The following is a 55,070-nucleotide window of genomic DNA, read 5'->3' on the forward strand; positions in this document are numbered from 1 at the left end:
ACGCTGGGGTCAGTCTCGAGGTGGGTCACACCACCAGCCGTCGACCCGACCCCACACGATCCCGGGGCCGATGCCAAGACTCACAGTCTCGAGGCTCGTCGCCCAGGGGCTCCTCGCACCTCGACCACCCAGGACACTCGCTGGTCGAGGTGCGACGAGCGCCAGCGAGGAGCCGCGAGACCCCCGCACCCGACCGCCCACCTCTCACGACCGCCGCTCACATGTCGTCGTACACCTGTTCGAATGCGTCAGCGCCGTCGTAGGATGGGGCATGGCCCGCACCACCGACGACACCCCCACCACGCTGGGGTCCGTCGACCCGTCTGACGTGCCGCGTCACCCTGTCGCTGACTTCACCCGCCGCCTACGGCACCGCCTCGACCAGCTCGCCGCACCGTCCGCCCGACCGGTGTGGGCGATGCGGGCCGAGGAGCTGCGCGAGACCCTGCTCGACCTCGCCACCGCGCAGGCGCAGCTCGACGCCCTGCGTCTGACGGTGATGGCCGAGGCCGAGCGCAACGGTTCGATCCTCGACCCCGGCGACAAGACGACCGCCGACTGGTACGCCCGCCACACCCGCACCCGCCGCAACCTCGCCCGCGCCGACCTCCGCCTCGCCCAGGCGACAGATGATGCGATGCCTCACCTCGCCACCGGCATGGCCTCCGGACGGGTGTCGCTCGACCAGGCCCGCACGATCAAGCGGTCGCTGGACCTGCTGCCGGTCTCCGGTGAGTTCGCGGTCGACGGCGACCAGCGCGAGGCCGCGGAGGCCCACCTCGTCGACCTCGCACGGCACCACGACGCCGCCGACCTCGACCACCTCGGCCGACGCCTCTACACCGTCGTGTGTCCTGAGGCCGCGGATGCCTACGAAGGCCGGCTCCTCGAGGCCGAGGAAGCCAGAGCGGCGCGCAAGACCACCCTCGAGACCTGGACCGACCACCAAGGCCTCACCCACGGCCGCTTCCGCATCCCGAAGCTCCACGGCGCCATGCTGACGAAGGCCCTCGGCGCCATCATGTCCCCGCTTCGAGACACTGCGCTCTCGCCGGTCGAGCCTGTCGGGACCACCGCGACCGACACCGACCCGCACGACACCGACCCGCGCGACACCCGGCCCGTCACCGTCCGTCGTGGCGAGGCGTTCTGCGAGCTCCTCGAACGCCTCTCCGCCCGCGACCTGCCCGCCACCGCCGGAGGCGACGCCACCATCGTCGTCACCATCCGCCACGACGACCTCACGGCAGCGCTCGACGCCGCCGGCGTCGCGACCCTCGACACCGGCCACCGCATCTCCGCAGCCCAGGCCCGACGCCTCGCCTGCCACCACAAGCTCCTGCCCGCCGTCCTCGACGGTGGCTCCCACGTCCTCGACCTCGGCCGCAGCCGACGCCTCCACACCAAGGCCCAACGACTCGCTATGAGCATCACCCAGGGCGGCTGCACCGCCGAGCACTGCGACGTCCCCGCCGCGAAGTGCCACGCCCACCACGACACCCCCTGGTCACAAGGCGGCACCACCGACACCGAGACCGGCCGACTGCTCTGCGGCCCCCACCACCGCCGCGTCCACGACCCGGCGTTCCACCACACCCGGCTCCCCGACGGCACCCTCCGCTTCCACCGACGGCCCTAGGACGACGACCGCCCTCAGCCCATGCTGCGGCGTCCGTCGATGGTCTCGCGGATGATGTCGGCGTGCCCGGCGTGCTGGGCGATCTCCCCCACCAGCCCGAGGAAGACCCGGCGGGCGCTACGGGTCGCTCCTGGTTCGAACCACGGCGCGGTCGGGAGCGGCCAGGCGCGGTCGAGGTCGACGCTGCCCACGAGCGCGTCGGTGCGGGCTCCGGCCTCCCGCGCCGCCGCGACCACCTCGTCGAGGGTGAGGTCTTCGCCCATGGTGAAGCTGTCGGCCTGGGCCCTCACGCCGGGCGGTGGGTCCGACCAGTCGACCGTCTCCCAGTCGACGTCGTCGTCGGGCCCGGGGCCCTGCTCCACGAAGTCGCACCACTTCTGCTCGGTGAACGCGACGTGGCGCAGGACGCCGCCCAGGCACAACGAGCTCGCCGTGGGACGGGCCCGTGCCTGGTCGTCGGCGAGACCGTCGACGGTCCCGATCAGCAGGTCACGCTGGAAGCGCAGCGACTCCAGCAGGTCGGCGCGCTCGGTCTCGCTCATGCGCCCTGCCTACCCCGCCCGCGAGGGGGCGTCTACCCCTCGCTGCGCCCGCGTCGCGAGGCGAGGCGGAACGCCGGACCGACGAGCCGGTCCCACACCAGCGGAGCGGCGCGGAAGGCGGCGAGCAGCGCGTAGTTGCTGTACGCCGTCTGCGCCTCCGCGCGGCCGTGGTCGGCGCGCTCGACGACCACCTGGGCCGCCCGTTCGGGGCTGATCGTCGGGGGCGGCGGCGAGTTGACGGTGCCGGCGTCGTCGAGGGCCTTGCCGTAGATCTCGGTGTCGACGCTGCCGGGCGCGACGTGGGCGACCCGGATCCGCGGGACGTCGAGGTTCTCGATGCGCAGCTGCCGGGCCAGGGCCCGCACGCCCCACTTGCTGACGACGTACGGCGTCATGTCGGGCACCGCGATCTGGCCGAGCAGCGAGCCCACCAGCACGAGCGAGCCCTCCTGCTGGCGCCGCATCACCGGCACGACGTGCCGCGCGACGTTGGCGGCGCCCAGCAGGTTGGTGCGGACGACGGAGTCGAAGTCCTCCGCCGAGACCTCCTCGGTGCGGCCGTAGGTCACGACGCCCGCGCAGTGCAGCACCGCGTCGAGCCGACCGAAGTGCTCCACGACGGCGGTGACGGCCTCGCTGACCTGCTCGTCGTCGCCGACGTCGGCGGGTGCGACGAGGACCTCCACGGCACCGACCTCCAGGCACTCGTCGGCGACCTCGTCGAGCACCTCCTCGCGCCGTGCGAGCAAGGCGACCTTGTCGCCCCGCTGGGCCACGAGGAGGGCCGCCGCCTTGCCGATGCCGCTCGACGCTCCCGTTACCAGGACGACCTCGCTCATCGCCGACCTCCCCGGGGAGTCGTGACGGCGTCGGGGCCGTCCGTAGTGTGGCGGGGGTGACGTCTCCGCAACGACCGCCCCGCACCGTCGTCGTCATCGGCGGCACCTCGGGAATCGGCCTGGCCACCGCCCGACTGGCCAGCGAGCGCGGCGACCGCGTCGTCGTGGTCTCGCGCAGCGAGACCCGCGTGCGCGAGGTCGCCGCCGGTCTGCCCGGCGAGGCGATCGGTGTCGCGGCCGACGTGCTCGACGAGCCCAGCGTGGCGGCGGCCCTCGAGGCCGCGCGAGCGGCGTACGGCCGCGTCGACGCCGTGGTCACGAGCGCCCAGGTGATGACCTACGGCACCCTCGAGGAGGTGCCCGTGGAGGTCCTCGACCGCGTGGTCGACACCGCGGTGCTGGGCCTGGCCCACGTCGCCCGCGCCACGCTGCCGGTCTTCCGCGCCCAGGGCGGCGGGACCCTCGTGGTCGTCAGCTCGCTGCTGGCGCAGTCGGCCGTGCCCCGCATGGGCTCCTACTCGGCCGCCAAGTGGGGCCAGCTCGCGCTCGTGCGCTCGATGCAGACCGAGCTGCGCGCCGACCGCACGCTGCACGTCTGCGCCGTGCTCCCCGGCGCCATCGACACCCCGATCTACGAGCAGGCCGCGTCGTACGCCGGTCGCGCCGGACACGCGCCGCCACCGGTGATCGCCCCCGAGCGCGTCGCCGAGGCGTGCCTGCGCATGCTCGACCGACCGCGTCGGATGGTGCACGCCGGGCCGGCCAACCGGCTGACCGTGATGGGCTTCCGGCACCTGCCGTGGCTCTACGACCGGCTGGCGCCGTACCTCGTCACGAAGGTCGCGCTGCGCGGGGCGGCGCACGAGCCCGGCGAGGGCAACGTCTTCGCCCCGGTGCCGGAGCTCGAGGCCGAGCGGGGCGGTTGGACGCCGTGGGGCACCCGGAGGCACCGGAGCCGGCGCGACCGTCGTCGCTACGCCCGTCGGCACGAGGGGCCAGGAGGACCGGGCCGCCAGGCCGACGGGACCTAGCAGCTGGGACAGGGGCAGGGGTCGCACAGCGCGCCTCTCGCTCGGAGACGGCGGCGGAGCGTCGATCGGGTGCTCCGCCGCGTCTGGGGCCACGGGTGGGAGCGGGGCAGTGCCCACGCTAGACCGGTGGTGGTGGGAGACCGCTCAGTCGAGGCGGACCGTGGCGTTCTCGGACGGGAACTTGTCGGGGTCGCCGCTGACGGCGGCGCGCAGGCCGCCGACGACCTTCTTGACCCGCGAGGTCGACGCGTCCCAGTACTCAGCGGTGTCGACCTGCACGCGCAGCAGGGCCACCCCCGGGGTGTCGAGGCCGTCGGGGAACCACACCTCGAGCGGCTTCGACCACAGCTCCTCGATGCGCTCGCGGTCGTGGACGAGCTCGGCGCGGCCGGCCAGCGAGGTCCACGAGCTGTGGTCGTCGTCGGAGAACGCGACGTTGACCTCGGGGTGCTGACGCACCTGCGCGACCTTGTCCGAGCCGTCGTCGACGAAGAACCACAGGTCGCCGTCGAACTCCACGTCCTGCAGCGCCATCGGCCGGCTGACGTGCCGCCCGTCGGCCGTCATCGTCGTGAGCATCCCGATCCGCGCGCGGTCGACCAGTCGGGCGACGGTCGCGACCGCCTCGTCGTTGCTCGGCCGATCGGTGCGCTCGTCAGCGGTCTGCTGGTCGGTGTGCTGCTGGTCGGTCATGCGGTCCTCCGAGCGGGTCGCGGCAGGTACGTCGAGCGGGTCACTCCCGGTCGGTACCCGGGCCGCGTCGGCGCACCCCCGGCTGGGTACGACGGTGCCCATGGGGACCAAGAAGCAGCGCAAGAAGCTCGAACGGCTCGTCCAGGCCGCGCAGGACGCCGTGGACCAGGCCGAGAAGGCCGCGAAGAAGGCCCGTGACCAGCGCAAGCGCGCCGAGAAGGCCGCGATCGACGCGGCGCGCCAGGCCGCGGCCGACGTGGCGAGCACCGTCGCCCGCACGGTCACGCGCGGCGACAAGCGCACGCAGCCGTCCTCGACGGTCGGCCGGGTCGCCGACGGCGTCGTCGACACCGTGACCACCACGGTCGCCGACACCGCCCAGGAGGTCGCTGCGGTCGTCGGCCCCGAGGCGTCCCGCGGCACGAGTGCCCCGAGACCCGCCGGGAAGACCGGGAAGACGGGGAAGACCGGGAAGACCGGGAAGACGAAGGCCAGCGCCGCGAAGGCGTCCGGGAAGACGTCGCAGAAGGCCACCTCGAAGCCAGCGAAGACTCCCGCGAAGCGGACCTCCGCCACGCAGGCGTCGGCCACGAAGACGCCCGCCACGAAGTCGAGCGCGAGCCCGGCGAAGGCGACGCCCGCCCCGGCCTCCACCGGTGGGGCGGCCACCCGTGGCGCCGACCTGTCCGCCACCGACCTGCGGTCGTCGACCAAGGCCCAGCTGCTCGACCTGGCGCGCTCGGCCGGCGTGCAGGGGCGCAGCTCGATGACCAAGGACCAGCTGGTCGCCGCCCTCTCCCGCTGACACCCGACGTGCCGCTGCCCCCGGGACGCACGTCCCGGGGGCAGCGCGGCGTCGTCAGTCGGTACGCCGCTCGCACAGGTAGGCGAGCCGGCGCAGCGTCTCGGTGTTGCGCCACGCCAGCACGGGGGTGCGCACCGGCTTCGGCACCAGCCGTCCGGGGCCGGCGGAGGCGTCCTCGACCAGGGTGACCTCGGTGCTGGTGCCCGAGGGCGTGGGGGCGAGACGCAGCTCGACGACGGCCTCGCCGAGCGGCCAGCCGCGGGCCCGGAGCCGGATCGAGCGACCCGGCTCGACGGCCAGCACCTCGGTGCGGTCGTCGAGCAGCATCGGCCAGCCGCCGACCGAGTGGTGCAGGGTGGCGCCGACCTCGGGCCAGCGGCCCTCGGCGCGTCGGGCGCGGGAGGCCCCGACGACCCACGTCGGGTAGAGCCAGGGGTCGGCCAGGACGTCCCACACGGTGTCCGGCGGGCTGGCGACGACCCGGGTGTTGGTGCTCACGGCTCGAAGACCACCTTGACCATGCCGTCGGCCTTCTGCTGGAAGTCGGCGTAGGCCTGCGGGGCCTGGTCGAGGCGCATCCGGTGGGTGGTGAGCTCCTCGGTGCCGAGCGGGTCGGCGTCGTCGAGCACGAGCGGCATGATGTCGGAGGACCACCGCCTGACGTTGGCCTGGCCCATCCGTACCTGCACCTGCTTGTCGAACAGCGTCAGCATCGGAACAGGGTCGCTCTGGCCGCCGTAGACCCCGGAGATCGAGATGGTGCCGCCACGGCGCACGGCGTCGATCGCGGTGCGCAGCGCGCTCATCCGGTCGAGCCCGACGACCTGCATCATCGACGCGGCGGCCTTCTTGGGCAGCAGGTTGACCAGGCGGTGGCCGGCCCGCCCGACGGGCGAGCCGTGGGCCTCCATCCCGACGGCGTCGACGACCGCGTCGGCACCGCGCCCGGCGGTGCGGGCGCGCACCTCCTCGCCGACGTCGTCGACCTGGGCGAGGTCGATGACCTCGGCGCCGGAGGCGGTGCCGGAGGAGAGCCGCGAAGCGACCCGGTCGACAGCGATGACCCGCACGCCGCGGTGCGCGGCGATGCGGGTCGCCATCTGGCCGATCGGGCCGAGGCCGAGCACGAGCAGCGTGCCGCCGTCGGGGACGTCGGCGTACTCCACCGCCTGCCACGCCGTGGGCAGCACGTCGGAGAGGAACAGGAACCGGTCGTCGGGCGGGCCCTCGGGCACCTTCATCGCCATGTAGGAGGCGTGGGGGACGCGGAGGTACTCCGCCTGGGCGCCGGGGACGGCGCCGTACAGGCTGGAGTAGCCGAACAGCGCCGCGCCCATCCCCTGGGAACGCACCTGGGTGGTCTCGCACTGCGTCTGCAGTCCGCGCTCGCACATCCAGCAGCCGCCGCAGCAGATCTGGAACGGCAGCACCACCCGGTCGCCGGGCGTCAGGCCGGAGACGCCCGGCCCGACCTCCTCGACCACGCCCATGGGCTCGTGACCGAGCACGTCCCCCGGCGTCATGAACGGCCCCAGCACGCCGTAGAGGTGCAGGTCGGAGCCGCACAGGCCGGTGCTGGTGATCCGGACGACGGCGTCGCCCGGCTCCTGCACCACAGGGTCGGGCACCTCCTCGACCGCCACCCGTCCGATGCCCTGCCACGTGACCGCTCGCATGCTGCTCCTCGTCGTCGAGATGGCCCCCCGGTCAGGGCCGGCTGCCGCGATACCCGGCCGCGCGGCGCCGCAATCCCGGACGCGCGCGACCGAGAGTGGTGTCAGGAGCGCCCTGCGGGGTAGACATGAGGTACGTGGCCTCTCGTGCCACCTTGCGAGCGGTCCAGGGCAGGGCCGCGGTCGCGCGCTTGAGCAGCAGGCGCATCCAACGGGCGCCTCCAACCCACGGGCGCCCACTCATCTTGCTCCGTCGACCCGATCCGGGCGCGACGTGGCTTCGGCTTTCTCGTGGTGATCCGATTGCCCAGCCAGACCACTGTCCCCTCCCCTACCCACTCCTCCCCTACCCACCTCCGGCAGCGCGACCCGTCGTTGCCGCGCCCCCGTGGGCCCGTGCCCGACAGCTCCCTCGAGGACATGTTGAGCGGACCCACCTCACCCGCCATCCGTGACGAGCAGTCGGCGCGCCTCGTGGAGCGGCTCGCCGCTGCGCAGGAACCCGACGAGGACCGTCGTCTGCGCGACCTCCTCGTCGTCGTCAACATGCCGGTGGCCGCCGCGCTGGCGACCCGTTACCGGCGACGTGGCGAACCGCTCGAGGACCTCGAGCAGGTCGCCTATCTCGCGCTCGTCCGAGCCGCCCGGCGCTTCAAGCCGGAGGTCGGGGCCACCTTCGTCGGCTTCTGCGTGCCGACCATCCTCGGCGAGGTCAAGCGGCACTTCCGCGACCGCGGCTGGATGGTGCGGCCGCCGCGCCGCGTCCAAGAGCTGCAGCTGCGCGTCTTCCGTGCCCGCAACGAGCTCTCCGCCGAGCTCGGCCGCTCCCCCAGCGTGGAGGAGCTCGCCGAGCGCACCGAGGTGGGCACCGGCGACGTCGCCGAGGTGCTGGCCGTCGGCAGCTGCTACTCGCCGACCCCGCTCGACCGCCCGGTCGGCGACGACAGCGACTCCCTGCCGCTCGCCGAGCTGCTGCCGCACGAGGACGAGGACCGTGGTGCCGCGGAGGCACGGGTCATGCTCGCTCCCCTGGTACGCCGCCTCGCCGAGCGAGACCGACGGGTGCTCCGGCTGCGCTTCTTCGACGGGCTCACGCAGAGCGAGATCGCCCGCGACATCGGCGTGACGCAGATGCAGGTGTCGCGCGTGCTCTCGCGGATCTTCGCGGAGCTCCGCGACGGCATCGGCCAGACCGCCTGACGACCCGTCCCGGCCCGACGTACGGCGCCTCCCCACGGTCGTGGGGAGGCGCCGTGCGTCGTCCACGGGTCAGAGCACCGGCTTGCCGCCGGTGACGGCGACGCGGGCACCGCTGACGTAGCTGCCCTCGTCGCTGGCGAGCAGCACGTAGACCGGTGCCAGCTCGGCGGGCTCGCCCGCCCGCCCCAGCGGCGTGTTCTGCCCGAACGACTCCACCGCGTCCTCCGGCAGCGTCGCCGGGATCAACGGCGTCCACACCGGTCCGGGGGCGACGCTGTTGACCCGGATGCCGCGTGGTCCCAGCAGCTGGGCGAGCGACGCGCACAGGTTGGCGATCGCGGCCTTGGTCGCGGCGTACGGCGCCAGCGTCGGGTTGGGCATGTCGGAGTTGACCGACGAGCTCCCGATGATCGAGCCACCCTCCCCCATGTGGGGCAGCGCGTCCTTGACGAGGAAGAACAGCGACGAGACGTTGGTGCGCCAGGTGAAGTCCCACTCCTCGTCGGGGATCTCCTCGAACGTCTCGTGGCTCATCTGGAACGCGGCGTTGACCACCAGCACGTCGAGCCGCCCGAGCTGGTCGATCGTCGTCGCCACGAGCTCGCGGCAGTGCTCGCGCTCAGAGAGGTCGCCGCTGACGAGCACGGCCGTGCGGCCCGCTTCACGCACCAGCCGCGCGGTGTCCTCGGCGTCCTCGTGCTCGGAGAGGTAGCTGATGACGACGTCGGCGCCCTCCCGGGCGTAGGCGATCGCGACCGCGCGGCCGATGCCGCTGTCGGCGCCGGTGACCAGGGCGGTGCGACCCTCCAGCCGGCCGTGGCCGACGTAGCTGTCCTCGCCGCAGTCCGGGCGCGGGGTCATGCGGTGCTGGTCGCCGGGTGGCTGCATCTGGTCGGCCATGGCGGGGCTCCTCGGGGTTCGGGGTCGGGAGGCCTCCTTACCCGCTGTCGCAGGCGACACGCGGGGCATGGTCGGGCCCGCGCCGGGCGAGCCGGTCCCCCCGGGCGCACGCGGTCCCGTGCCGTCCGGTCTCGGCCGTCCGGTCTCGGCCCGCCCGCGCTAGGACGTGCCCGGGGAGTCGGCCCGCTCACGGTTGGCGTGCTCGACCATCTCGGTGGCGATGTCGCGGAGCTTGCGGTTGGTGTGCGAGGACGCCCGGGTGAGGAAGGCGAACGCGGCGTCCTCGTCGACGCGGTAGCGGGCCATGACCAGGCCGATGGCGACCCCGATGACGCGCCGCGACTCCAGCGCGTGGTTCAGGTCGGCGACGGCACGTGCACCACCGAGCGCCAGGGCGGCGTGCGTCGCGAAGAGCTCGGCCATGGCGACCTGGGAGTCGTCGACGTCGTCGGTGATGGTGGAGTAGAAGTTCAGGCTGCCGACCGTGCCGACCTCGTCGAGGTGCAGGCGCACGGCGAGCTGGGAGCGCAGGCCGGTGCGGCGGACGGCCAGCGGCACGTAGCGCGGCCACCGCTGGTCGTGACGGATGCGCGGCGCCGACACGAGGGGCACGTCGCGGGTGCAGTCGAAGCACGGGCCCTCGGCGAGCTCGTGCTGCAGGGCGTCGAGCTCGCGCACGAGCTCGCTGGTCGCCGCCACGGTGCGGACCTCGCCGCGGCGTGCGAGCAGCCAGATGCCGACGTGGTCGAAGCTCGGCAGGGTCGTGCGGGCCGCCCCGACGACGGCATCCAGGGTGTGCTGGAGGTCGCGGCGCCCAGCCATGGAGCGGGCCAGCTCAGCCAGGACGGCGGCGGGCTCGGCGCTCGCCTCGGGCGGGTGGTGTTGCGACATGGCGTTGCGGCTCCGATCGGCGGCTGCCGTCGAACCCCGGGCGCACACCCCGAGGGCACCTGTCGTCAGGTGCGGCCGTGATCTCGACCGAGGCCCATCGTGACACGTTCGGCTCGTCGTGCCCGACGACGGGCCTCGTGCCCGGGCCCGTCGAGGCCGCCCCCGAGGGCTAGGGGCGGATCCGCCCGACCAGCTCCTGGGCGTCGGCGGGGCGCTCGGAGCCGACGAGCGCGGTGGCCTCGTCGACGCCGCCGTCGCAGTCCCAGAGCAGCACGCCGCGCACCGTGTCGTCGTCGAGGTAGTAGACGACGAGCGACCCGTCACCGACGTGGTCCCCGACCGTCTCGAGCCGCGCGTCCAGGTCGCCGACCGCCTCGTACCAGTGATCGAAGAGGTCGGAGTAGAACATCGGCGTGTGGTCGTAGGCCTCGTCGGAGCCGGCCATGACCCGCCCGGCCACCGCGCCCGACGACTCGGCGTGGTCGACGTGCTCGACACGGCGACGGCCCAGCCGCTGGTCGGGGTAGGTCGCCACGTCCCCGGCCGCGAGCACGTGCGGCACCGACGTGCGCAGGTGGTCGTCGACGACGACGCTGCCGTCCTCGGCCCGCTCCACCGCGTCGGGCAGGAAGTCGGTCGCCGGCTCGATGCCGAGCCCGAGCACCACCACGTCGGCCTCGAGGGTGCTGCCGTCGTCGAGCACGACCTCGACGACGCCGCCGTCCGGCCCCTCCTCGACGCGCTCCACCTCGCGGCCACCACGCACCGTGACACCGGCGTCGGTGAACAGGCCCTCGACGGTGGCGGCGTGGTCGGCCGGGAACATGTGCCCGCCGAGGACGTCGCCCGGGTGCACCAGCGTGACCTCGCACTCCTGGCCGACCAGGGCGACGGCGAGCTCCGTGCCGATGTAGCCGCCTCCCACGACGACGGCCCGCACGCCGGGCCGCACCTGGGCGCGCAGGCGCTCGTAGTCGGCAGCGGTGCGGTAGTAGACCACCCGGTCGGACGGACGGGCGCCGTCGAGCTGGCGGGCGTGCCCACCGGTGGCCACGAGCAGCTCGTCGTACGACACCTCGGAGCCGTCGTCGCAGGTCACGGTCCGTGCGTCGGTGTCGACCGCCGTGACGCGGCGGCCGAGCAGCAGCGTGGCGCCCGTCGATCCCGCGGTGTCGAGGTCCTGACCCTCCAGCGTGGCCTCGTCGTCCTTCCACAGGTCCTTCGACAGCGGCGGCCGCGCCACGGGAGCCGTCGGCTCCTCGCTCACGATGCCGATGCTGCCCTCGCCGTCGCGCTCCCGGATGGCGGTCGCGGCTGCGTGGGCGGTCATGCCGCCGCCGACGACGAGGTAGGTGAAGTGCTGGGTCACGGGGGTGCCTCCTGCTGGACGGGGTGCTGCCGGGGTGCTGGACGGGGTGGTGGTGGGGGGTGCGGGCGTGGGTCAGAGCCGCTCGAGGCGCTCCTGCAGCGAGGCCGCGACCTTGTCGCCCAGGACCTTCAGCGCGGGCGGGAGCAGCGGCGCGGTGAGCGCGGCCGCGCCGTGGGGCTCGAACTCGGCGTGGTAGGTCACGGCCGTGCCGCCCTCGGGCGTCTCGGCGAAGGTGATGGTGTCGCGCAGCTGCACCGACCCGGCGTCGCCGGTCAGCACGAAGCGACGGTGCGGCTCGTGCTCGACGACCTCGTAGTCGACCTCGGTCTCGTGGCCGAGGAAGGCCGAGGTGTTGTGGTAGGTCGTGCCGACGCCACCGTCGCCCGAGGTGCGCTCGGTGCGCACGGTGGGCGGGTCCCACTCCTCGGTGCTGCGGAAGTCGCTCAGATAGTCCCACACCCGCTCGACGGGCTTCTGGACGGTGACGGTGCGCTCGACGCTGGCCATGGCGGGCCTCCCGGGGGTACGGCGTTCAGGCCCTCGCCGAGCGCGCTTCTCGGCCCGCGAGGTGGTCGTCCGCTGGGTACCCCCGCCCCTCGGGCGCGAACGGGTCCGGAGGCGCCTCAGGCCGTGGCGCCCGGTGGCACCCGGGCGCCGGGACCCACCTCGCCGTCGACCCGGGCGTCGCGTCCCACCAGGGCCACGGCGTCGGGGTCGGAGACGTCGGTGCCCGGCCCGCCGACCCGGCCGGTGGGCCCGACCTCGGCCCCGGCGTCGACGACCGCGCGCACCACCCGGGCACCACCTCGCAGGACCACCCCCTCCGACAGCACGCTCTCGACGACCTCGGCGCCCGCCCCGACCACCGCGTCCGGACCGACCACGCTGCGCACCACCCGGCCGGCCACCTGCGAGCCCGGGCTCAGCAGGCTCTGCGCCACCTCCGCGCCGGGGCCGACGTACGCCGGCAGCCGCTCGGGCTGCTGCGTGCGGATGGGCCACGTGGGGTCGAACAGGCCGGGCTCCTCGGTGAGCAGCTCGAGGTGGGCGTTGAGGTAGTGGTGCGGCTGGCCGAGGTCGCGCCAGTAGCCGTCGAGACGGTGCACGTGGGTGTGGCCGCGCTCCACCAGGCGCGGCACCAGCAGGTCGCCGAAGTCGCCGAGGCCCGAGTCGCCCGCCTCGCGATCCGCGTCGGCCCCGGACACCTCGCGGTGCAGCGTCTCGAGCACCTCGACCAGGACCTCGGCGCGGTAGGCGAAGACCTCGGTGGCCACGACGGTGCCGGTCGGCTCCTCCGGCTTGTAGGACACGGCGTGGACCCTCCCGTCGGCGTCGTGCTCGACGACGGCGTGGTCGGAGGGGTCCTCGCCCGTGATCCCGGCGAGGTCGGTCACCACCATCGTCAGCTCGGCGCCGCTCGCCTCGTGGGTCGCGAGCAGGTCGCGGTGGTCGAGCCGGTAGACGTGGTCGGCGCTGGTGACGATCACGGTGGTGGCCCCGCTGCGCCGCAGGTCGTCGCGCAGCCGGAAGAGCTCGTCGGCGTTGCCGTGGGCGAAGCCGTCCTCGTCGAGCGAGCCGCTGCCCTGGCGCGGCACCAGCAGGCGCAGCCCGCCGCGGGTGCGGTCGAGGTCCCAGGGCCGGCCGTTGCGCACCTGCTCCTCGAGCGACTCGGCCTGGTACTGCACCGAGAGCCAGACGTCGTCGACCCCGGAGTTGACCAGGTTGGACAGCGCGAAGTCGAGCAGCTGGTAGGAACCCGCGAACGGCAGCGCCGGCTTGGCACGCTCCGCGGTCAGCACGTCCATGCGCCCGCCCGCACCCCCCGCCTGGACGATCGCGACCACCTTGTCGTGGTGGTGCGGGCGCTCGGACGGGGTGCGCTCGTGGGCTGCCATGACGCCACTGTGGCACGCCCGCTGACCCGTGTCGGGGGGTGCGCATGCGGCCGGTCGGACGGGGAATCGGCCGGTACATGGACAGCCCTGTCGACTCCCCCCTCCGCCGCCCGCGAGGCGCCGCCTGATGCGCCTGCCCGAGGCCCGCGGCGCCCTGACGTCGCGGCTGCGCGAGGTGCTGCGCACCGACCCGGACGCCACCGCTCCCCCGCCGCACGAGGGAGCCCACGAGGCTCCCGACGCCGACCTGGCCCTGTGGGTGCTGCACGAGCTGCACTACCGCGGCTTCGACGACGTCGACGACGCCTGGGAGTGGCACCCGGCGCTCGCGCCGCTGCGACACCGGCTCGAGTCGGGCCTGGAGGCCCGGCTCCGAGCGCGCTGGCCCGGGCCGGCGGCGTACGAGCACCTGGGCGTCGCCGATGCGCTCCAGGCGATGATCGACGACCACGACGGCCCCTCGATGGCCCGGCACGTGCAGCGGCACGCGAGCCGCGCGCAGGTGGAGTCGCTGCTGCGGCAGCGCTCGCTCTACCACCTCAAGGAGGCCGACCCGACGAGCTGGGCCGTCGCCCGCCTGGAGGCGGGCCCCAAGGCCGCGCTGCTGCAGGTGCAGTACGACGAGTACGGCGCCGGCGACCCCGAGCGGCTGCACCACGCCATGTTCGCGCGCGGTCTCGCCGACTCCGGGATCGACGCGACGTACGGCGCCCACGTCGACGAGGCCCGCCCCGAGGTGCTGGAGCAGAACGACGCCCTCAGCCTGTTCGGGCTGCGCCGGTCGCTGCGAGGCGCGGCGCTGGGCCACCTCGCCGTCTTCGAGGCGACCAGCTCGCTGCCGTCGCGCCAGATGGCGCAGGGACTGCGGCGGCTGGGGTTCGCGGAGTCGATGGCCGCCTACTACGACGAGCACGTGGAGGCCGACGCGGTGCACGAGCAGCTGGTGCTGCACGACGTCTGCGAGCGTCTGGTCGCCGAGGAGCCCGCCCTGCGCGACGACGTGCTGCTCGGGGGGTGGAGCTGCCTCGACCTCGAGACCCGGACCGCGGGCGCCCTGCTCGCCGACTGGTCGGACCTCGAGCCCGACGAGGCGGTGGCGTCGTGAGCGAGCGGCCCACCGTCGTCCGCGTCTGCCCCGACGGGCCGGTCCTGGTGGCCGGCGACGCGGTGGTCGAGGACGCCGACGGCACCCGGCACCGCACCACCCGCCCGGTCTCCGCCGTCTGCCGCTGCGGCGCCAGCGCCCGGGCCCCCTGGTGCGACGGCACCCACAAGCTGCTGAAGCGCCGCGAGGGCCCCCGCCCACCTGACGGGCCCGAGGGCCCGGCTAGGGGTGGAGCAGGCGGGTGACGACGCCACCCTCGCCGTCGCGGACGGCGGCGAGGGTCCAGCCGAGGTCCTCGGCCCAGTCGCCGACGAGGCCGGCCTGCTCGCGCGAGCCGAGCTGGAGCAGCAGGCTCCCACCCGCGGCGAGGTGGCCGTGGGCGGTGGCGACGCAGTCGCGGGCCAGCCCGAGGCCGTCGTCGCCGCCGTCGATGGCGAGCACGGGGTCCTCGGGGAAGGTCCCGACCTCGGCCCGGGTCACCCAGGGCGGGTCGGCGATCACCAGGGCGAAGACGTCGTCGTCCCCCAGCGCGTCCTGCAGGCGACGGTGCCGCACCTCGACGCGGTCCGCGAGGCCGTTGGCGCGCGCGTTCTGCGTCGTGCGTCGCACCGCCTCGTCGTCGACGTCGACGCACACCAGGTCACGACCACTGAGCGCCGCCGCCGCGAGACCGATGTGCCCGGCGCCGGAGCACAGCTCGAGCACGGGTCCCCCCGGCGCTCCGTCGAGGAGCTCGGCCGCCCAGCGCGACTGCAGCTCGGTCCAGGGGCGGGGACGGAGCACCCGGGGATCCCACGCGATGCTGAGCCCGGCGAACTCGATCACCTGCTCGTCGACACCCCCGGCGACCCGGTCCGTCGTCACGCGTCGCTGCCCGTCCGGTCGTGGGTGCCCTCGGGGCCGGTCTGACCGGTGTCCATGCCGGCCTCCTTCGCGTCAGGTGGACCGCCGCGGTACCCGCGGCCCGTGGCGGCATGCCCGTCGGGGCCTGCGACGTCGCGGTCGGTGCGGCCCCGCTAGCGCACGGAGCGCAGGGCGGGCGGCGGCGGCGTACGACGCCCGAGCCCCCTCACGGCGAGGGTGACCAAGCCCAGTGCGGCGGCGTCCTCGGCCAGCGCCGAGGTGGTCGACGACCACGGGCTGCGCTCGCGCCACAGCGAGCCGAGCACGGCGCCGAGCGCAGAGCCGGCGCCAGCGGCGAGCACAGGCAGGTCGGCGTGGGCCACGGCGCGGCGCGCCAGCGCCAGGCCACCCGCGGTCGCGGTGACGCCACGCGGCACCGAGCCCTGGGGCTCGAGCCGGCTGGGCGCCTGGGGCAGCTTGTCTGCGGCGAGCTCGGCGGCGACCAGTCCGCCCGCGACGGTGCGGCCGAGGCTGCCCGAGGTCACCCAGGCCGCCCCGGCCAGGCCGAGCGTGCTGCGCGAGCCGGCGGCGAGACCCAGGGCGAAGCTCCGGGCCACCAGGCCCACGCCTGCCGACGTGGCCCGCCCCTGCGCCGGCTCGAGACGGCACACGACCTCGTGGACCGTGACGCCGAAGACGAGGTGCGGCACGACGTCGGAGGCCCAGTCGGTGGTGCTCCAGGTGCGCGGGTCGGTCACGCCGGCCAGGGCGGCGCCGCCGTCGCTGACGGCCATCGCCGCGGCGCCGGTGACGACGGCACCACCGATCGACGAGAGCCGCACGCCGGCCGACCGCACGACGGCGGTGGCGACACCGACGCCGACACCGGTCGCGATGCCGGCCAGGGCGCCGGCGGCCTCGGCCTGGTCGTCCGAGCCCGAGACGCGGGCGCGGTCGAGCCCGACCTCGAGCGTGCGGGCCGGGACGTCGCTCGCGGGCCGCGCCCGCACCGCCATGTCGAGGTAGGTCACGGCGTCGAGCACCAGGTTTGCGGCCGCGCCGGCCAGCAGGCCCCGGCCCCAGGTCGAGATGGTGCTCATGGTGCGCTCCTCGTGGTGTGCGGTGCAGGCGGGGTCCCGCGGGCAGTACCCCGCGTGGCGCGGTCGCAGCGGCCCGTTCCGGGTGTCGCCCGTGCCGACCCGGGTAAGGCCTGCGCTCACCCACCCGACGAAGTGCAGGAGACCCCATGTCCGAGACCAACACGCTCGCCCGCAGCCTCCACGACGTCGGCCTCGCTGCGTGGTTCGGCGGCTCCCTCATGGGCGCTGTCGGCCTCAACGGCGCGACCGCTGCGGCCGACGACCCGACCGAGCGCACTCGGCTCTCGACCCTCGGCTGGGCGCGGTGGTCACCCGTGAACGCGGTCGCCATCGGCGCCCACCTGCTCGGCGGCGCCCGACTCACCCAGGTCAACAAGGGCCGTGTCGCGACCCAGCCCGGAGCGGGCGCCAACACCGCCACCAAGCTCGCGCTGACGGCCGCGGCGGCCGCGCTCACGGCGTACGCCGGAGCCCAGGGCAAGAAGGTCGGCGAGCACGCCCACGAGGGCGCCGAGGGCGCCACCGAGCCGGCAGCCTCCAGCAGCCGCGAGCTGGAGCAGGCGCAGCAGCGGCTTCGGGCCGCGCAGTGGGCGATCCCCGCGCTGACGGGCGCGCTGCTGGTCCTGGCGGCCGAGCAGGGCGAGCAGCAGCGGCCCCAGGCCCTGGTGGGGCGCCAGCTGGACCGGCTCCCCTGGCGCTGACCGCCCGGGGCGCAGCCGACCACCCCACGCCCCCGGCGGGTCCGCGACCTGCCGGGGGTGTCGCGCGTCGGCGGTCAGCGCACCGTGACGCGGCTCGTGGGGTCGGGCACCAGCCGGCCGACCACGGGGTGTCCGGGGACCTCGCCGACCACGAGCAGCCCGCCGGACGTCTCCGCGTCGCACAGCAGCAGGAGGTCGAGGTCGTCCACGACCGTGGTGACGTGGGGCCGCACCGACGCCAGGTTGCGCTGCGTGGCGGCCGGCACGTGGCCCGCCCGCACGGCCGCGCGGGCCCCCGCGAGCACCGGGACCGCGGCCGACTCGACCACCGCCCCGCAGCGACTGGCCCGGCACAGGCTGCGGAGGTGCCCGAGCAGCCCGTAGCCGGAGACGTCGGTGGCGCACCGCGCTCCGGCTGAGACGGCCAGGGCCGACGCCTCGCGGTTGAACGCGGTCATCGAGGCGACCGCCTCGTCGATGGGCAGACCGTCGACCCGGTGACGCTCCACCAGCACGCCGGTGCCGATCGGCTTCGTGAGCGTCAGCGGCAGGCCGGGCACGCCGGCGTCCCCGCGCAGCACCCGGTCGGGCCTGACGGTGCCGGTCACCGCGAGCCCGTAGCGGGCAGCGGCGTCCTCGGCGCTGTGGCCGCCGGCGAGCAGGCAGCCCGCCTCGGCACAGGCCGACGCACCCCCGCGCAGGACCTCTGCGGCGACCTCGAGCGGCACGCGGTCCCGCGGCCACAGCAGCAGGCTGAGCGCCACGACCGGTCGGCCACCCATCGCCCACACGTCGGACAGCGCGTGGGCCGCCGCGATCCGGCCCCAGGTGTGGGCGTCGTCGACGACCGGGCCGCACAACCCGGCGGTGGCGACCACGGCCCGGGCGCCGTCGAGGAAGACCACCGCGGCGTCGTCGCCGTCGTCGGCCCCCGCCAGCAGCGCTCCGCCGGACGCCGGCAGACCGGCCTGGGCCAGGACCTGCGCGAGCGCGTCGGGGGGAAGCTTCCCCGCGTCGGCACCGCCGAGCCGCGTCAGCCGCGCCCGTGGCTCCTGGTCGACCGTGCTCACCGCCCACCGCCTCCCGCCGCACCCGTCCGGACCGGTGCGATACCCGCTTCGGACCCGACGAAGCGGGTATCGGCCCCCGGCCGTCGGCGGTGTGCGCCGGGGCGCGTGAGGGAGGTGGGCCGGGTGCCGGGACGTCTGGACGACCGCGTGCGCGAGCGGGTGGCGCCGTACCTCCCGCTGCTGCTGCGCGCCCTCGACGCCGCGGTCGCCGCGGCAGTGGCCTGGGCCCTGGTGCAACCGGTGGGCGGGCTCGCCGATCGCTATCCCTACTACGCGCCGCTCGGGGCCGTCGTCGCCGTGTCCACCACGATCCTCGGTTCGGCCCGGGGTGCCGTCGCGACGGTGCGCAACCTCGCGCTGGGCGCCGCGCTCGGCACCGCAGCCCAGCTGCTCGGCCTGCCCGAGCTCCTCGCGCTCGCCCTGGTCGTGGGGCTCGGCACGGTGCTGAGCGGCTCACGACTGCTCGCCTCGGGATCGAGCTGGATCGTCTACAGCGCCGTCTTCGTGCTGATCCTGGGCGGCGAGGCGCCCTGGGAGTACGGGCTCGCCTACGCCGGCCTCACCTGCTTCGGCGCCCTCGTCGGCATCGTCGTCGTGGCCGCCCTGCCGCCCCTGCTGATCACGCCGGGCGCCCAGGCGGTCGCGGAGGCGGGTGCCACCCTGGCCGACCAGCTCGAGGACCTCGCCGACGCGCTCGCCGACGAGTCCGGGCCGCCGTCGGAGCGACAGTGGTCGAGACGCCAACGCGACCTGCGCCCGACCATGCAGCGGCTCGACGACACCGTGCACGCCGTGCTGGAGGCACGCCGGGGCAACTGGCGCGCCCGGTGGTGGCGTGCCAGCACCTCGGCGCAGCAGGAGCGCGCCGCCCTGGTCCGGCGCAGCCATCCCCTCGTCGAGCAGCTGGTGCTGCTGCTGGTGCGCGAGGAGCGCGCCGACCTGCCCCGCGTCGCCCTCGGCCCGTCGCTGCGTCCGTCGGCGGCTGCTGCGCTCCGCGGCTGGGGCCGGCTGCTGCGCAGTGCGAGCCAGGACCTCGCGGTCGAGGCACCGGCCGACGAGCTGCGCGAGGCGGTGGCCGACCTGCAGGACGCCGTACGACGCTCCGCCGGCGGCGCAGCGGGACCCGGGACGAGCCACCTCGAGGCCAGCACGGTGGTCACCACGGTGCGCCTGGGGTTGGACCTCGTCGAGGAGTCGCTCTCGGCGACGCGTGGGTGCCATCCCGTACCGTCCTGACTGACGGGTCCGGGTGCCGCGGGGTACCCGTGCCCGTGTGTCGCAGCCGAGCAGGACGAGGAGACGCGTGACCACCACCCCGACGATCGACGAGGTCGTGCTGCTCGACGAGCACGACCGTCCCTGCGGCACGGCACCGCGCGTCGGCGTCCACGACACCGACACGCCGCTGCACCTCGCCTTCTCGCTGCACCTGCTCGACGCTGACGGCCGCACGCTGCTCACCCGGCGGGCGCTCGACAAGGTCACCTGGCCCGGCGTCTGGACCAACTCCTGCTGCGGCCACCCGAAGGTCGACGAGCCGCCCGCCGACGCCGCGGCCCGCCGCGTCGGCGAGGAGCTCGGCGTCCGGGTCGGCGACGGTCTCGCCGCGCCCCGCCTGGTGCTCCCCCACTTCCGCTACCGAGCCGTCGACGCCTCGGGCGTCGTCGAGAACGAGGTCTGCCCCGTGCACGTGTCCCTCGTCGAACGCGACCTCCCGCTCGACCCCGATCCCCGTGAGGTCTCCGAGACCGCGTGGGTCGAGTGGGCCGACCTGCACGAGGCGGTGCGCCGCACCCCGGTCGTCTTCAGCCCCTGGATGGTGATGCAGGTCGGCGAGCTCGGCCCCGACGTGGCCCCGCTGCTCGCGGCGGCCCGGGCGGAGGTGCCGGCATGAGCCGCGTCGTCGTCATCGGCGCCGGCCTCGCCGGCCTGGCCACCGCGTGCCACCTCGCCGGCGACGGCCACGAGGTCGTCGTGGTCGAGCGCGAGTCGATCCCGGGAGGTCGTGCCGGACACGTCGAGCGCGACGGGTTCGCCTTCGACACCGGCCCGACCGTCATGACGATGCCCAACCTGCTGGCCGACGCCACGGAGGCGGCGGGCAGCCGGCTCGACGAGGTCGTCACGATGCAGCGCCTCGACCCGGCGTACCGCGCGAAGTTCCACGACGGCAGCGAGATCCACGTCCGCCACGGCCACGAGGCGATGCGCGACGAGATCGCCCGCACCTGCGGCAGCCACGACGCCGACGCGTTCGACGACTTCGTGCGCTGGCTGCGCGAGCTCTACGACGTCGAGATGCCCAACTTCATCGACCGCAACTTCGACTCGCCCTTCGACCTGGTCTCCCAGCCGGGCCTCGCGGCACGACTGGTGCGCCTGGGCGGCTTCGGCCGGCTCGGGCCTGCCGTGCGCCGCCGCTTCCGCGACGAGCGGCTGCACCGGCTCTTCACCTTCCAGGCGATGTACGCCGGCCTCCCGCCGAGCTCGGCGCTGAGCCTCTACGCCGTCATCACCTACATGGACTGCATCGAGGGCGTCTACTTCCCCGAGGGCGGCATGGGCGAGGTGCCCCGCGCCCTCGAGCGGGCGCTGCAGCGTGCCGGCGTCGAGATCCAGTACGGCGCCACGGTCACCCGGGTGCTGCGCCGCGGCGACGGCGCCGTGGCCGGCGTCGAGGTCGAGGGCGGCGAGCAGGTGCGCGCCGACGCGGTCGTGTGCACCCTCGACCTGCCGGTCGCCTACGACCGGTTGCTGCCCGACCTGCCGAAGCCCCGGGTGCTCCGCTCGGGGAAGTACTCCCCCTCCGCCGTCGTCTGGCACGTCGGTGCCCGTGGCCCGGCGCCGGCCGAGGCGTCGCACCACAACATCCACTTCGCCGAGGCGTGGGACTCCTCCTTCGACGCGCTCATCAAGCGCCGCGAGATGATGCCCGACCCGTCGCGGCTGGTGACGATCCCGACCTTCACCGACCCGTCGCTCGCGCCCGAGGGCGACACCACGATGTACGTCCTGGAGCCCGTGCCCAACCTCGCCGGCAGCGTCGACTGGTCCGTCGAGCGGCCCCGGGTGCGCGAGGGCCTGCTGCGCTTCCTCGAGCGCGAGGGCTACCCCACCGACGTCGTCGCCGAGGAGCTCGTCGACCCGACCGACTGGCAGGCCATGGGCATGGAGCAGGGCACGCCCTTCGCGCTCGCCCACACCTTCCTGCAGACCGGACCCTTCCGCCCGTCCAACGTCGAGAAGCGGGTGCCCGGGCTCTTCTTCGCCGGCTCCGGCACCACCCCGGGCGTCGGCGTCCCGATGGTGCTCGTCTCCGGCAAGCTCGCCGCGCAGCGCTGCGGGGCCTACCTGCCGTCGACCCGACACCGAGAGGAACCCGTCGCATGAGCGTGCTCGACCCCGCGCTCGAGCAGGGCTACCGCCAGGCGGCCGAGCTGACCCGCAAGCACGGCACGACGTACTTCTGGGGCGCCGCGCTGCTGCCCCGCGAGCGCCGCCGCCACGTGCACGCCGTCTACGCGCTGTGCCGCGTGGCCGACGACATCGTCGACCACGCCGCGGCCCGCGGGGCCGGCGTCGACCAGGTCCGCAGCGAGCTGGCGACCTTCCGGGCGGACTTCGAGTCCGCGGTGGCGACCGGCAGCAGCCCCGACCCGGTGCTCGCCGCGGTGGCGCGCACCGTCGAGGAGTGCGCGATCGACCCCGAGTGCTTCACCCGCTTCTTCGGCGCCATGGCGCAGGACCTCGACACCAGCACCTACGCCTCGTGGGACGACCTGCTCGGCTACATGGACGGCTCCGCCGCCGTCATCGGCGAGATGATGCTGCCGGTGCTCCAGCCCAGCAGCACCAAGGCGTTCGCGCCCGCTCGCGCCCTCGGCCTCGCCTTCCAGCTGACCAACTTCCTGCGCGACGTCGACGAGGACCTCGACCGCGGTCGGGTCTACCTCCCCCAGGAGGACCTCGCCCGGTTCGGCACCGACCCCGCCGAGCGGGTCGTCTCCGACGACTGGCGCGAGCTGATGCGCTTCGAGATCGAGCGCAACCGCGAGCTCTACCGCGAGGCCGACTCCGGGCTCGCCCACCTCGGCGGCGCCGCCGAGCGCTGCGTGCGCACGGCCCGGGTGCTCTACTCCGCCATCCTCGACAAGATCGAGGAGGCCGACTACGACGTCTTCACCCGGCGCGCGAGCGTGCCGACGTGGCGCAAGGCCGGCACCGCCGCCCGCACCGTCGTACGCCGCGGCGCGCCGCCCGCCACCACTCCCTCCGTCACGACCGGTCCGCCCGCCGCGAAGGTGACCCCGCCCGCCGAGCGCCCGCGCATCCCGATCGAGCTGCGCCGGATGCCGCCGCGCGACCGGCTCGCCCCCAGCTGGCGCGACGCCAAGCCCGCCCGCATCCGCCGCGCCCTCGACGTCGCTCTCGCCGAGGACCCGGGCGGCTGGTACGTCGTCGGCGACAGCCGCGACCTCGGTGAGCGCTCCGTCGTGCGCCACGTCGGCGGCGCCGAGGTGACGCTGTGGCGCACCTCCGACGGTGCCGTCCACGCCGGCCCCGGCTCGTGCCCCCACCTCGGGGCGCTGCTCACCGACTGCGAGGTCATCCACGACAGCCTCTACTGCAGGTGGCACGGCCTGGCCCTGCCGCCCGAGGGTGCGCCCGGCTGGACGCCGTACGCCGCCCACGACGACGGCGTGCTGCTGTGGGTCAACATCCCCACCCAGGGCGAGCAGCCGCTGGCGCTGCCGAAGATCACCCCGCGCCCGGCGCCGGCGTCCTCGGTGGCCGCCGTGATCGAGGTGCCCGGCACCTGCGAGCCGCGCGACATCATCGCCAACCGGCTCGACCCGTGGCACGGGTCGTGGTTCCACCCCTACTCCTTCAGCCACCTCAGCGTGGTCGAGGAGCTCAGCGACGACCGCGTGCTCACCGTCGACGTCACCTTCCGGCTCAGCCGCACCTGGGGCGTGCCGGTGCGCGCGGAGTTCGCCTGTCCTGACGCCCGCACCATCGTCATGACGATCACCGAGGGCGAGGGTGCCGGCAGCGTGGTCGAGACGCACGCGACCCCGCTCGGCCCCGGCCCCGACGGCCGGCCCCGCACGATGATGACCGAGGCGACCATCGCGACCTCGGAGCGCAAGGGCTTCGAGCACGCCTCCGTCATGGCACCCCTGCTCCGCCCCGCCATGCGCAAGGTCGCCCGCCGCCTCTGGGTCGACGACCTCACCTACGCCGAGCGCTCCTACACCCTCCGCGCCCGCGGCGAGCACTACGGCGTCTGAGCGCGCCTGGTCACCCTTCCGCCAGCGGCTGCTCACCCACGATGTCAGGCGCTCCCCCGTCTCCGCAGACACGGGGAAGCACCCGAGTCACGGGTGGACCAGTGACTCCGACGCGCACCCGCGAAGACACCAGCCGCCGTCCTCCTGCGGGATGACCCACCCGCGCGGGCAGCCGACCAGCCCCTAGCGCGGCAGCTTCTCGGCGACCCGGGCGACGTACGGCACCCAGCGCTGGCGGGGGCGGACGGGGGCGCTCCAGACGCCGTGGCCGGCGAGGCCCCAGCCGGCGAGCAGCGTGTCGGCGGCCTGCCAGCCGGTGGTGCAGGCGCGCTCCATGAGGGCGACGGGGAGCGCGCACCGGACGCCGTCGCCGGCGAGGACGACGCGCGGGTCGGGGGTGACGACGCCGGGGCGCGCGGCCCACGGGTCGGTGCCGACGAGCGGGCAGTCGTCGCGCCACAGCCACTCCTCGTGGCGCACACCCGCACCCTCCAGCTCGGGGTGCAGCACGAGCAGCTCGCGCCACAGCACCTCGCGCAGGGCCTGCTGGTCGCTGTCGGCGTCCTGGGCGTAGGCGTGCAGCTCGACGACGGAGCCGCCGTGCTCGGCCGACCACCGGGCCGCGCCCGCCTCGAGCAGCTCGAGGAACGAGACGTTGTCGAGCGGGCCGAAGCCGCTGGTCGCCCGGAAGCCGACGGCCCCGGGGGCGACGCGGCGGTCGAGCCACAGCCGCCACACGGCGAACGGGGGCGCCACCTCGAGCGCGGCCAGGCGCTCGCGCCAGTCGGCGTCGCCGAGGTCGGAGCCGGAGACGAGCCGCTGCAGCGGGGCCCGGTCGGTGGCGAGCACGACGGCGTCGGCCTCCACGTCACCGGTGGTCGAGCCGACGACGACACCGTCGTCGGACGTCGAGACGCCCGAGACCGAGGCACCGGTGCGCAGGTCGACCCCGAGACCGCGCAGGTGGTCGGCGAGCGGGCCCCACAGCGTCGTCTCGAAGTCGTCCACGGGGACGTCGAAGAGCAGACCTTCGCTCGATCCGACGAAGTAGGTGTGGAACATCGCGACCAGCTCGCCGGCCGAGAACTCGCGCGAGTCGGCGAAGAAACTGCGGGCGAAGACCTCGAGCGCGAGGTGGCGCGCCTGCTCGGGGAAGCGCAGCCGGTCGAGGAAGTCGGCGGCGCTGACGCCGTCGTACCGCTCGAAGGTCGCCGGGAAGTCGACGTCCATCAGCTCCATCGCGGCCGCGACGTCGACCGCGGCCAGGTCGCGCAGCGAGAAGGTCGGCGAGCGCAGGATGAAGTGCCCGATGTTGAGCGGGAGCGTGCGAGCCAGGCCGCAGAACGAGTCGGTCGGCCCGTCCTTGAGCGTCAGCGGGTAGTCGGCGACGGGGGCGAGGCGCTCGAGCGCCGGGTCGGTACGACGCAGCAACGCCCTCAGGTTGTAGTACTGCCGGAAGAACGCGTGGAACCCCCGGCTCATGGTGTGGCCGTCGGGCCCCTGCCACGCCGCGACCCGGCCGCCGAGCTGCTCCGAGCGCTCCAGCAGGGTCACCCGGACACCGCGCTCGGCGAGCGCGGTCGCCGCCGTGAGGCCCGCGATGCCGCCGCCGACCACGGCCACGTGGTGACGCCCGCCGTCGTCGGCCGCGCCCGCCACCGGGGCGTGCCAGACCGCGTGCTTGTCGCGCCCGGGCCGCCAGCCCGTCCCCGGCCTCACGCGGAGGGCCGGCGTGCGACGAAGGTGTGCAGCACGCCACGCTGCCAGCCGCCGAAGCTGCGGCTGCGCACCTCGTCGAACCCGACGGCGACGAGGCGGCCGCGGAGCCGCTCAGCGCCGTCGAAGTCGACGACGCTGCGCCACAGGTAGCGGTAGATCGGGCTGCGGGGGGCGGTGAGCAGGCCGAGCGGCACGACGACGCCCCAGCTGACGGCGTCCCAGACGGCGCGGGCGCGGCGGCTGTCGGCGACGCTGTACTCGTGGAGCACCGCCACGCCCCCCGGCACCAGCAGCCGACGGATGCCGGAGAGCAGCTGGTCGCGGGCCGCCACGTTGCGCACGAGGTACGCCGCGAACACGCCGTCGACCACCTCCTCGCCGTCGAGGTGCGCCCGGCCCCACGAGCCGGGGTCGAGGTGCTCGGCGTCGTCCTGCACGAAGTGCACCGGGGTGCGCCAGCGCTTGCGGCGAGCCTGGGCGAGCATGCCGGCCGAGCCGTCGACGCCGACGAGCTCGTACGTCACCCCGGCCTCCTCGAGCGCCTTCTCGAGCGCGCGGGTGGAGGCGCCGGAGCCGCAGCCGAGGTCGACCACCCGCACCGGCCGGTCGGCGGGTCGCGGCAGTTGCTCGACGAGCACGCGGGCGGAGCCGAGCAGCTGCGCGTGGTAGCCGGGGTTGAGCGCCACCATCAGGTCGTAGGTGGTGGCGACCTCGTCGAAGCGCTCCGGCACGGCCTCGGTGTGGGGGGCCGGCCGCGACCCGGTCGGGTGGCTGGTGGGGGCACTCATCGGACGGGTTCCTCCCGGGTCTCGGTGACGGCCGCGCGATCCTCGTCGCGACCCAGGTGCACCCACACGAGCAGCGCGAGGGTGACCATGCTGAAGCCGAAGGCGAAGTCCTCCACGGGGATGTCCCACGGCGCTCGCACCCCGAGGGTCTGCGCGTCGTCGTAGAGCACGATGGGGTCGGAGAGCTTGGTCAGCCACCCGTCGACCGGCACCTGGAAGCCCAGCACGATCGCCATCGCCAGCCAGTACTGCAACCGGCGGAAGATGCCGGTGCGCAGCCAGAGCACCTCGAGGGCGACCACGGCGGGCACCGACAGCGCGGCGAGCAGGGTGTACTCGGGCATCAGGCGACCTCCTCCGGGGCGGGCCGCCGCGACCGCATCCAGGCCAGCGAGCGGCCGACGGCCTCCCAGGTCAGGAGCCCGCAGATCGGCACCACGACGAAGAAGACCAGCTCCTCGATCGGCATCGCGAACGGCGGGATCATGATGCCCGTCGTGTAGCGCTCGCTGTAGTCCCAGTGGCCGCGGATGATCCCGACGACGTCCCAGACGCCGAAGACCACCACGACCGGGAGCAGCGTCAGCAGCAACCGCTTGGGGCGCCGCCAGACCCGGGCTCCGAGCACCAGCTCGAGCGGCAGGGTGAGCAGCAGGCAGGCTGCCATCAGCAGCAGGTACTGGTACTGGTCCATCGGGGTCGAGCGTAGAGGCAGGACCCCGACGAGCCGCTCAGTCCCCCGAGTCGGGGTCGTCGGCCCAGACGCGGAACTCGCCCCGGTCGCGGTGCATCTCCCACAGCCGCTCCGCGATGACCTGCGGGTCCTTGCGCGGGTGACCGTCCTCGATGGCGCCGGGGATGACCATCTGGGCGACGTGGATGCCGTCGTCGGCGAGCGCCTCGTGCAGCATCTGGGCCAGCGCGGTCTCGCCCGCGAAGGCGACCGAGGTGCCGGCCACGTGGGCGCCCGGCTTCACCGCGCTGCCGCCGTTGACCAGCAGCACGGTGCCACCGCCCAGCACGCGCATGTGCTGCAGCACCTGGTGGACCGCGGTGAGCAGGCCGTAGACCGAGAACTCGATGGCCGGTTGCAGGTCCTCGACGGTGGTCTCCAGCACGGGCCGCAGGAACTCCTTCGCCGGCAGCGGGCTGTACTGCAGTACCTCCACCGGGCCGAGGTCGGCGCTGGCGTGCTCGAGCGCCGAGCGCAACGACGCCGCGTCACGCACGTCGGCGGCGTACCCGCGGGCCTCGATGCCCTCGGCGGACAGCTGAGCGGCGAGGTCGTCGAGGCGTCCCTGGCTGCGGGAGACGAGGGCGACGGAGAATCCCTCCCGGGCGAACCGGCGGGCGACCTGGGCGCCGAGCCCGGGACCGGCGCCGATGATGGCGAGTGTCGGCATGCGCGGTGCGTTCCCGGACCGTGCCGGGGGAAACCGGCCGCGGCCGGGGTGTGTCGGCCCTCACGCGTGGGGCACCCCCGGAAAGGGCAAGACTGCTCCTGTGCACGCGTGTGCACCGCGGTCGGCTCGGTGACGGCACGCGTCCGCCCGTCACGCAGGCCTTGGGGGAGGCACCATGGACACGACCGACCCGGGTTGGTACCGCGACCCGTCCGACGCCCGTCGTCACCGCTTCTGGGACGGCGAGCAGTGGCTCAGCGAGTGCCAGCAGCTCCGTTTGCAAGGCCACGAGGGCCGCTGCCCCGACGACGACGCCTAGGGCCTCAGGCGCAGCGCAGCAACTGCTTGTCGCGCACCAGGGCGGCGTCCAGCGTGCGGTAGCCGACGTCGTCGAACAGGACCACGACCTCGCGGCCGCTGCGCTCGGTCACCACGCCGGCGCCGAACTCGTCGTGGCTGACGCGCGCGTCGACGGCGTACGGCGCCTCCTCGCCCCCGGCGCCCTCGTCCATCTCCAGCGCCGTTCCCGAGCGGCACGTGTCGCAGCGCCCGCACTGCTCGGCCTGCTCGCCGAAGTAGCCCAGCAGCGACACGGTGCGGCAGCGCGGTGTCTCGGCGTAGTGCCGCACCATCTCGACGCGGCTCCGGTCGAGCTCGCGGCGGGCGTCGGCGACGGCGACGGCCGCCTCGACGGGCGCCACGGGCCGGGCCTCGTCGGCTCCCGCGTGCACCTGGCCGAGGGCCAGCAGGTTGAGCAGCCGAGCGGTCTTGCGGCGGCCGAACGGCAGCTCCTCGGCGAGGGCGGCCGGGTCGGCGTCCTCCGGTCGCTCGTGCAGCGCCCCCACCACCCGCCGCAGGTCGGCCTTGCTGGGCACGCCGGCGGTGAAGAACCGTCCGAGCGTGAGGTCGCCGTCGTGGAACAGCAGCGTGGCCCGGGCGGTGTCGCCGTCGCGACCACCACGGCCGGCCTCCTGCCAGTAGGTGTCGAGCGACTCCGGCGCCTGGGCGTGCACCACGAAGCGCACGTCGGGCTTGTCGATGCCGAGCCCGAAGGCCGAGGTCGCCACGACGACGTCGAGCTCCCCCGCCATGAAGCGCTCCTGCACCTCGTCGCGCCGGCGACGGCCCAGACCGGCGTGGTACGCCGCCACGGCAGCACCGGGCACCTCGTCGGCGATCCGGCCGGCGAGGCGCTCGACGCCCGGTCGGGTGCGGGCGTAGACGAGCCCGGCGTGTCCCCGGTCGACCTCCTCGGCGACGAGCGCGACGGCTGTCGCGTGCTGGTCGTCCTCGTCGCGGCACCGGCGCACGTCGAGGACGAGCTCGGGCCGGGCGAAGCCGGTGACGACGACGTGGGGCTCGCGCAGACCGAGACGCTCGACCACCTCGTCGCGCACCGGGGCCGCCGCGGTGGCGGTCATGGCCAGCACGGGTCCGTCCGTGACCTCCCGCAGCACCGGGCCCAGCCGCTGGTAGTCGGGCCGGAAGTCGGATCCCCACGTCGACACGCAGTGGGCCTCGTCGACCACGGCCAGCACCGCACCCACCTCACCGACCTCGCGCCGTACGTCGGGGTCGGCGAGCAGCTCGGGCGAGCACAGCAGGTAGTTGACCGAGCCGTCCTTCGCCGCCCGCAGCGCCTCGCGCCGCTGCGCCGGACTCTCCCGGGAGCTCAACCGGGCGGCCGCGACCTCACCCGGCGCGGCGGCCACCGCATCGACCTGGTCCTGCTGCAGCGCGAGCAGCGGCGAGACCACGACGACCGGCCCGCCGAGCAGACGGCCCGCCACGAGGTAGGTCAACGACTTGCCCGACCCGGTCGGTGACACGAGGAGCACGTCGCGGCCGTCGACCAGGGCGGCGACAGTCTCCTCCTGCCCAGCCAGCAGCCGGTCGTGCCCGAAGTCCTCGTGTGCGACCCGCGCGACGTCGTCTGTGCTCACCGTGCGGGCGTGCCCAGGCCGAGGGGGGCCTCATGCCTCCCGCGGCGGCCAGGGCTCCGGCGGGCCCGACGGCACCGTGGGTGCGGTCGTGCAGGCCTCAGATAGTCGAGCTCCACCTGCGTGGACGGCCGTGCACCGGGTACGAGCGCATCGGTCCCGCCGGGTGACGAACCGCCGTCCGATCCCGGCGGGCCCCAACCACCTCTGATCGGACGGCGCCGGGGAGGCCCGCCGTGGACGACGTCACCGCACTGGCCGTGACCTGCCCGGGTTGTGGCGTCGCGCTGGCGCAGTTCCACGTCGCCCACTTCGAGGCCGGACGGCGCAGCACCACGATCGAGCTGCTCTGCCCGACTCACGGCTGCGAGCACCACGGGCGGCCCGACGGGCACGTCGGCACCGCGCAGCGGCGCGACGGGGCCACCGACCCCGCGCTGCCCACGCAGCGGCTCGACGAGCCCGTCTAGGGACCCTGACGGCGAGGGCCCCGCGAGACCCCCGACGCACAGCGGAAAGTGGAGGGCCGCACGCGCGCCGGGGGCATGGGCTGGTCAGAAGAAATCCCGCCACGCCATCCCCCTGGCGCAGCTCCCTCTTCTCCGGCACGGCACCGTTCGGGCGACGGCACCGCAGGCCCAGGAAAGACTCTCCCCGGGCCGCGTACGACCTAAACCACCTGGTCAGCGAAATGTCCACGAGTCGGCCGAACGGCGGTGCCGGCCCAGCCGTGCCACGGTTGTCTACCCTGCAGCCGTGCCCGACGCCGCCGACCGACCGACCGCGCGCCTCACCGGCCTCGCCCGCTACCCCGTGAAGTCGTGCCGCGGCGAGTCCCTCGCGAGTGCCGCCGTCGAGCCCTGGGGACTCGCCGACGACCGCCGGTGGATGGTGGTCGACCCCGACGGCCACGTCGTCACGGCCCGCGAGGTCAACGCCCTCGTCCTGGTCGAGCCCAGCCTTGTCGACGGCGGGCTGCGCCTCACCGCGCCGGGCCGCGACCCGGTCGTCGTACGCCGCCCCGACCCGGCCGCCCAGCGCCCCGTCTCGCTGTGGCGCTCCACGCTCACGGCGGCCGACGCCGGGGACGAGGCGTCGGCGTGGTTCTGCAAGGTCACCGGCAGACCGGTGCGCCTGGTCTGGTTCGACGACCCGACCCGTCGGCCGACCAGCCCCGACTTCAGCCGGCCTGACGACCGGGTGTCGTTCGCCGACGGCTACCCGCTGCACCTGACGACCGAGGAGTCGCTCGCGGCGCTCGACGACCTGGCGCTCGAGGCGGCGCACGGCTTCGCCGACCCGCTGCCGATGACGCGGTTCCGTCCCAACGTGGTCGTCTCTGGCCTGCCCGCCTGGTCGGAGGACGACTGGCGGCTGCTGCGCATCGGCGGCGAGGACGGCGTGGTGTTCCGCGCCGTCAAGGGCTGCGCGCGCTGCGTGCTGACGACCGTCGACCCCGACACCGCCGAGCGTGGCCGAGAGCCGCTGCGCTCGCTGGCGCGCGGGAGGCGCTTCGACGGCGCCACCTGGTTCGGGATCAACCTGGTCCCCGACCTCCCGGCCGGCCCCGGCTCCCGCTGGCCCACGATCCGCGTCGGCGACACCGTCGAGGTCCTCGACGCGGTCGCTCCGGGCGACGGCCCGATGCGCGCCCGCACCGTCTCCTCCCCCGCCTGACCCGCCGAGGGGTCACTCCCTGACCGCCCAGAGGTCACTCCCTGACCGCCCACAGGTCACTCCGTGACGGCCGAGGAGTCACTCCCTGACGGCCGAGAGGTCACTCCCTGACGGCCGAGAGGTCAGTCCCTGACCGCCCAGAGGTCACTCCCTGTCAGCCCAGAGGTCACTCCCTGACAGCCCAGAGGTCACTCCCTGACCGCCGAGGGGTCACTCCCTGACCGGCCCAGTCTCAGCCCGACGAGAGGTCAGCTGTCGGGGCCCATGGTGGCCGCCCAGACGATGCCGACGACGACGGCGGCCGCGACCCCCAGCAGCAAGCCGACGATCGCCTCGCCCTCGTTGGTGGCGCGACCGGTGTCGGCCCGCCACCACCCCACCGCGCCCAGGACGATCGCCAGGGCGGCGGCCGGGGCGGCGACGATCTCGCCGACCACGGGGACGATCGCGAACAGCAGTGCGAACACCCCGACGAGCACCGACGCGGAGCCGACGGCGTTCCTCGACATCGCGTCCCCCTGGTCGTCGTGCGTCGGCTGCTCGCCCGGTCCATGATGACGGACCCGGTCGCAAGGGTGCACCGGACCTGCTCACGTCCGGCGGTCGGATCCTGCCGCCCGCCCCCTGCCCGCGTCCCCGGCCGCGCTCGGGTACGCCGCCTGACCGGGCGACGCGGGCGTGACTGCCGTGTCCGCGGTTCGCCCGATGGACCACGAGAACGGCAGTCCTAGCCCCACGGCCGTCAGGGAGTGACCCCTCGACCGTCAGGGAGTGACCCCTCGACCGTCAGGGAGTGACTCCTCGGCCGTCACGGAGTGACTCCTCGGCCGTCACGGAGTGACCCCTCGACCGTCAGGGAGTGACCCCTCGACCGTCACGGAGTGACTCCTCGGCCGTCACGGAGTGACTCCTCGGCCGTCAGGGAGTGACTCCTCGGCCGGGGTCAGGGCTCGAGGACGTAGCCGAGACCGGGTGAGGTGACGAGGTGGCGGGGGTGGGCGGGATCGTCCTCGAGCTTGCGCCGGAGCTGGGCGACATAGACCCGCAGGTAGTGGCTCTCGCCGAGGTAGCCGGGCCCCCAGACCTCGCGCAGCAGCTCCTCGCGGCCCACGAGCCGGCCGACGTTGCGCGCGAGCACGGCGAGCAACCCCCACTCGGTCGGCGTCAGACGGACCTCGGTGTCGACGCCGTCGACCCGGCGGCGCACCTGCTTGCGGGCGAGGTCGACGGTCAGGTCGCCCGCGGTGACGACAGGCGACGCAGAGGCGACCTCGGCGCCCCGGCGCACGGCAGCGCGCAGTCGCGCCATCAGCTCGTTCATCGCGAACGGCTTGGTCAGGTAGTCGTCGGCGCCGAGGTCGAGGGCCTCGATCTTCTCGTCGGTGTCCTGGCGGGCCGAGAGCACCACGATGGGCACGCTCGTCCAGCCGCGGAGGCCGGCGATGACCTCGGTGCCGTCGAGGTCGGGCAGGCCGAGGTCGAGCACGACCACGTCGGGGGTCTCCGACGACGCGAGCTCGAGGGCCCGGCGCCCGTCGGGGGCGACCACGACGTCCCAGCCCGTCGCGCGCAGGTTGATGGCGAGGGCACGGGCGAGCGCGGGCTCGTCGTCGACGACCAGCACCTTGTACGTGCGGGACTCGCTCACGAGCCGCCTCCTCTCGGCAGCGAGACGACCATGGTCAGGCCGCCCCCGGGCGTGTCCTCCGCTGCGATCTCGCCGCCGAGCGCCGTGGTCAGGCCCTGCGCGACCGCGAGGCCGAGGCCGAGGCCCGTCGAGGCACCCTGCTCCGGCCCCGCATGGTCAGAGAGCCGCTGGAAGGGGGCGAACATCCGCTCCCGCTGCTCGGGCGGCACCCCGCGGCCGCGGTCGACGACCACCACCTCGACGCGGGTGGGCAGCACGTGCGCCATCACGCGCACCGCCGGCGCGCCCTCGACGGCCCGTGAGGCACGCACGGCGTTGGACACGAGGTTGGCCACCACTCGTTCGAGCAGGCCGGCGTCGGTGCGCACCACCGGGGCGGGCTCGTCGACGTCGAGCACGACGGCACCGGGCGGGTGGCCGGAGACGGCGAGCGGGAGCACCTCGTCGAGGCTGCGGTCGACGAGGTGGGGCTCGACGAGGCCGCTCTGCAGCCGCGACAGGTCGAGCAGGTCGTCGATGAGATGCTCGAGGCGGTCGGTGCCGTCGACGAGCGAACCCTCGAGCTCGGCCCGGTCGTCGGCCGACAGCCCGCGGGCCGACAGGCCGTCGACCGAGGCGCGGATCGTCGCGAGCGGCGTGCGCAGGTCGTGGCCGACGGCCCGCAGCAGCGCGGTGCTGGTGCTCTGCGCGCTCTCGAGGAGAGCCGCCCGCTGGTCGCGCTCGCGCAGCCGCCGGTACTCCAGCACCAGGGACGTCTGCACCGCGAAGGCCTCCAGCACCCGCCGGTCGGTCGAGCGCAGCGTCTCGCCCCGCAGGCAGAGCAGGTGGTCGTCGTCGACGTCCACCTGGCTGGTGCCGGCGTCGGGTCGGTCGGGTGGGGTCTCGCCGGCGGTCGCGAGCGGCACCCACCCCGTCGTACGCCGCTCCAGCAGCGTCACGGCGTCCTGGCCGAAGGTCTCGCGCACCCGCTCGACGATGGCCTCGGCCGTGTCCTGGCCCGTGAGCACCGAGCGCGACAGCGAGCTCATGGTGGCCGCCTCTGTGCGCGCGCGCAGCGCGTCACCGGCACGCCGGGAGGCGAGGTCGACGACCGTGGCGACCCCGGCCGCCACGGCGACGTAGACGATCAGGGCGAGGAGGTTGGCCGGCTCGGCGACGGTCAGCACACCGGTCGGCGGCGTGAAGTACCAGTTCAGCGCGAAGAAGCTGATGACCGCCGCCACCAGCGCTGGTCGCAGGCCCCCGACCAGTGCGACCACGACCGTGCCGGCCAGCAGCAGCATCTCGGCCAGGGGCAGCTGGTCGGTCTCCTGGAAGGAGCCGAGCACCCAGGTCAGCACCAACGGCACGACGACCGCGCCGATCCAGCCGGCAGCCTGACGGCGGCGGCTCAGCGGTGACGAGGTCGACCCGCGCCGCACGCTCCGGGCCACCTGGTCGTGGGTGACGAGGTGCACGTCGATCGCCCCGGCGAGCTGGGCGATCCGGTCACCGGTGGTGCCAGCGAAGAGCCGGCGCAGCCGGCTGTGCCGGGACACGCCGACGATGATCATGGTGGCGTTGGCAGCGGTCGCGAAGTCGACCACGGCCGGGGCCACGTCGTCGCCGACGACGGAGTGGAAGCTGCCGCCGAGCGAGGCGACGAGCTGCTGGGCGCGCGCGATCCGGGAGCGGTCGTCGGTCTGCAGGCCGTCGGCAGCGATGACGTGCACGGCGATGAGCTCGGAGCCCTTGGCCCGCTGCGCCAGCCGGGCCCCGCGCCGCAGCAGGGTCTCGCTCTCGGTGCCGCCCGTCAGCGCCACCACGATGCGCTCCTTGGTGGGCCACGGGTGGTCGATGTCGTGGGCCCGCCGGTAGTCGCCCAGTGCGTCGTCGACCCGGTCGGCCAGCCACAGCAGCGCCAGCTCGCGCAGGGCCGTGAGGTTGCCGGTGCGGAAGTACGACGTGAGCGAGGCGTCCACGCGCTCGGCCGGGTAGATGTTTCCGTGCGCCATGCGACGGCGCAGCGCGTCGGGCGCCATGTCGACCAGCTGCACCTGGTCGGCCGCACGCACCACCTCGTCGGGCACGGTCTCGCGCTGCCGCACCCCCGTGATGCGCTCGACCTCGTCGTTGAGCGACTCGAGGTGCTGGATGTTGACGGTCGTGATCACGTCGATGCCGCGCTCGAGCAGCTCCTGGACGTCGGCGGCGCGCTTCTCGTGCCTGCTGCCGGGCACGTTGGTGTGCGCCAGCTCGTCGACGCACACGACCGCAGGGTCGCGAGCCACGACCGCGTCGACGTCGAGCTCGGTGAAGGTGGCGCCGCGGTGCTCGACGACCCGTCGCGGCACCACCTCCAGCTCGCCCACCATCGCCTCGGTCAGCTGCCGTCCGTGGGTCTCGACGAGGCCCACCACGATGTCGGTGCCGCGCTCGCGGCGCCGCTGCGCCTCGCCGAGCATGGCGTAGGTCTTGCCCACGCCAGGTGCGGCGCCGAGGTAGACGGTCAGCCGTCCTCGCCGCCGGTCGCCGTCGCTCACGGGACCAGTGTCTCGCGCGACGTCACGAACTGCCGCCCGCCGCCGCCCGCACGGCGAGGTTGAGCTCGAGCACGTTGACGCCGGGCTCGCCGAGGACGCCCAGCGACCGCCCGTCGGTGTGCTCCGCGACGAGGCGGCGTACGTCGCCCTCCGACAGGTCGTTGGCCCGCGCGACCCGCGCCACCTGCAGGGCGGCGTACGCGGGGCTGATGTCGGGGTCGAGGCCCGAGCCCGAGGCGGTGACGGCGTCGGCGGGGATCGCCGAGACGGGCACGCCCTCCCGCGCTGCGATCTCCCGCTGCCGCTCGCGGATCGCCGAGACGAGCTCGGGGCTCTCCGGGCCGAGGTTCGAGCCGTAGCTGTTGAGGGGGTCGTAGCCGTCGCCGGCCGCCGACGGCCGGGGCTGGAAGAGCCCGTCGTCGTCGACGAGCTGGCCGAGCAGGGCAGAGCCGACGGCGTCGGTCGGGTCGGTGGTCCGCTCCCCCGTCGCGGTCACGAGCGAGCCGTCGGCCCGCCACGCGGTCGCGACCTGGGCGACCCCGGTGACGAGCAGCGGGTAGGCCAGGCCGAGCACCAGCGTGGCGACGACCATCACGCGGAGGCCGGCCAGCGCGAAGCGGCCCAGGGCGAGGAGGTCCTTCATGTCGGGTCCTTTCGAGGGGTCCGGCGGCTCAGAGGCCCGGGACCAGGGAGATGACGAGGTCGAGCAGCTTGATGCCCACGAAGGGCGCGACGAGCCCGCCGATGCCGTAGACCAGGATGTTGCGGCGCAGCAGCGCGGCGGCCGACGTCGCGCGGTAGCGCACGCCGCGCAGCGCCAGCGGCACCAGCGCGACGATGATCAGCGCGTTGAAGACGACGGCCGAGACGATGGCTGACTCCGGCGACGACAGCCGCATCACGTTGAGCACCTCGAGCTGGGGGAAGGCGCCGACGAACATCGCGGGGAGGATCGCGAAGTACTTCGCCACGTCGTTGGCGACCGAGAAAGTGGTCAGCGCACCGCGGGTGATGAGCAGCTGCTTGCCGATCTCGACGACCTCGATGAGCTTGGTGGGGTCGGAGTCGAGGTCGACCATGTTGCCGGCCTCCTTGGCGGCGATGGTGCCGGTGTTCATGGCCACGCCGACGTCGGCCTGGGCGAGCGCCGGGGCGTCGTTGGTGCCGTCGCCGCACATCGCGACCATCCGGCCGCCCGACTGCTCCTGCTTGATCAGCCGCATCTTGTCGTCGGGGCTCGCCTCGGCGAGGAAGTCGTCGACCCCGGCCTCCTCGGCGATCGCCTTGGCGGTGACGGCGTTGTCGCCGGTGATCATGACGGTGCGGATGCCCATGGCGCGCATCTCGGCGAAGCGCTCGCGGATGTCCTGCTTGACGACGTCCTTGAGGTGGATGACGCCCAGCACCCGGGCAGGTTCTCCGCCGGCGCGCTCCGCGACCACGAGCGGCGTGCCGCCCGAGGCGCTGACGCGCTCGACGAGCTCCGCGAGGCGGGGACTCTCCATGTCCTGGCCACCCTCGCGCACCCAGGCAGTCACTGCCGACGAGGCACCCTTGCGGATGCTGCGGTCGGGCAGGTCGAGGCCGCTCATGCGGGTCATGGCGGAGAACTCGACGAGCTCGCCGGAGCGGCCGGCCGCGTCGCTCACCGTGTCGTGCTGGGCCCGGACGAGGGCGACGATGCTGCGGCCCTCGGGGGTCTCGTCTGCGAGCGACGACAGCAGCGCGGCCTGGGCGAGCTCGGCGGCGGAGACGCCGTCGACCGGGAGCAGCTCGCTGGCCTGCCGGTTGCCGTGGGTGATGGTGCCGGTCTTGTCGAGCAGCAGCACGTCGACGTCGCCCGCGGCCTCGACCGCCCGGCCCGACATGGCGAGCACGTTGCGGCGTACGAGGCGGTCCATGCCGGCGATCCCGATCGCCGAGAGCAGGGCACCGATGGTGGTCGGGATGAGGCAGACCAGCAGCGCGACCAGCACCAGCACGCTCTGCGGGGCGTCGCTGTAGTCGGCGAAGACGTAGAGCGTCGCGCAGACGACGACGAAGACGATGGTCAGCGACCCGAGCAGCACGTTGAGCGCGATCTCGTTGGGGGTGCGCTGGCGCTCGGACCCCTCGACCAGGGCGATCATCCGGTCGATGAAGGAGTGGCCGGGGTCGGAGGTGATGCGCACGACGATCCGGTCGGAGAGCACGGTGGTGCCGCCCGTGACCGCCGATCGGTCGCCGCCGGACTCCCGGATCACCGGTGCCGACTCACCCGTCACCGCTGACTCGTCGACCGACGCGACGCCCTCGACGACCTCGCCGTCGCCGGGGATCCGCTGGCCGGCCTCGACGACGACCAGGTCGCCGGCGCGCAGCGACGTGGACGCGACCTCCTCGACCGTGCCGTCCGGCCGCTGTCGTCGCGCCGGGGTCTCCTGCTGCAGCGACCGCAGGCTGGCCGCCTGCGCCTTGCCGCGACCCTCGGCCACCGACTCGGCGAGGGTGCCGAAGAGCACCGTCAGCCACAGCCAGGCCGTGACCAGCCAGCCCAACGAGCTGGGGTCGACGACGCTGAGCACGGTGGTGACGACGGCACCGACCTCCACCAGCAGCATGACGGGGCTGGCGAGCAGCTTCCGCGGATCGAGCTTGCGCAGCGCCCCGGGGAGCGCCTCGGCGAGCCGGGCGGGGCTGAAGACGGCGCCCGTGGACGCGGCCTCCGTGGAGGGGGTGGGGGCAGGGGCGGTCGTTGTCACGAGAGCGACTCCACGATCGGGCCGAGTGCGAGCACGGGCACGTAGGTCAGGCCGACGACGACCAGGGCCACGCCCGTGAGCAGCACGACGAAGAGGGGACGGTGGGTGGGCAGGGTGCCGGGGCCGGCGGGGCGCACCGCCTGCCGGGCGAACCGCCCAGCGAGCGCGAGCACCAGCACCAGGGGGACGAACCGGCCGAGCGCCATGCAGGTGCCGAGCAGCGAGTTGTAGAAGGGCGTGCCGGAGGTGATGCCGCCGAAGGCGGAGCCGTTGTTGTTGGAGGCCGACGTCACGGCGTACAAGGCCTCGCTCAGGCCGTGCGGCCCGTCCTCCTGCAGGCCGGCGAGGCCGGCGGACGTGCCGAGCGCCAGGGCGCTGCCGACGAGCACGAGGATCGGCGTGGTCAGCACGTAGCCCGCGACCAGGACGATCTCGCGCTGGCCGATCTTCTTGCCGAGGTACTCCGGCGTCCGGCCCACCATGAGGCCGGCGAGGAAGACCGTCAGGACGGCCAGCAGCAGCATGCCGTAGAGGCCGCTGCCGACGCCGCCGGGCGAGACCTCGCCCAGCATCATGTTGAAGAGCGCGACGCCGCCGCCCGGCGCGGTGAGCGAGTCGTGCATCGCGTTGACGGCGCCGGTCGAGGTGCCGGTCGTCGAGGCGGCGAACAGCGCGGACGCGGCCTCCCCGAAGCGGACCTCCTTGCCCTCCATCGCGCCGCCCGCCAGCTGCGGCGCCGTACCGGGCCCGGCGAGCTCGGCCCAGGTCAGCAGGCCGACCGAGGTGCTGAGCAGCAGGGCCATCACGCTCAGCACCGCGACGCCCTGGCGACGGTCGCCGACGATGCGGCCGAAGGCCACCGCCATCGAGAACGGGACGAGCAGGATCAGGTAGATCTCGAAGAGGTTGGACAACCCCGTCGGGTTCTCGAACGGGTGCGCGGAGTTGGCGTTGTAGAAGCCACCGCCGTTGGTGCCGAGCTCCTTGATGACCTCCTGGCTGGCGACGGGGCCACCGGTGATGGCCTGGGTCTGCCCGGTGAGGGTCGTGACCTCCTGGGGAGAGGCGAAGTTCTGGACGACGCCGAGCACCACGAGCACCGCGGCGCCGACGAGCGCGAACGGCAGCAGCACCCGTACGACGGTGCGCACGAGGTCGGCGTAGAAGTTGCCGACCCGCCCCCCGGCCTCGCTGCGCGACAGCCCGCGGGCGAGAGCGGCGGCGACCGACATGCCGACGGCGGCGGAGACGAAGTTCTGCACGGTCAGGCCGGTCATCTGGGACAGGTGGCCGAGGGCCGCCTCGCCGGAGTACCACTGCCAGTTGGTGTTGGTGACGAAGGAGACCGCGGTGTTCCACGCGCCGTCCGCCGGCAGCGGGCCGAAGCCCAGCGACAGCGGCAGCCACTGCTGCACCCGCAGCAGGGTGTAGAGCAGCAGCACACCGACCAGGGAGAACCCGAGCACCGCGAGGGCGTAGCTGCGCCACTTCTGGTCGGCGTCGGCGTCGACCCGCATGACCTTGTAGACGCCGCGCTCGACGGCGAGGTGACCCTCGGAGGTGTAGGTGTGGGCGAGGTAGCGGCCGAGGAGCGGCACGCTCAGTGCCAGGACGACCACGAGACAGGCGACCTGGGCCAGGGCGAGGCCGACCTCGCTCATGCGGGGTCCTCCTCGTCGAAGCGGGCGAGGATGCCGACCAGCAGCGCGAGCGCCGCGAAGACCACGAGGGTCACGAGCACGAAGACGATGTCGTTCACGCTCCACATCACACGCCCGTCGAGCACCGCCCCGGTGCCGTCTTGACGGCTTCTTGACACCCGCGGCGGACGCCCTGACGTGGTCTTGACACCGGCGTGACGTGGGTCGCTAGGGCGTGCGCGCGAGTGCCGCACCGAGCTGGTCGGCCAGGGCCGCCGCCACGACACGTTGGGGCGCCGTGGTCCAGGCGACCGAGGTGGTGGCGGTGACCTGGAGGACTCCCAGCACCACGCCACCACTGCGCACGGGGACCTCGAGCACGTCGCCGACCGGCAGACCGCTGCGGTCGACGTCGACGGTGCGCTCACCCCAGGTCACCGATCCGTCGGGGTGGAGCCGTGGGTGGCCGCCGGGCTGTCGCCGCCGGAAGACGCAGGAGTCAGCTCCCAGCACCTCGACGACCTGCTGCTCGACGAACGTGCCCACAGCCGCCGCCGGTGCGTCCCCCGAGGCGACCATCCGCCCTGCCCGGGTCACCCCGTCGAGGTATCCGGCCTGCCGGCCGGCGTCGCCCTGCTGCCGTCGTCCCCACAGGGCGAGCTCGCCGACCGCGAGCCCGACGACGGTCAGCACGACCACCGCCTGCAGGTCGTCGGGGTCGCTGATGGTGGGTCGCCCGTAGGGTCGGGTCAGCAGCAGGTCGAGCCAGAGCGCGGACGAGAGTGCGGCCAACGGCCCTGCTGCCCGGATCCCCGTGGCGGCCACTGCCACGACCACGAGCACGAGGACGAGGGCTGCGTTGGCCGCCTCGACGTCTTCGCGCCACGGCACGAGGGCGAGGCAGGCCAGCGGTGGCACCAGCAACGCCGCCGCGACCACCAGGCGGCGGTCGGGGCCGGTCCGGACCGCCGGCACGCGCTCGTCGGTGTCGTCCAGCGGGTCGCGCGTGCGCGTCTGGTCCTCCATCCACCCAGGGCGCCACGAACCGACCACGACGCGCCAGGGCCTTGACGCGATCCTGACGCCAGACCCGTGGATCATGACGCCCCGGCAGACTGGTGGCGTGAGCGACGACCAGGCGCCACCCCTCGGACGGCTTCCTCGGCTGCGGCTCGTCCTGCTGGTGCTCGTCCTGGGAGCCGCGGCCGCGGTCTTCGGGTTCGGCGACGTCGTCTCCGTGGCCGAGGTGCGCGCCACGGTCGACCGCGCCGGACCGCTGGCACCCGCGGCGTACGTCGTCGTCGGCGCGCTGCTGGCGGCAGTGCTCGTCCCGGGCCCGGTGCTGGCCGGGGCGAGCGGGCTGCTGTTCGGCGCCGTCCTCGGCACCGTCGTCACCCTCGGCTCGACCCTCGGCACGGCACTGGTCGCGCTGGTCGTCGGACGCGCGGCCGGGCGGGACGGCGCCCGGGCGGTGCTCGGGGTCGAGCGCGCCTCCCGCACCGAGGGGCTGCTCGAGCGCCGCGGTCTGCTCGTCGTCGCCGCGCAGCGGCTCACGCCGGGCGTGCCGGACGCCCCGATGTCGTACGCGTTCGGCGCGCTCGGCGTCCGGACCTGGCAGGTGGTGCTCGGCACGCTGGTCGGCTCCGCACCCCGCGCCTTCGCCTACACCGCCATCGGCTCGTCGCTCGACGACCCCACCTCTCCCGTCGCCATCGCCGGTGTCGTCGTCTGGCTCCTCGTCGCCGTCGTCGGCCTCGAGGTCGCCCGCCGCGCCTGGGTCCACCGCGGCCGCACCCCCGCTCCCTGAGGTGTGGGCGCAGCGAGCCCCACCGCTCCCTGAGGTGCGAGCGCAGCGAGCCCCACCGCTCCCTGAGGTGCGAGCGCAGCGAGCCCCACCGCTCCCTGAGGTGCGAGCGCAGCGAGCCACGAAGGGCGCCCCCTCGTGACACCCCGCTCGTCCCTCGCGGGCCTCCTCGGGGACCGGCACCCCACCCCCGCCCCCTGAGGTGTGGGCGCAGCGAGCCCACCCGCTCCCTGAGGTGCGAGCGCAGCGAGCCACGAAGGGCGCCCCCTCGTGACACCCCGCTCGTCCCTCGCGGGCCTCCTCGGGGACCGGCACCCCACCCCCGCTCCCTGAGGTGCGAGCGCAGCGAGCCCCACCGCTCCCTGAGGTGCGAGCGCAGCGAGCCACGAAGGGCGCCCCCTCGTGACACCCCGCTCGTCCCTCGCGGGCCTCCTCGGGGACCGGCCCTCCACCCCCGCCCCCTGAGGTGCGAGCGCAGCGAGCCACGAAGGGCGGCGGTCCGTCGCCGCAGGACCCGTCAGAACACGTAGCCGAACCGGGCCAGGTCGGTGGCGTGGGCCTGCTCGACGAGGCGGCGGGAGGGGGCGTCGTACGCCCTCCAGTAGGCACGGTCGCGGTCGGTGACGTTGGTGGGTGGCACGGCGAGGTCGAGGTCGAGCAGGTCGCGGACGTCGGTCTCGAGGTGCTCCATGCGCAGCACGACGTCGGCCTCGTCGACGTGCCCCCGGTTGACCCGACGCGGCTCGGCCGGGTCACCGACGGCCTGCGCCAGCCAGTCCGGGAACTCCAGCGTGACGGCGTCGACGATCCGGTCGACGGCGCCGGGCACCCGGTGCACCCACGAGTCGGGGTCGCGCAGCTCGTGCACCCACCGGGTGCGCGTGCGGGCGTGCTCGGCGACGTAGAAGTCGAACGGGTTGCGCGTCGTCGTCACCACCCGCAGCCCGTGGTCGGCGGGCAGCAGCCCGGCGGCGACGAGCTCCGTCACGGTGCCGTGCTTCGCGTCGACGCCGTACGTCGCCTCGCCCGCGGCCGGCACCACACGTGCGTCCCGCTGCTGCGACCACGCCGTGAGCAGCGCCGTGCTGGCCGTGCCGGGGGCCGCGGTGAGCACCAGCCCGGCCCGCCCGTCGATCAGGGCCACGTCGGCGCGGGCTCTCGAGGCGGGGTCACGCCCGACCACGTACCCGGTCGCGACCGCCTGACGAGCGGGGGGTTGTGATGCGTGTCACCTTCGTGATGGATTGGGCACGACCGAACTCGGCACCACCACCCGGTGGTGCCTCCCGAGCAGAGGGAGCAGCCCGTGACGACCACCCCCGCCGACGTCCACGTCCCCGACACCCGTCGGCTGGCACCCGAGGCCGACCCCGCGACGGCTCCCGAGCGAGCGGGGCAGGCCACGCTCTACGAGCGGCTCGGCGGCTGCTACGGCATCGCCGGCGCCGTCGACATCCTGGTCGACCGCTTATTCCAGAACGTCAAGGTCAACGCCAACGAGCGGGTCCACGAGCACCACGGCAACCCGGCCAACGCCGCCGGCTACAAGTGGCTCGTGACGTCGTGGTCGATCGAGGCCGCAGGCGGCCCGAAGTGCTACGTCGGCCACGACATGGACACCGCCCACGAGCACCTCGCCATCGACGCCGCCGGCTTCGACGCCGTCGCCAAGGAGATCGAGGCGACCCTCGACTTCGTCGGCGTCCCCGACCCCGAGCTGCGCGAGTTCATGGACATCATCGAGAGCTACCGCTCGAAGGTGGTCCAGGCCTGACCGCGGGACCCCGTGGACGCGGGTGCCAAGGAGCCCTGCCTCGCTCGCCCGTCGCCCGTCGCGCGATCCGGGGTACGGGCCGGGCATGAGCCAACGTTGGAGCCGCCTGCTGTCCGCCGCCACCGCCTCGTACGGCGGCTACGCCCTGGTCAAGCCCGACCACCTGTGGAAAGCACTCGAGGCCGACCGGGGTGAGCGTGACGGGCTCGAGCTGCTCGCGCAGAGCTTCGGGGTGCGCGACCTCGCGATCTCGACCGTCGCGCTCAAGGCGAGGTCGCCGAAGGTGGTGCGGGCGGCGATGCTGCTGCGCATCGCCATGGACCTCGGCGACGCAGCGCTGCTGTCGAGCCGGGTCAGCGACCCGCAGGTCCGCACCAAGGTCCTGGCCGTGACCCTCGGCTGGGCCAGCCTCAACGCCACCGCCGTGGCGCTGGACTCGCGCGGCGACTGAGGCACGGCGTCCGCCTCGGCCCCACATGTAGTACCCCGAAAGCCGAACAACACCAGCCCCGGAGTCCACCGCCTGTGCACCCACCTGTGCAGTGCAGCCCGGACGGCCGCCGGCGGCCGCGTGTCGAGCCGCTCCTGCACCCCCGGCGCCGACCCGTCAGGCGACCATCCCGTGGGGGTCGATGACGTACTTCCGCGCCGACCCGGCGTCGAACTCCTGGTAGCCACGGGGGGCGTCGTCGAGGCTGATGGTGGTGGCGTTGACCGCCTTGGCGATCTCGGCCCTCCCCGACAGGATCATGTTCATCAGCTGCCGGTTGTACTTCTTGACCGGGCACTGGCCGGTGACGAAGGCGTGCGACTTGGCCCAGCCCAGGCCGAGCTTGACCCCGATCTGGCCCTCCTTGGCGGCGTCGTCGACGGCCCCGGGGTCGCCGGTCACGTAGAGGCCCGGGATGCCGAGGGAGGCGCCGGCGCGCGAGATCGTCATGATGTCGTTGAGCACCGTGGCCGGGGCCTCGGCCGCACCCTCGCCGTGACCGCGGGCCTCGAAGCCCACGGCGTCGACCGCGGCGTCGACCTCCCGCTCGCCCACGACGCCCTCGATGAGGTCGACGAGGTCGTCGCCCGAGCCCAGGTCGACGGTCTCGCAGCCGAAGCTGCGGGCCTGCTCGAGCCGGTCGGCGTTCATGTCGCCGACGACCACGACGGCAGCGCCGAGCAGCTGGGCCGCGTGCGCGGCGGCCAGGCCCACCGGCCCGGCCCCGGCGACGTAGACCGTCGACCCCGTCGTCACGCCGGCGGTGTAGGCACCGTGGTAGCCGGTGGGGAAGATGTCGGAGAGCATCGTCAGGTCGAGGATCTTCTCCAGCGCCTGGTCGCGGTCGGGGAAGCGCAGCAGGTTGAAGTCGGCGTACGGCACCAGGACGTACTCCGCCTGTCCGCCGACCCAGCCACCCATGTCGACGTAGCCGTACGCCGCTCCGGCGCGGGCGGGGTTGACGTTGAGGCAGATGCCGGTCTTGCCCTCGTTGCACATGCGGCAGCGGCCGCACGCGATGTTGAAGGGCACCGAGCAGATGTCGCCCTCGCCGACGAAGAGCACGTCGTCGCCGACCTCGACGACCTCGCCGGTGATCTCGTGGCCGAGCGACTGCCCGACCGGCGCGGTCGTGCGGCCGCGCACCATGTGCTGGTCGGAGCCACAGATGTTGGTGGTGACGAGCCTGAGGATCGCGGCGTGGGGGGCGGCCCGCTTGATGCCGAAGTGGTCCGCGACCTCGCGGGGGATCTCCAGCGCGGGGTAGTCGACCGACTCCACGGCGACCTCTCCCGGGCCCTTGTAGACGACGACGCGGTTTCCACTCATGGCTGCGCTCCTAGCGCTCGCACCGTTGCGAGCTGGTGGGGTCTCGCCACTCTGCTCCCCGGTCGGGGGCCTGTCCAGGGTCGTCGCGACCTAGACCAGCGGGGCCGGTCCGCCCCGTCCACGTGACAAGGGTTGGGCACAACTGATGTGCTCCCTCCTGTCGCGCCACCCGCCCCTCGTCCCCCGCGGGGAGCACGACGGGCGAGCAGAGCCCCGTCGTGCCTGCGGGTGGTGCGCGTCGTGGCGCCGCCGTGGAAGGCGGCGCCACCTGGCCCCGGGGCTCCCCCGACCCGGGGCCGGGCAGACCTCCGTGCTCGACCTCAGGGCGTGAGGTAGTCGCCGGCCTGGTGCTGCTCGAGGAGCCTCCGGGCCACGGTCGAGAGCTTGGTGTTGCTCTGCTGCGAGATCGTCACGAGCATCTCGAAGGCCGCCTTGTCGTCGATGCGGTACGCCGCCATGACGAGCCCGACGGCCTGTCCGATCATGGTGCGGCTGTCGATGGCGTTCTCGAGCTGCTCGAACTTCTCGACCGTCGCCGTCGCGAGCGCGCTGCTGGCCGCGAAGGCCCGGGCGACCTCAAGGTCACGGCGGTCGAAGGCGTCGGGCCGTCCTGAGTAGAGGTTGAGCGCACCGCTGCGGGTCTGGTCGCCGAACATCGGCACGCACAGCATGCTGCGGACCCCCAGCCGCGACCACGCGAGCGGTGACCACTGCCGCCACCGCGTCTCCGCGGTGAGGTCGACCACCCGCACCACGTCGTGCTGCTCCGCCGCGTCGACACAGGGGCCCTGCTCGAGCTCGGACTGCAGGTCGTCGCCCTGGCGGGCCACGTCGCTGCTGCTCGTCACCGTGCGCACGCCGTCGCGGGTCGTCATGGTGATGCCGGCGTGGTCGCACCTCGGCAGCAGCCGCACCGCGAGGTCGACGATCGCGCGCAGGTCGGCGTCGCCCCAGGCCGGGGAGTCGTCGCGCTGGGCGACGAGCTCACCGATCCTCGTGCGGACCGCGTCCGCGGACTTCTCGGTGGTCACGGGGCCGATCCTAGTGCGACCGGACGCGCCCCCTCCGGTCCCGGGTGCACCCGGCGCCGGCGGCGGCCCACGGCTGCGTGGCTGAACCGTGGGCCGCCTCGGCGTGGCGGTGCTCGCGAACCAACCACCCCGCCTGGTGGAGCCATGCCCCCGCTGCGGGGGCCACATGCGTCACCGACCCACCCGAGTCGGTCAGGCCAGGGTCCGACGCACCACGACCCGGGGGAAGCCGCCGGACACGGCGTCGGTGCGGCTCACGAGGGTGAAGCCGGCACGCTCGAACTGCTGCCGGGTGCCGACGTAGGCCATCGTCAGGTCGACCCTCTCGCCGCGGTTGTCGACGGGGTAGCCCTCGGCCGCCGGCGCGCCCCGCTCGGCGGCGTACGCCACAGCACCCTCGATCAGGTGGTGGGCGATGCCCCGGCCACGGTGGCCCGGTCGCACCCGCACGCACCACAGCGACCACACCGGCAGGTCGTCGACCTGCGGGATCTTGCGCGACCGGGCGAACGGCAGCTCGGAGCGGGGTGCCACCGCGGCCCACCCGACGACGGTGCCGTCGGCGTCGTACCCCAGCACGCCGGGCGCGACGTCGCGCTCGACCAGCCGGCGCACGTGCTCGCCACGCTCGGGCCCGACCAGCGAGCGGTTCGTCGCGGAGTCGAGGCGGTGGCTGAGGCACCAGCAGACGGAGGACGTCGGGTTCCTGGGCCCGAGCATCGACGCCACGTCGTCGAAGTCGGTCGCCGCGCGCACGGTCACGTCCATCCGCAGACGCTAGCGACCGCCGAGCCCTCCCGGAATCCTCCGGCGCGGGAGCGACCGGTGCGTCAGCGGGACGCGATCAGGCTGGTGACGCCGGCGACCAGGACGGCGTGCACGCGGTCGAGCTCGAGGCCGCGGACCACGTGCAGCGTCTCGATGGACTCGGACTGGCAGAGCAGGTCGATCGCCTCGGCGACCCCGTCGCGGGGCCCACCGGACGGGTCGACGAGCTCGTCGGCGAACTGCTCGTCCACCAACGTCCGCAGCTGGTGGCGACGCTGGACGACGATCTCGGCGAGCCGCGGCGCCTGCTGGGCCGCCGCCACGGCCACCCGCGCCGTCGGCGCCATCACCTGGTGCACCTGCACGCGGTGCGCGACGAACCGGTCGATCCGCTCGGGCAGCGACCCCTGGCCCACGTCGACGAGGGAGAAGGAGTGCTCGAGGGAGCCGTAGCGGTGTCGCAGGTAGCTCGTCAGGAGCTGCTCGCGGTCCGGGAAGTAGCGGTAGATCGAGCGCAGCGAGATTCCCGACCGTGCGGCGAGCTCCTCCGACGACGGGTTCGCCCGTCCCTCGAGGAAGAGGCTGTGGACCGCCTCCAGGACCGTGTCGAGGTTGCGGAGCCTGCGCTGTGTGCGCCCGTCGTGGCTCTCGGTCTGGTCACCCGGCACCATCGGTCGTGTCACGGTTGAAACTGTAACGATCGTGGTCTCTCGAATTGAGCGCAACTCACCAATACGGCCCACGAGTGTCCGGTCGCGACCCGCGCCCCGGAGTCGTCATCACGGTGACCGGGCACGCGACCGGCCGCCCCCCGTGCGCCGACCAGGTCACCCACCCGGCGCGGTACGGCGCGCGGCTAGCGCAGCCGGTGGGGCGTGCCGGTGTCGGTACGGTCGGCCAGGGCGATGCGCGAGCCCGGACCCGACGCGGCCGCACCCCGCACGACCACCTCGACGACACCGTTCTCGACGGTCGCCTCCACGTCGTCCTCCGCCACCGAGTCGGGCAGCGTGATGACGCGTCGGAACTCGCCGATGTAGCGCTCGCGGACGTAGAAGTCGCCCTCGTCGCCCGCGGCCGGCCGGGTGCCCGACACGGTGAGCACGCCGTGGTTGAGGTGCAGGCTGACGTCGTCGGGACGCACCCCGGCGAGCTCGATGCGGATGACGAGGTCGTCGCCGCGGGCCAGGATGTCGGTCGTGGGCACCCAGGCCGAGGCGTGGGTGCGCTCGGCGGCCTCGTGGCCCCGGTCGGGCGCCCCGTGCATGCCGAGCGACCGCATCCGGCCGAGCTCGCTGAAGTAGTCGGTGACGCCCTCGAAGGGGTTGCGGTGCTGGCCGTCGGTCATGGGGGCTCCTGCGGTCGAGAGGCGGTGGCGAGGCGGTGGCGAGGTGTGGTCAGTCCAGGTCGAGGGGCCGGTCGAGGTCGACCGAGCGGAGGAACTCGCGGGCGACGTCGGCCTCGTCGCGTCCGTCGGTCACCTCGGCGTTCATGCCCACCACAGCCTCCTCGGTGAGCTCGCGGTTGACCGTGTCGACCACCTCGAGGAAGGCGTCGGCATCGATGCGCTCGAGCTTCGGCTCGCCGACGACCATCACGACGTTCTGCGAGCCGAAGAGCCGCTCGGGGTCCTCCAGCAGCTGGTAGCGACCGCTCGCCAGCTGCGGGTCGGTGGTGAAGGCGTCGACCACGTCGACCGCGCCGTCGTCCAGGGCGGCGTACTGCTCCCCCAGCGGGACCGCCTCGAAGGCGAGGTCGTCGAGGCCGTAGACGTCCTGCAGCCCCCGCAGGCCGAGGTCGAGGTCCTCGAACTCGGGCCGCGCCCCCAGCGTGATCGGCTCGCCGTCGACGCCCCGGGCGTCGGCGAGGTCGGCGATCGAGGTCAGCTGGTTGTCGCGGGCAAACTCCAGGGTGGTGGCGAGCGCGTCCTTGTTCTCGTACGGCGTCATCTCGCTCATCACCATGTCCTGGGTGGCGTAGAAGTCCTGCGCGGCGGCGTAGGTCTCCTCGGGGTCGAGCCCGGAGACGTCCTCCCCCGCCACGACCGACAGCACGGTGCCGGTGTAGGCGACGTAGCCGTCGATCTGCTGGGCGGCGAGGGCGTCGTCGAGGTCCTCGGCCGGTCCGACCCCCTTGCGGAGGTCGACGGCGTACCCGTTGACCGCGAGCGCCTGGCGCCAGAGCTCGCCGAGGATGCGCCCCTCGGGGAACTCCTGGGTGCCGAGCCGGATCCGCAGCGACGCACCCTGCGGCTGCTGCGAGGCGTCGGGGCTCTCGTCGGTGCCGCACGCGACGAGGAGCCCGCTCCCGAGCAGCAGCGCGAGTGCCGCACCGGCACCGGCCCGGCGCCTCACGAGGTCTCCGCCGACGCGGCCGTGGACTCCGGGTCCTGGCGCACCTCGAGGGTCGAGTCGACCTGCTCCACGGTCTCCCGGGTCTCTTGCCGCAGGGCCTTCACCCAGCACCAGGCCACGCCGACGATGACGAACGTGAACGGCACCGAGCCCAGCACCGCCGCCTGCTGGAGCGCCTGCAGGCCGCCGACGAGCAGCATCGCGCAGGCGATGCCGCCCATGAGGACGCCGAGGACCACGACCACGACCCTCGACGGCTCGATCGATCCGCGCGAGGCCATCGTCGCCATCACCACGGCGGCCGCGTCGGCGCCGGAGATGAAGAACAGTGCGATCAGCACGATGCACAGCGCCGAGCTGACGACCGGCAGCGGAAGGGCGTCGAGCGCGGTGAAGAGCGACAGCTCGGGCGTGGCCAGCGACCCGAGGATGTCGGCCGCGCCGGTGCGTTGCAGCTCGATGCCGGTGCCGCCGACCACGGCGAACCAGACGAAGCCGAAGCCCGTGGGGGCGGCGACCACGCCGAGGACGAACTCACGGATGGTGCGCCCGCGCGAGATCCGCGCGACGAACATGCCGACGAACGGCGCCCAGGAGATCCACCACGCCCAGTAGAAGATCGTCCAGCTCGCCATCCACTGCTCGTCGCCGACGCCGGTCTGCAGCGACATCGGGACCACCTGCAGCACGTAGTCGCCGATGGACTCGATGCCGTTGGAGATCACGAGCACGGTCGCGCCGCCCACGACGAGGAAGAAGACGAACAGTCCGATGGTGGCCACCGCACCCAGGTTGGCCAGGAAGTTGATGCCGCGCTCGACGCCGGACGTGGCCGACAGCAGGAACAGCGCGGTCACCACGACGATGATGACGACCGCGACGACGTCGGACTTGGGCACGCCGAAGAGGTAGTCGAGGCCGCTGTTGAGCTGCAGGCCGTTGAGCCCGAGCGCGGTCGCCGTGCCGAAGATCGTCGCTGCGATCGCCAGTGCGTCGATGAGGCGTCCGAGCGGCTTCTCGTGCGCTCGGGGACCGAGCACCGGGGTGAAGGTCGCGCTGACCAGCACCGGCTGCCCCCGCCGGTAGGCGAAGTACGCCATCGCGCCGCCGAGGATGGCGTACATCGCCCAGCCGTTGAAGCCCCAGTGGAAGTAGGTGTAGCGCAGCGCCGTCAGCGCCGCCTCCTGGGACTGCGGCTGCGCCTCGCCGTGCGGGGGCGCCGACCAGTGGGTGACCGGCTCGGCCACGCCGTAGAAGAGCAGACCCGCCCCGAGGCCCGCGGCGAACATCATCGAGACCCAGGAGAAGGTGCTGAACTCGGGACGCGAGCTGTCAGGACCGAGGCGCACCCGGCCCCACGACGGGTGGACGACGAGCACGACGCACAGCAGCAGGGCTGCGAAGGCGATCAGCACGAAGGCCCAGCCGAATTTGCCGATCACCCACCCGAGCGACGAGGACATCACGCTGCCCAGGGACGTCGGCGCGACGAGACCCCACAGCACGAAGGCGGCGATGAGCGAGGCCGACCCCCAGAACACGGCGGGGTCGACACCCTTGAGGTAGCGCGACACATTCTCTCCCAAGACAATCGGCGTGATCGGGAATGGAGCGGCAACGTACCCCAGTCACGGTGCTGCACGCGCCCGCGTCCTGTCGAGGGTGGTGTGCCCTAGTGAGGGGCCGCCGGGCGGACGGGGCCGCGCGAGGACCGCAGGCCGAGCGCCGCGACGGCGGAGAGGATGAGCAGCACGCCGAGGGCCGTGGCCGCGGTCAGGCGCTGGCCGAGCAGCGCGACGGCGAGGAGCACGGCGACCACGGGCTCGAGCAGCGTGGCCACGACCGCGACGCGCGCGTCGACCGTCCTGAGCGCGACGAAGAAGACGATGTAGGCCAGCGACATGGTGACGGCTCCGAGGTAGACGACCAGCAACCACGTCACGACGTCGTCGGTCCAGAGCGGACGGTCCGAGGCCGTGGCACCCGCCATCCCGAGCCCCACCAGGACCAGCGCCGCGACCGTGGTCGTCGCGATCGCCACGCTCGCGCCGTCCTCAGTCCGGAGGGCCGCGGCCGACTCGGCGGCGAGGGCGAAGGCGGTGCCCGACGCCAGCGCGAGCAGCACCCCGAGGGCGGGACGCGTGCCGGAGTCCGACGAGACCCCCAGGCACACGCAGAGGAGTCCGGCCAGCGCCGTGACGACCGCCGCGACCTCGTGCCGGGGCGGCAGCGACCTCGTCCGGCACGCGTGGACGAGCTGCGTCAGGACCGGAGGCCACCCGAGCGCGAGGATGGTGGCGACGGTGACGCCGACCCACAGCACGGCGACCGAGAAGCAGCTGACGAACACGCCGCTCAGGACCCCGATGAGCACCACCCGCGACGAGCTCCTGTGGGCGAGGGACCACGTCCTCCGTCGCACGCGGGCGCGCAGCAGCACGGCGGCGAAGACCAGCAGCGCGACCACGGCCCGGTAGCCCGTCACGGCCCACGGCGACAACCCCGACCGCGTCTCCACCACGTCGAGGGTGGGTCCGATGGTCCCCCAGACGACGCCGGCGACCGCCACCAGCAGGGTGCCCGAGGCGGCGTAGCCGTCTCGACGCGGTGCGGACCGCTGCCGTGCGCGACTCGGGAGGACCATCCGCATCGCCTCCTGGGGGTCGGGCGCGACGACGCGGGACCGCCGCCCGGGGAGTCTGTCAGCACCTGTCGCCGCCGCGGCCGATCACCCTGCGGCGGGCGCACCTGTCCGTGGTCAGCTCGCCGGGGCTCGCGGTGTAGTCCGCGAGCGACGACCTGTCCGCGGACCCTCGCCCCCGACGACCCGCGGGCCCACCGTCGCAGCATGGCGGCGACACGTCTGACCGACGGTGGGCTCGAGACGACGCTCATCTTCGAGCGCGGCCTCGAGCTGCCGCTCTTCGCCGCCTTCCCGCTGCTCACCTCGAGCGAGGGCCGGGCGACGCTCGAAGCGTACTGGGAGCCCTTCCTCGACCTCGCGCGCGCACGCGGAGCGGGCTTCGACGTCGACACGCCGACGTGGCGCGCCAGTCGCGACTGGGGCGAGCACCTGGGGCACGACGCCGCTGCGCTGCGGGAGACCAACATCGCTGCGGCCGGCTCCGCCCGGTCCCTGGCCGAACGCGTGCCAGGCGAACGGGTCACCGGTGTGGTCGGCCCCCGCGGCGACGGCTACGTCGTCGGCGAGGTCATGACTGCCGCCGAGGCCGCGACCTACCACGGGCCCCAGGTGGGGCCCTCGCCGCCGGCGGAGCCGACCAGGTGGCGACCATGACGCTCGGGTACGTCGACGAGGCCGTCGGCATCGCTCGTGCGTGCTCGGCGGTCGACATCGCACTGGTCGTCTCGTACACGGTCGAGACCGACGGTCGGCTGCCCGACGGCACGCCGTTGCGTGCGGCCGTGGAGCGGACCGAGGCCGAGACCGATGCATCGCCCGCGGGCTACATGGTCAACTGCGCCCACGCCACCCATCTCGACGGCGCGCTCACCGAGGGGCCGTGGCTCGACCGTGTCGTGGGTCTTCGTGCCAACGCCTCCGCGCTGAGCCACGCCGAGCTCGACGCCGCCACCGACCTCGACCCCGGCGACCCCGACGATCTCGCCCGTCGCTACCGCGACCTGCTCGAGGTCCTCCCCCACCTCGACCTCGTCGGTGGGTGCTGCGGCACCGGCCTGGCGCACGTCGCCGCCATCGCGGACACCTGCCTCCCTGGGGGCGGGCCCGCCCTCTGAGACGCCACTGCTCGCGGGAGGCGACCCTCACGTGTACGACGAACCGCCGGACGACGAACCGCAGGTGGGAGGCAGCCACCAACACGCGGTGGAACTACTTCTGACCTGCGGTTCCTCGGTCGGGCTGACAGGACTTGCACCTGCGACCCCTCGACCCCAGGCCGCCTCGGCGGCATCTCCAGTTGTCACAGCGAGATGCGTACGGCGATATTGGTGCAGGTCAGCCGCTGGTTGGCGCTGATCATGCTCCGTGGCGTAACGCCGAGTGGACTCGCGAATCCCTCATGGGTGGTAGTCAGATCGGCAGTCAGACCGCTTCAGTCAACAGGTCGCGGTCCCGCGGCCGGAGACCCACACCCTCCGGTGACGATGCGACCCTCAGCAGTCCCATGGACGACGGTGGCTACCTACCCACCTGATCGCCGCAGAGGCCAGGTGAGACGGCACCCCACACTGCGCCTCCGCCCGACCGTCTTCCTCGTCCTCCTCTACTGACGCGCAACCCGTTCCACGGCGCCCCGCTTGCGTGGCGGGTATCCGCCGGGCCCTTGCGCCACTTCGGGTGCAGGCATCTACTCGCTGAGGGGCCCTGCCATCGGGGGCAGCGCCGGAGACATGTTGGAGAAGTTCATGAACGCTCGACGCAGCGCAGCTTGGATGATGGCGGCCGCGACCGTGGTCGCCAGCACAACCGTCGTGTCACCCGCACAGGCGGACACCGATCAGTGCGACAGCGGGCAGATGTGCTTCTGGCACAACCAGAGCTACGGCGGTCGTTTCTTCTACCGCACCAGCAGCGATGGTGATCTCGGAGGTGACTCGGACGAGGCGCACGCGCTCTACAACCGCACGAGCAAGAACTGGATCGTCTACGACGACAAGAACTTCGACAGCTCCGATCGCCGCTTCTGCGTCCGGCCCGGCCGCCGCGTAGCCGACCTCGGCAACAGCTCGTTGAAGTTCGGCGACAAGATCAGCTCAGCGAAGAAGCTGACTGGTGGTTGCCCCGCAGAGATCCCCGTCATCTAGTTCGCAATCGCGGTAGCGCGTGGCTCCAGCCTGACCGAGCGCCCGCCGAGGTGAGCTGGCTGCACGCCGGCGCGCTGAGCACGTCAGAGGCAGTCACGGGCGACGAGAGGGCCGGTGACAACTCCGTCCAGGACGCCTCGGTTTGCCACGTTGGATGGTGCCCAGTGGGCTCGCGGGGCGCGCGCAGGCGTAGGCCAGGACAGAGAGCGCGTCGAGTGCGGGCCCTGACCCAGCCGACGAGGCGTGGCATCGTGGTCGATGTGGAACGAGTCACTGGCATCGGCGGCATCTTCTTCACAGCAGATGACCCCGAGCGTCTGACGGCCTGGTATGCCGAGCACCTCGGCGTCGATGCTCCGCCAGAGTCCTACGAGGAGTCCTCGTGGCGCCAGACCGCAGGTGCGACTGTGCTTGCTCCCATGCCCATCGGGTCCGACTACTTCGGTCACGCCGCGCAGCAGTGGGCCATCAACTTCCGCGTCCGAGACCTGGACGCGATGGTGGCGCAGCTGCGGGCCCGCGGCGTCGAGGTGTCGGTGCACGCCAAGTCCTACCCGAACGGTCGATTCGGCGACCTCGAAGACCCGGAGGGCAACCCGATCCAGCTGTGGCAACCGGCGGGACCTGACGCGTAGCGAACCGCGCTGCCAGAATGCTGTGCCCCGAGTGACGCGTTGCTCGATTCCAGGTGACGCTGCAACAACCGTCGTCGCGCTGGTTCGTCGTGCCACGGTACGGCCCTATGCGTCGAGGGCCACGTCGAGGAGGGTTGTTCGTGGCGGCGAGCTTCGCCCCGGGTGGTTGTCACCCGGCCTGTGGCGGCTCAGCGGATGCGCGCCCGCCTACGGCGACCAGCGCTGACGTCCTGTCACGGCGTCTTCTGCATGGCGGAGACGATCGGCTCGGGCACGACGGTTGGCGACGCGCCCGCCTCGAGGACGACGACCTGTCCCGTCCCGTGCTGGTCCGTGAGCAGGGCGATGACCGAGTGAGCGACGTCCGCGGCGTCGAGCACGGGCAGGTCGAGCCTGAGCAGCCTCGCGGCGTCGACGAGCGGGGTGTCGACG

The 55,070-nt window shown here is 73.8% G+C and carries 57 protein-coding genes (1 of these 57 running past the window's edge); 21 read left to right on the top strand and 36 right to left on the bottom strand.

Annotated features, from left to right (window positions below; genetic code table 11):
• Positions 1 to 271: 271 nt before the first annotated feature.
• Positions 272 to 1,639: an HNH endonuclease signature motif containing protein gene (locus ACYU8I_RS08725; protein ID WP_460839624.1), complete on the top strand. Its 1,368-nt coding sequence runs from the start codon at positions 272 to 274 to the stop codon at positions 1,637 to 1,639.
• 14 nt (positions 1,640 to 1,653) lie between these two features.
• On the opposite strand, the gene ACYU8I_RS08730 is transcribed toward ACYU8I_RS08725, so the two are convergent.
• Together ACYU8I_RS08730 and ACYU8I_RS08735 are read right to left on the bottom strand one after the other, a co-directional pair.
• Positions 1,654 to 2,181 (bottom strand): DinB family protein, encoded by a 528-nt coding sequence (locus ACYU8I_RS08730; RefSeq protein ID WP_460839625.1) that lies wholly within the window; start codon positions 2,179 to 2,181, stop codon positions 1,654 to 1,656.
• Between the two features lie 32 nt (positions 2,182 to 2,213).
• Entirely contained in the window at positions 2,214 to 3,020 is an 807-nt protein-coding gene (locus tag ACYU8I_RS08735; protein ID WP_460839627.1) for an SDR family NAD(P)-dependent oxidoreductase, read from the bottom strand.
• A gap of 56 nt (positions 3,021 to 3,076) precedes the next feature.
• Between ACYU8I_RS08735 and ACYU8I_RS08740 the strand changes: the two genes are divergently transcribed.
• Positions 3,077 to 4,051, top strand: coding sequence for an SDR family NAD(P)-dependent oxidoreductase (locus ACYU8I_RS08740; RefSeq protein WP_460839631.1), 975 nt, complete (start codon positions 3,077 to 3,079; stop codon positions 4,049 to 4,051).
• A gap of 144 nt (positions 4,052 to 4,195) precedes the next feature.
• On the opposite strand, the gene ACYU8I_RS08745 is transcribed toward ACYU8I_RS08740, so the two are convergent.
• On the bottom strand, positions 4,196 to 4,744 hold the full coding sequence (locus tag ACYU8I_RS08745; protein ID WP_460839632.1) for a pyridoxamine 5'-phosphate oxidase family protein: 549 nt from the start codon (positions 4,742 to 4,744) through the stop codon (positions 4,196 to 4,198).
• Positions 4,745 to 4,844: 100 nt separating this feature from the next.
• On the opposite strand from ACYU8I_RS08745, the gene ACYU8I_RS08750 reads away from it, so the two are divergent.
• Positions 4,845 to 5,549: a hypothetical protein gene (locus ACYU8I_RS08750; protein ID WP_460839634.1), complete on the top strand. Its 705-nt coding sequence runs from the start codon at positions 4,845 to 4,847 to the stop codon at positions 5,547 to 5,549.
• A 54-nt stretch (positions 5,550 to 5,603) separates the two neighbouring features.
• Here the strand turns inward: ACYU8I_RS08750 and ACYU8I_RS08755 are convergent, their stop codons facing one another.
• Entirely contained in the window at positions 5,604 to 6,047 is a 444-nt protein-coding gene (locus ACYU8I_RS08755) for an SRPBCC family protein (protein WP_460839636.1), read from the bottom strand.
• Positions 6,044 to 7,225: an alcohol dehydrogenase catalytic domain-containing protein gene (locus ACYU8I_RS08760; protein ID WP_460839638.1), complete on the bottom strand. Its 1,182-nt coding sequence runs from the start codon at positions 7,223 to 7,225 to the stop codon at positions 6,044 to 6,046. Before ACYU8I_RS08760 ends, ACYU8I_RS08755 begins: the two co-directional genes overlap by 4 nt.
• A 417-nt stretch (positions 7,226 to 7,642) precedes the next feature.
• Between ACYU8I_RS08760 and ACYU8I_RS08765 the strand changes: the two genes are divergently transcribed.
• Positions 7,643 to 8,422, top strand: a complete 780-nt coding sequence (locus ACYU8I_RS08765) for a sigma-70 family RNA polymerase sigma factor (protein ID WP_460839639.1) — start codon at positions 7,643 to 7,645, stop codon at positions 8,420 to 8,422.
• A gap of 69 nt (positions 8,423 to 8,491) precedes the next feature.
• Here the strand turns inward: ACYU8I_RS08765 and ACYU8I_RS08770 are convergent, their stop codons facing one another.
• From ACYU8I_RS08770 to ACYU8I_RS08790, 5 genes are all read right to left on the bottom strand, one after another.
• Positions 8,492 to 9,322: an SDR family oxidoreductase gene (locus ACYU8I_RS08770; RefSeq protein ID WP_460839642.1), complete on the bottom strand. Its 831-nt coding sequence runs from the start codon at positions 9,320 to 9,322 to the stop codon at positions 8,492 to 8,494.
• A 159-nt stretch (positions 9,323 to 9,481) separates the two neighbouring features.
• Positions 9,482 to 10,213, bottom strand: a complete 732-nt coding sequence (locus ACYU8I_RS08775; protein ID WP_460839645.1) for a GAF and ANTAR domain-containing protein — start codon at positions 10,211 to 10,213, stop codon at positions 9,482 to 9,484.
• Positions 10,214 to 10,382: 169 nt separating this feature from the next.
• Positions 10,383 to 11,582, bottom strand: coding sequence for an NAD(P)/FAD-dependent oxidoreductase (locus tag ACYU8I_RS08780; protein ID WP_460839647.1), 1,200 nt, complete (start codon positions 11,580 to 11,582; stop codon positions 10,383 to 10,385).
• Between the two features lie 72 nt (positions 11,583 to 11,654).
• A complete protein-coding gene (locus tag ACYU8I_RS08785) occupies positions 11,655 to 12,089 on the bottom strand; it encodes an SRPBCC family protein (RefSeq protein WP_460839649.1) in 435 nt (144 codons plus the stop codon).
• A 116-nt stretch (positions 12,090 to 12,205) separates the two neighbouring features.
• Complete coding sequence (locus ACYU8I_RS08790) at positions 12,206 to 13,477, bottom strand: glucose-1-phosphate adenylyltransferase family protein (protein ID WP_460839651.1); 1,272 nt, start codon at positions 13,475 to 13,477, stop codon at positions 12,206 to 12,208.
• Between the two features lie 127 nt (positions 13,478 to 13,604).
• Here ACYU8I_RS08790 and ACYU8I_RS08795 point away from each other — a divergent pair, with 127 nt between their 5' ends.
• Complete coding sequence (locus tag ACYU8I_RS08795) at positions 13,605 to 14,582, top strand: iron-containing redox enzyme family protein (protein ID WP_460839653.1); 978 nt, start codon at positions 13,605 to 13,607, stop codon at positions 14,580 to 14,582.
• Entirely contained in the window at positions 14,579 to 14,827 is a 249-nt protein-coding gene (locus ACYU8I_RS08800) for a CDGSH iron-sulfur domain-containing protein (RefSeq protein ID WP_460839656.1), read from the top strand. The genes ACYU8I_RS08795 and ACYU8I_RS08800 overlap by 4 nt, the downstream gene beginning before the upstream one ends.
• Here the strand turns inward: ACYU8I_RS08800 and ACYU8I_RS08805 are convergent.
• Together ACYU8I_RS08805 and ACYU8I_RS08810 are read right to left on the bottom strand one after the other, a co-directional pair.
• Complete coding sequence (locus ACYU8I_RS08805) at positions 14,805 to 15,446, bottom strand: methyltransferase (RefSeq protein ID WP_460839658.1); 642 nt, start codon at positions 15,444 to 15,446, stop codon at positions 14,805 to 14,807. The genes ACYU8I_RS08800 and ACYU8I_RS08805 overlap by 23 nt on opposite strands.
• 152 nt (positions 15,447 to 15,598) lie before the next feature.
• Positions 15,599 to 16,525 (bottom strand): hypothetical protein, encoded by a 927-nt coding sequence (locus tag ACYU8I_RS08810; protein WP_460839660.1) that lies wholly within the window; start codon positions 16,523 to 16,525, stop codon positions 15,599 to 15,601.
• A 146-nt stretch (positions 16,526 to 16,671) separates the two neighbouring features.
• On the opposite strand from ACYU8I_RS08810, the gene ACYU8I_RS08815 reads away from it, so the two are divergent.
• Positions 16,672 to 17,226, top strand: a complete 555-nt coding sequence (locus ACYU8I_RS08815; protein ID WP_460839662.1) for a hypothetical protein — start codon at positions 16,672 to 16,674, stop codon at positions 17,224 to 17,226.
• Positions 17,227 to 17,300: 74 nt separating this feature from the next.
• Here ACYU8I_RS08815 and selD read toward each other — a convergent pair whose 3' ends face one another.
• Entirely contained in the window at positions 17,301 to 18,296 is a 996-nt protein-coding gene (selD, locus tag ACYU8I_RS08820; RefSeq protein WP_460839665.1) for a selenide, water dikinase SelD, read from the bottom strand.
• Positions 18,297 to 18,419: 123 nt separating this feature from the next.
• On the opposite strand from selD, the gene ACYU8I_RS08825 reads away from it, so the two are divergent.
• The 4 genes from ACYU8I_RS08825 to ACYU8I_RS08840 all read left to right on the top strand — a co-directional run bounded on the left by ACYU8I_RS08825 (position 18,420) and on the right by ACYU8I_RS08840 (position 23,587).
• On the top strand, positions 18,420 to 19,532 hold the full coding sequence (locus ACYU8I_RS08825) for a hypothetical protein (RefSeq protein WP_460839668.1): 1,113 nt from the start codon (positions 18,420 to 18,422) through the stop codon (positions 19,530 to 19,532).
• A 67-nt stretch (positions 19,533 to 19,599) separates the two neighbouring features.
• A complete protein-coding gene (idi, locus tag ACYU8I_RS08830) occupies positions 19,600 to 20,190 on the top strand; it encodes an isopentenyl-diphosphate Delta-isomerase (protein ID WP_460839670.1) in 591 nt (196 codons plus the stop codon).
• Positions 20,187 to 21,686, top strand: coding sequence for a phytoene desaturase family protein (locus tag ACYU8I_RS08835; protein WP_460839672.1), 1,500 nt, complete (start codon positions 20,187 to 20,189; stop codon positions 21,684 to 21,686). The genes idi and ACYU8I_RS08835 overlap by 4 nt, the downstream gene beginning before the upstream one ends.
• On the top strand, positions 21,683 to 23,587 hold the full coding sequence (locus ACYU8I_RS08840) for a DUF5914 domain-containing protein (protein ID WP_460839673.1): 1,905 nt from the start codon (positions 21,683 to 21,685) through the stop codon (positions 23,585 to 23,587). Before ACYU8I_RS08835 ends, ACYU8I_RS08840 begins: the two co-directional genes overlap by 4 nt.
• 183 nt (positions 23,588 to 23,770) lie before the next feature.
• On the opposite strand, the gene ACYU8I_RS08845 is transcribed toward ACYU8I_RS08840, so the two are convergent.
• Genes ACYU8I_RS08845 through ACYU8I_RS08865 form a run of 5 tightly spaced genes read right to left on the bottom strand, consistent with a single transcriptional unit; the run spans position 23,771 to position 27,497 of the window.
• Complete coding sequence (locus tag ACYU8I_RS08845; RefSeq protein ID WP_460839675.1) at positions 23,771 to 25,306, bottom strand: FAD-dependent oxidoreductase; 1,536 nt, start codon at positions 25,304 to 25,306, stop codon at positions 23,771 to 23,773.
• On the bottom strand, positions 25,303 to 26,094 hold the full coding sequence (locus tag ACYU8I_RS08850; protein ID WP_460839677.1) for a class I SAM-dependent methyltransferase: 792 nt from the start codon (positions 26,092 to 26,094) through the stop codon (positions 25,303 to 25,305). The genes ACYU8I_RS08845 and ACYU8I_RS08850 overlap by 4 nt, the downstream gene beginning before the upstream one ends.
• The gene (locus ACYU8I_RS08855) at positions 26,091 to 26,438 is read right to left on the bottom strand and encodes a lycopene cyclase domain-containing protein (RefSeq protein ID WP_460839679.1); all 348 of its coding nucleotides are present in this window, start codon (positions 26,436 to 26,438) and stop codon (positions 26,091 to 26,093) included. The genes ACYU8I_RS08850 and ACYU8I_RS08855 overlap by 4 nt, the downstream gene beginning before the upstream one ends.
• On the bottom strand, positions 26,438 to 26,788 hold the full coding sequence (locus ACYU8I_RS08860) for a lycopene cyclase domain-containing protein (RefSeq protein WP_460839681.1): 351 nt from the start codon (positions 26,786 to 26,788) through the stop codon (positions 26,438 to 26,440). The genes ACYU8I_RS08855 and ACYU8I_RS08860 overlap by 1 nt, the downstream gene beginning before the upstream one ends.
• A gap of 37 nt (positions 26,789 to 26,825) precedes the next feature.
• The gene (locus tag ACYU8I_RS08865; protein WP_460839682.1) at positions 26,826 to 27,497 is read right to left on the bottom strand and encodes an SDR family NAD(P)-dependent oxidoreductase; all 672 of its coding nucleotides are present in this window, start codon (positions 27,495 to 27,497) and stop codon (positions 26,826 to 26,828) included.
• A gap of 175 nt (positions 27,498 to 27,672) precedes the next feature.
• Between ACYU8I_RS08865 and ACYU8I_RS08870 the strand changes: the two genes are divergently transcribed.
• Complete coding sequence (locus tag ACYU8I_RS08870) at positions 27,673 to 27,816, top strand: DUF2510 domain-containing protein (protein ID WP_460839686.1); 144 nt, start codon at positions 27,673 to 27,675, stop codon at positions 27,814 to 27,816.
• 4 nt (positions 27,817 to 27,820) lie between these two features.
• Here the strand turns inward: ACYU8I_RS08870 and ACYU8I_RS08875 are convergent, their stop codons facing one another.
• On the bottom strand, positions 27,821 to 29,440 hold the full coding sequence (locus ACYU8I_RS08875; protein WP_460839688.1) for a RecQ family ATP-dependent DNA helicase: 1,620 nt from the start codon (positions 29,438 to 29,440) through the stop codon (positions 27,821 to 27,823).
• Between the two features lie 233 nt (positions 29,441 to 29,673).
• On the opposite strand from ACYU8I_RS08875, the gene ACYU8I_RS08880 reads away from it, so the two are divergent.
• A complete protein-coding gene (locus ACYU8I_RS08880) occupies positions 29,674 to 29,907 on the top strand; it encodes a hypothetical protein (protein WP_460839691.1) in 234 nt (77 codons plus the stop codon).
• Positions 29,908 to 30,193: 286 nt separating this feature from the next.
• Entirely contained in the window at positions 30,194 to 31,114 is a 921-nt protein-coding gene (locus ACYU8I_RS08885; RefSeq protein WP_460839693.1) for an MOSC domain-containing protein, read from the top strand.
• Positions 31,115 to 31,362: 248 nt separating this feature from the next.
• On the opposite strand, the gene ACYU8I_RS08890 is transcribed toward ACYU8I_RS08885, so the two are convergent.
• The 7 genes from ACYU8I_RS08890 to ACYU8I_RS08920 all read right to left on the bottom strand — a co-directional run bounded on the left by ACYU8I_RS08890 (position 31,363) and on the right by ACYU8I_RS08920 (position 40,691).
• Complete coding sequence (locus ACYU8I_RS08890; RefSeq protein WP_460839695.1) at positions 31,363 to 31,623, bottom strand: hypothetical protein; 261 nt, start codon at positions 31,621 to 31,623, stop codon at positions 31,363 to 31,365.
• A gap of 434 nt (positions 31,624 to 32,057) precedes the next feature.
• Positions 32,058 to 32,762, bottom strand: a complete 705-nt coding sequence (locus ACYU8I_RS08895; protein WP_460839697.1) for a response regulator — start codon at positions 32,760 to 32,762, stop codon at positions 32,058 to 32,060.
• Positions 32,759 to 35,284: an ATP-binding protein gene (locus tag ACYU8I_RS08900; RefSeq protein WP_460839699.1), complete on the bottom strand. Its 2,526-nt coding sequence runs from the start codon at positions 35,282 to 35,284 to the stop codon at positions 32,759 to 32,761. The genes ACYU8I_RS08895 and ACYU8I_RS08900 overlap by 4 nt, the downstream gene beginning before the upstream one ends.
• Before the next feature lie 22 nt (positions 35,285 to 35,306).
• Positions 35,307 to 35,927, bottom strand: coding sequence for a potassium-transporting ATPase subunit KdpC (gene kdpC / locus ACYU8I_RS08905; RefSeq protein ID WP_460839701.1), 621 nt, complete (start codon positions 35,925 to 35,927; stop codon positions 35,307 to 35,309).
• A gap of 28 nt (positions 35,928 to 35,955) precedes the next feature.
• Positions 35,956 to 38,025, bottom strand: a complete 2,070-nt coding sequence (gene kdpB / locus ACYU8I_RS08910) for a potassium-transporting ATPase subunit KdpB (RefSeq protein WP_460839703.1) — start codon at positions 38,023 to 38,025, stop codon at positions 35,956 to 35,958.
• Positions 38,022 to 39,686 carry a potassium-transporting ATPase subunit KdpA gene (gene kdpA / locus ACYU8I_RS08915; protein WP_460839705.1) on the bottom strand — a complete coding sequence of 555 codons (1,665 nt, stop codon included), beginning with the start codon at positions 39,684 to 39,686 and terminating at the stop codon, positions 38,022 to 38,024. Before kdpA ends, kdpB begins: the two co-directional genes overlap by 4 nt.
• A gap of 207 nt (positions 39,687 to 39,893) precedes the next feature.
• The gene (locus ACYU8I_RS08920; RefSeq protein ID WP_460839707.1) at positions 39,894 to 40,691 is read right to left on the bottom strand and encodes a DUF4118 domain-containing protein; all 798 of its coding nucleotides are present in this window, start codon (positions 40,689 to 40,691) and stop codon (positions 39,894 to 39,896) included.
• Positions 40,692 to 40,788: 97 nt separating this feature from the next.
• Here ACYU8I_RS08920 and ACYU8I_RS08925 point away from each other — a divergent pair, with 97 nt between their 5' ends.
• Positions 40,789 to 41,472 (top strand): TVP38/TMEM64 family protein, encoded by a 684-nt coding sequence (locus tag ACYU8I_RS08925; RefSeq protein WP_460839709.1) that lies wholly within the window; start codon positions 40,789 to 40,791, stop codon positions 41,470 to 41,472.
• A gap of 514 nt (positions 41,473 to 41,986) precedes the next feature.
• On the opposite strand, the gene ACYU8I_RS08930 is transcribed toward ACYU8I_RS08925, so the two are convergent.
• On the bottom strand, positions 41,987 to 42,613 hold the full coding sequence (locus ACYU8I_RS08930) for a hypothetical protein (protein ID WP_460839711.1): 627 nt from the start codon (positions 42,611 to 42,613) through the stop codon (positions 41,987 to 41,989).
• A gap of 162 nt (positions 42,614 to 42,775) precedes the next feature.
• On the opposite strand from ACYU8I_RS08930, the gene ACYU8I_RS08935 reads away from it, so the two are divergent.
• Together ACYU8I_RS08935 and ACYU8I_RS08940 are read left to right on the top strand one after the other, a co-directional pair.
• Entirely contained in the window at positions 42,776 to 43,243 is a 468-nt protein-coding gene (locus ACYU8I_RS08935) for a group I truncated hemoglobin (RefSeq protein WP_460839712.1), read from the top strand.
• An 85-nt stretch (positions 43,244 to 43,328) separates the two neighbouring features.
• A complete protein-coding gene (locus tag ACYU8I_RS08940) occupies positions 43,329 to 43,694 on the top strand; it encodes a hypothetical protein (protein WP_460839714.1) in 366 nt (121 codons plus the stop codon).
• Positions 43,695 to 43,850: 156 nt separating this feature from the next.
• Here the strand turns inward: ACYU8I_RS08940 and fdhA are convergent, their stop codons facing one another.
• The 8 genes from fdhA to ACYU8I_RS08980 all read right to left on the bottom strand — a co-directional run bounded on the left by fdhA (position 43,851) and on the right by ACYU8I_RS08980 (position 51,859).
• Positions 43,851 to 45,062, bottom strand: a complete 1,212-nt coding sequence (gene fdhA, locus ACYU8I_RS08945) for a formaldehyde dehydrogenase, glutathione-independent (protein WP_460839716.1) — start codon at positions 45,060 to 45,062, stop codon at positions 43,851 to 43,853.
• Between the two features lie 320 nt (positions 45,063 to 45,382).
• A complete protein-coding gene (locus ACYU8I_RS08950; RefSeq protein WP_460839718.1) occupies positions 45,383 to 46,093 on the bottom strand; it encodes a GAF and ANTAR domain-containing protein in 711 nt (236 codons plus the stop codon).
• Between the two features lie 192 nt (positions 46,094 to 46,285).
• Positions 46,286 to 46,861, bottom strand: a complete 576-nt coding sequence (locus ACYU8I_RS08955; protein WP_460839721.1) for a GNAT family N-acetyltransferase — start codon at positions 46,859 to 46,861, stop codon at positions 46,286 to 46,288.
• A 62-nt stretch (positions 46,862 to 46,923) separates the two neighbouring features.
• Complete coding sequence (locus ACYU8I_RS08960) at positions 46,924 to 47,544, bottom strand: TetR/AcrR family transcriptional regulator (RefSeq protein WP_460839723.1); 621 nt, start codon at positions 47,542 to 47,544, stop codon at positions 46,924 to 46,926.
• Between the two features lie 173 nt (positions 47,545 to 47,717).
• Positions 47,718 to 48,209 (bottom strand): Hsp20/alpha crystallin family protein, encoded by a 492-nt coding sequence (locus tag ACYU8I_RS08965; protein WP_460839726.1) that lies wholly within the window; start codon positions 48,207 to 48,209, stop codon positions 47,718 to 47,720.
• Positions 48,210 to 48,258: 49 nt separating this feature from the next.
• Entirely contained in the window at positions 48,259 to 49,215 is a 957-nt protein-coding gene (locus tag ACYU8I_RS08970; protein WP_460839729.1) for an ABC transporter substrate-binding protein, read from the bottom strand.
• Positions 49,212 to 50,789 carry a BCCT family transporter gene (locus ACYU8I_RS08975; protein ID WP_460839733.1) on the bottom strand — a complete coding sequence of 526 codons (1,578 nt, stop codon included), beginning with the start codon at positions 50,787 to 50,789 and terminating at the stop codon, positions 49,212 to 49,214. The genes ACYU8I_RS08970 and ACYU8I_RS08975 overlap by 4 nt, the downstream gene beginning before the upstream one ends.
• Positions 50,790 to 50,887: 98 nt before the next feature.
• The gene (locus tag ACYU8I_RS08980) at positions 50,888 to 51,859 is read right to left on the bottom strand and encodes a DMT family transporter (RefSeq protein WP_460839734.1); all 972 of its coding nucleotides are present in this window, start codon (positions 51,857 to 51,859) and stop codon (positions 50,888 to 50,890) included.
• 204 nt (positions 51,860 to 52,063) lie between these two features.
• On the opposite strand from ACYU8I_RS08980, the gene ACYU8I_RS08985 reads away from it, so the two are divergent.
• The 4 genes from ACYU8I_RS08985 to ACYU8I_RS09000 all read left to right on the top strand — a co-directional run bounded on the left by ACYU8I_RS08985 (position 52,064) and on the right by ACYU8I_RS09000 (position 54,638).
• Positions 52,064 to 52,513: a homocysteine S-methyltransferase family protein gene (locus ACYU8I_RS08985; protein WP_460839735.1), complete on the top strand. Its 450-nt coding sequence runs from the start codon at positions 52,064 to 52,066 to the stop codon at positions 52,511 to 52,513.
• Positions 52,510 to 52,974, top strand: a complete 465-nt coding sequence (locus ACYU8I_RS08990; protein ID WP_460839736.1) for a homocysteine S-methyltransferase family protein — start codon at positions 52,510 to 52,512, stop codon at positions 52,972 to 52,974. Before ACYU8I_RS08985 ends, ACYU8I_RS08990 begins: the two co-directional genes overlap by 4 nt.
• A gap of 615 nt (positions 52,975 to 53,589) precedes the next feature.
• On the top strand, positions 53,590 to 54,003 hold the full coding sequence (locus ACYU8I_RS08995; protein ID WP_460839738.1) for a peptidase inhibitor family I36 protein: 414 nt from the start codon (positions 53,590 to 53,592) through the stop codon (positions 54,001 to 54,003).
• A 251-nt stretch (positions 54,004 to 54,254) separates the two neighbouring features.
• Complete coding sequence (locus ACYU8I_RS09000; protein WP_460839740.1) at positions 54,255 to 54,638, top strand: VOC family protein; 384 nt, start codon at positions 54,255 to 54,257, stop codon at positions 54,636 to 54,638.
• Between the two features lie 233 nt (positions 54,639 to 54,871).
• On the opposite strand, the gene ACYU8I_RS09005 is transcribed toward ACYU8I_RS09000, so the two are convergent.
• Positions 54,872 to 55,070, bottom strand: partial view of an SDR family NAD(P)-dependent oxidoreductase gene (locus tag ACYU8I_RS09005; RefSeq protein ID WP_460839742.1) — the 3' end only. Its footprint extends 560 nt past the window's final position; 199 of the gene's 759 nt are visible here — the last part of the coding sequence; its start codon lies beyond the right edge, outside the window — the gene reads right to left on this strand; the stop codon is at positions 54,872 to 54,874.

The sequence above is a fragment of the Nocardioides marmoraquaticus genome (assembly GCF_054777915.1).

Excerpts from the sequence above, each read along its gene's own strand:
- ACYU8I_RS08750 (WP_460839634.1), top strand. The coding sequence starts at position 4,845 with ATGGGGACCAAGAAGCAGCGCAAGAAGCTCGAACGGCTCGTCCAGGCC.
- ACYU8I_RS08855 (WP_460839679.1), bottom strand. The coding sequence starts at position 26,438 with ATGCCCGAGTACACCCTGCTCGCCGCGCTGTCGGTGCCCGCCGTGGTC.
- ACYU8I_RS08985 (WP_460839735.1), top strand. The coding sequence starts at position 52,064 with ATGGCGGCGACACGTCTGACCGACGGTGGGCTCGAGACGACGCTCATC.
- ACYU8I_RS08735 (WP_460839627.1), bottom strand. The coding sequence starts at position 3,020 with ATGAGCGAGGTCGTCCTGGTAACGGGAGCGTCGAGCGGCATCGGCAAG.
- ACYU8I_RS08955 (WP_460839721.1), bottom strand. The coding sequence starts at position 46,861 with ATGGACGTGACCGTGCGCGCGGCGACCGACTTCGACGACGTGGCGTCG.
- ACYU8I_RS08850 (WP_460839677.1), bottom strand. The coding sequence starts at position 26,094 with ATGAGTGCCCCCACCAGCCACCCGACCGGGTCGCGGCCGGCCCCCCAC.
- fdhA (WP_460839716.1), bottom strand. The coding sequence starts at position 45,062 with ATGAGTGGAAACCGCGTCGTCGTCTACAAGGGCCCGGGAGAGGTCGCC.
- ACYU8I_RS08890 (WP_460839695.1), bottom strand. The coding sequence starts at position 31,623 with ATGTCGAGGAACGCCGTCGGCTCCGCGTCGGTGCTCGTCGGGGTGTTC.
- ACYU8I_RS08870 (WP_460839686.1), top strand. The coding sequence starts at position 27,673 with ATGGACACGACCGACCCGGGTTGGTACCGCGACCCGTCCGACGCCCGT.
- ACYU8I_RS08730 (WP_460839625.1), bottom strand. The coding sequence starts at position 2,181 with ATGAGCGAGACCGAGCGCGCCGACCTGCTGGAGTCGCTGCGCTTCCAG.
- ACYU8I_RS08840 (WP_460839673.1), top strand. The coding sequence starts at position 21,683 with ATGAGCGTGCTCGACCCCGCGCTCGAGCAGGGCTACCGCCAGGCGGCC.
- ACYU8I_RS08775 (WP_460839645.1), bottom strand. The coding sequence starts at position 10,213 with ATGTCGCAACACCACCCGCCCGAGGCGAGCGCCGAGCCCGCCGCCGTC.
- ACYU8I_RS08980 (WP_460839734.1), bottom strand. The coding sequence starts at position 51,859 with ATGGTCCTCCCGAGTCGCGCACGGCAGCGGTCCGCACCGCGTCGAGAC.
- ACYU8I_RS08765 (WP_460839639.1), top strand. The coding sequence starts at position 7,643 with ATGTTGAGCGGACCCACCTCACCCGCCATCCGTGACGAGCAGTCGGCG.
- ACYU8I_RS08835 (WP_460839672.1), top strand. The coding sequence starts at position 20,187 with ATGAGCCGCGTCGTCGTCATCGGCGCCGGCCTCGCCGGCCTGGCCACC.
- ACYU8I_RS08940 (WP_460839714.1), top strand. The coding sequence starts at position 43,329 with ATGAGCCAACGTTGGAGCCGCCTGCTGTCCGCCGCCACCGCCTCGTAC.
- ACYU8I_RS08725 (WP_460839624.1), top strand. The coding sequence starts at position 272 with ATGGCCCGCACCACCGACGACACCCCCACCACGCTGGGGTCCGTCGAC.
- ACYU8I_RS08860 (WP_460839681.1), bottom strand. The coding sequence starts at position 26,788 with ATGGACCAGTACCAGTACCTGCTGCTGATGGCAGCCTGCCTGCTGCTC.
- ACYU8I_RS08990 (WP_460839736.1), top strand. The coding sequence starts at position 52,510 with ATGACGCTCGGGTACGTCGACGAGGCCGTCGGCATCGCTCGTGCGTGC.
- kdpA (WP_460839705.1), bottom strand. The coding sequence starts at position 39,686 with ATGAGCGAGGTCGGCCTCGCCCTGGCCCAGGTCGCCTGTCTCGTGGTC.
- ACYU8I_RS08920 (WP_460839707.1), bottom strand. The coding sequence starts at position 40,691 with ATGGAGGACCAGACGCGCACGCGCGACCCGCTGGACGACACCGACGAG.
- ACYU8I_RS08810 (WP_460839660.1), bottom strand. The coding sequence starts at position 16,525 with ATGAGCACCATCTCGACCTGGGGCCGGGGCCTGCTGGCCGGCGCGGCC.
- ACYU8I_RS08865 (WP_460839682.1), bottom strand. The coding sequence starts at position 27,497 with ATGCCGACACTCGCCATCATCGGCGCCGGTCCCGGGCTCGGCGCCCAG.
- ACYU8I_RS08745 (WP_460839632.1), bottom strand. The coding sequence starts at position 4,744 with ATGACCGACCAGCAGCACACCGACCAGCAGACCGCTGACGAGCGCACC.
- ACYU8I_RS08770 (WP_460839642.1), bottom strand. The coding sequence starts at position 9,322 with ATGGCCGACCAGATGCAGCCACCCGGCGACCAGCACCGCATGACCCCG.
- ACYU8I_RS08815 (WP_460839662.1), top strand. The coding sequence starts at position 16,672 with ATGTCCGAGACCAACACGCTCGCCCGCAGCCTCCACGACGTCGGCCTC.
- kdpC (WP_460839701.1), bottom strand. The coding sequence starts at position 35,927 with ATGAAGGACCTCCTCGCCCTGGGCCGCTTCGCGCTGGCCGGCCTCCGC.
- ACYU8I_RS08795 (WP_460839653.1), top strand. The coding sequence starts at position 13,605 with ATGCGCCTGCCCGAGGCCCGCGGCGCCCTGACGTCGCGGCTGCGCGAG.
- ACYU8I_RS08965 (WP_460839726.1), bottom strand. The coding sequence starts at position 48,209 with ATGACCGACGGCCAGCACCGCAACCCCTTCGAGGGCGTCACCGACTAC.
- ACYU8I_RS08995 (WP_460839738.1), top strand. The coding sequence starts at position 53,590 with ATGTTGGAGAAGTTCATGAACGCTCGACGCAGCGCAGCTTGGATGATG.
- ACYU8I_RS08785 (WP_460839649.1), bottom strand. The coding sequence starts at position 12,089 with ATGGCCAGCGTCGAGCGCACCGTCACCGTCCAGAAGCCCGTCGAGCGG.
- ACYU8I_RS08760 (WP_460839638.1), bottom strand. The coding sequence starts at position 7,225 with ATGCGAGCGGTCACGTGGCAGGGCATCGGACGGGTGGCGGTCGAGGAG.
- ACYU8I_RS08790 (WP_460839651.1), bottom strand. The coding sequence starts at position 13,477 with ATGGCAGCCCACGAGCGCACCCCGTCCGAGCGCCCGCACCACCACGAC.